General features: G+C 38.8%; 52 protein-coding genes and 1 pseudogene (1 of these 53 running past the window's edge). 14 read left to right on the top strand and 39 right to left on the bottom strand.

Annotation, left to right across the window (positions count from 1 at the left end):
• Nucleotides 1–1,188, bottom strand: partial view of an acyl-CoA dehydrogenase family protein gene (locus tag ACIF8R_RS13425; protein ID WP_396481265.1) — the 5' portion only. Its footprint begins 57 nt before the window's first position; 1,188 of the gene's 1,245 nt are visible here — the first part of the coding sequence; its start codon is at nucleotides 1,186–1,188; its stop codon lies beyond the left edge, outside the window.
• An 88-nt stretch (nucleotides 1,189–1,276) separates the two neighbouring features.
• Here ACIF8R_RS13425 and ACIF8R_RS13420 point away from each other — a divergent pair, with 88 nt between their 5' ends.
• Together ACIF8R_RS13420 and pcaU are read left to right on the top strand one after the other, a co-directional pair.
• Nucleotides 1,277–2,197, top strand: coding sequence for a LysR family transcriptional regulator (locus ACIF8R_RS13420; RefSeq protein WP_396481263.1), 921 nt, complete (start codon nucleotides 1,277–1,279; stop codon nucleotides 2,195–2,197).
• Nucleotides 2,198–2,239: 42 nt separating this feature from the next.
• On the top strand, nucleotides 2,240–3,052 hold the full coding sequence (gene pcaU / locus ACIF8R_RS13415) for an IclR family transcriptional regulator PcaU (protein ID WP_000030961.1): 813 nt from the start codon (nucleotides 2,240–2,242) through the stop codon (nucleotides 3,050–3,052).
• 92 nt (nucleotides 3,053–3,144) lie between these two features.
• On the opposite strand, the gene ACIF8R_RS13410 is transcribed toward pcaU, so the two are convergent.
• The 20 genes from ACIF8R_RS13410 to ACIF8R_RS13315 all read right to left on the bottom strand — a co-directional run bounded on the left by ACIF8R_RS13410 (nucleotide 3,145) and on the right by ACIF8R_RS13315 (nucleotide 22,644).
• Nucleotides 3,145–4,011 carry an MBL fold metallo-hydrolase gene (locus tag ACIF8R_RS13410; RefSeq protein ID WP_396481261.1) on the bottom strand — a complete coding sequence of 289 codons (867 nt, stop codon included), beginning with the start codon at nucleotides 4,009–4,011 and terminating at the stop codon, nucleotides 3,145–3,147.
• A 4-nt stretch (nucleotides 4,012–4,015) separates the two neighbouring features.
• Nucleotides 4,016–4,429: a DUF6691 family protein gene (locus tag ACIF8R_RS13405; protein WP_396481259.1), complete on the bottom strand. Its 414-nt coding sequence runs from the start codon at nucleotides 4,427–4,429 to the stop codon at nucleotides 4,016–4,018.
• Nucleotides 4,430–4,433: 4 nt separating this feature from the next.
• The gene (locus tag ACIF8R_RS13400; protein ID WP_396481257.1) at nucleotides 4,434–4,847 is read right to left on the bottom strand and encodes a YeeE/YedE family protein; all 414 of its coding nucleotides are present in this window, start codon (nucleotides 4,845–4,847) and stop codon (nucleotides 4,434–4,436) included.
• A gap of 135 nt (nucleotides 4,848–4,982) precedes the next feature.
• Complete coding sequence (locus ACIF8R_RS13395) at nucleotides 4,983–5,450, bottom strand: DUF6438 domain-containing protein (RefSeq protein ID WP_002048825.1); 468 nt, start codon at nucleotides 5,448–5,450, stop codon at nucleotides 4,983–4,985.
• Nucleotides 5,451–6,082: 632 nt separating this feature from the next.
• On the bottom strand, nucleotides 6,083–8,512 hold the full coding sequence (locus tag ACIF8R_RS13390) for a glucose/quinate/shikimate family membrane-bound PQQ-dependent dehydrogenase (protein WP_396481255.1): 2,430 nt from the start codon (nucleotides 8,510–8,512) through the stop codon (nucleotides 6,083–6,085).
• Nucleotides 8,513–8,593: 81 nt separating this feature from the next.
• Nucleotides 8,594–9,913: a carbohydrate porin gene (locus ACIF8R_RS13385; RefSeq protein WP_396481253.1), complete on the bottom strand. Its 1,320-nt coding sequence runs from the start codon at nucleotides 9,911–9,913 to the stop codon at nucleotides 8,594–8,596.
• Between the two features lie 55 nt (nucleotides 9,914–9,968).
• Complete coding sequence (locus ACIF8R_RS13380; protein ID WP_396481251.1) at nucleotides 9,969–11,420, bottom strand: nitrous oxide reductase family maturation protein NosD; 1,452 nt, start codon at nucleotides 11,418–11,420, stop codon at nucleotides 9,969–9,971.
• Nucleotides 11,421–11,439: 19 nt separating this feature from the next.
• Nucleotides 11,440–12,267, bottom strand: coding sequence for a type I 3-dehydroquinate dehydratase (gene aroD / locus ACIF8R_RS13375; RefSeq protein WP_396481249.1), 828 nt, complete (start codon nucleotides 12,265–12,267; stop codon nucleotides 11,440–11,442).
• Nucleotides 12,268–12,342: 75 nt separating this feature from the next.
• Nucleotides 12,343–12,978, bottom strand: coding sequence for a protocatechuate 3,4-dioxygenase subunit alpha (gene pcaG, locus ACIF8R_RS13370; protein WP_396481247.1), 636 nt, complete (start codon nucleotides 12,976–12,978; stop codon nucleotides 12,343–12,345).
• 8 nt (nucleotides 12,979–12,986) lie between these two features.
• Nucleotides 12,987–13,712 carry a protocatechuate 3,4-dioxygenase subunit beta gene (gene pcaH, locus ACIF8R_RS13365; RefSeq protein WP_000077913.1) on the bottom strand — a complete coding sequence of 242 codons (726 nt, stop codon included), beginning with the start codon at nucleotides 13,710–13,712 and terminating at the stop codon, nucleotides 12,987–12,989.
• Between the two features lie 10 nt (nucleotides 13,713–13,722).
• Nucleotides 13,723–14,136: a 4-carboxymuconolactone decarboxylase gene (gene pcaC / locus ACIF8R_RS13360; RefSeq protein WP_000997505.1), complete on the bottom strand. Its 414-nt coding sequence runs from the start codon at nucleotides 14,134–14,136 to the stop codon at nucleotides 13,723–13,725.
• Nucleotides 14,137–14,151: 15 nt separating this feature from the next.
• Nucleotides 14,152–15,507, bottom strand: a complete 1,356-nt coding sequence (locus tag ACIF8R_RS13355; RefSeq protein ID WP_396481245.1) for an MFS transporter — start codon at nucleotides 15,505–15,507, stop codon at nucleotides 14,152–14,154.
• A 42-nt stretch (nucleotides 15,508–15,549) separates the two neighbouring features.
• Nucleotides 15,550–16,335, bottom strand: coding sequence for a 3-oxoadipate enol-lactonase (gene pcaD / locus ACIF8R_RS13350; protein ID WP_396481243.1), 786 nt, complete (start codon nucleotides 16,333–16,335; stop codon nucleotides 15,550–15,552).
• A complete protein-coding gene (pcaB, locus tag ACIF8R_RS13345; protein ID WP_396481241.1) occupies nucleotides 16,332–17,690 on the bottom strand; it encodes a 3-carboxy-cis,cis-muconate cycloisomerase in 1,359 nt (452 codons plus the stop codon). The genes pcaD and pcaB overlap by 4 nt, the downstream gene beginning before the upstream one ends.
• Nucleotides 17,691–17,692: 2 nt before the next feature.
• A complete protein-coding gene (gene pcaF / locus ACIF8R_RS13340; RefSeq protein WP_396481239.1) occupies nucleotides 17,693–18,904 on the bottom strand; it encodes a 3-oxoadipyl-CoA thiolase in 1,212 nt (403 codons plus the stop codon).
• A 12-nt stretch (nucleotides 18,905–18,916) separates the two neighbouring features.
• On the bottom strand, nucleotides 18,917–19,570 hold the full coding sequence (locus ACIF8R_RS13335) for a 3-oxoacid CoA-transferase subunit B (protein ID WP_396481237.1): 654 nt from the start codon (nucleotides 19,568–19,570) through the stop codon (nucleotides 18,917–18,919).
• An 18-nt stretch (nucleotides 19,571–19,588) separates the two neighbouring features.
• Entirely contained in the window at nucleotides 19,589–20,260 is a 672-nt protein-coding gene (locus tag ACIF8R_RS13330; RefSeq protein WP_009392076.1) for a 3-oxoacid CoA-transferase subunit A, read from the bottom strand.
• A gap of 351 nt (nucleotides 20,261–20,611) precedes the next feature.
• The gene (gene ispD / locus ACIF8R_RS13325) at nucleotides 20,612–21,328 is read right to left on the bottom strand and encodes a 2-C-methyl-D-erythritol 4-phosphate cytidylyltransferase (protein ID WP_396481234.1); all 717 of its coding nucleotides are present in this window, start codon (nucleotides 21,326–21,328) and stop codon (nucleotides 20,612–20,614) included.
• The gene (ftsB, locus tag ACIF8R_RS13320) at nucleotides 21,294–21,683 is read right to left on the bottom strand and encodes a cell division protein FtsB (RefSeq protein ID WP_004701341.1); all 390 of its coding nucleotides are present in this window, start codon (nucleotides 21,681–21,683) and stop codon (nucleotides 21,294–21,296) included. Before ftsB ends, ispD begins: the two co-directional genes overlap by 35 nt.
• A 232-nt stretch (nucleotides 21,684–21,915) precedes the next feature.
• A complete protein-coding gene (locus ACIF8R_RS13315; protein ID WP_396481232.1) occupies nucleotides 21,916–22,644 on the bottom strand; it encodes a sulfite exporter TauE/SafE family protein in 729 nt (242 codons plus the stop codon).
• A gap of 266 nt (nucleotides 22,645–22,910) precedes the next feature.
• Between ACIF8R_RS13315 and ACIF8R_RS13310 the strand changes: the two genes are divergently transcribed.
• Entirely contained in the window at nucleotides 22,911–23,588 is a 678-nt protein-coding gene (locus ACIF8R_RS13310) for a YetF domain-containing protein (protein ID WP_311070836.1), read from the top strand.
• Nucleotides 23,589–23,686: 98 nt separating this feature from the next.
• On the opposite strand, the gene eno is transcribed toward ACIF8R_RS13310, so the two are convergent.
• The 3 genes from eno to ACIF8R_RS13295 are packed head-to-tail and all read right to left on the bottom strand — an operon-like array spanning nucleotide 23,687 to nucleotide 27,547.
• Nucleotides 23,687–24,976 carry a phosphopyruvate hydratase gene (gene eno, locus ACIF8R_RS13305; protein ID WP_004701335.1) on the bottom strand — a complete coding sequence of 430 codons (1,290 nt, stop codon included), beginning with the start codon at nucleotides 24,974–24,976 and terminating at the stop codon, nucleotides 23,687–23,689.
• Between the two features lie 45 nt (nucleotides 24,977–25,021).
• Nucleotides 25,022–25,879 (bottom strand): 3-deoxy-8-phosphooctulonate synthase, encoded by an 858-nt coding sequence (gene kdsA / locus ACIF8R_RS13300; protein WP_000080538.1) that lies wholly within the window; start codon nucleotides 25,877–25,879, stop codon nucleotides 25,022–25,024.
• Between the two features lie 30 nt (nucleotides 25,880–25,909).
• Nucleotides 25,910–27,547 carry a CTP synthase gene (locus ACIF8R_RS13295; protein WP_396481230.1) on the bottom strand — a complete coding sequence of 546 codons (1,638 nt, stop codon included), beginning with the start codon at nucleotides 27,545–27,547 and terminating at the stop codon, nucleotides 25,910–25,912.
• Nucleotides 27,548–27,770: 223 nt separating this feature from the next.
• Here ACIF8R_RS13295 and ACIF8R_RS13290 point away from each other — a divergent pair, with 223 nt between their 5' ends.
• Complete coding sequence (locus ACIF8R_RS13290) at nucleotides 27,771–28,259, top strand: internalin (RefSeq protein ID WP_396481228.1); 489 nt, start codon at nucleotides 27,771–27,773, stop codon at nucleotides 28,257–28,259.
• Nucleotides 28,260–28,492: 233 nt separating this feature from the next.
• A pseudogene (locus tag ACIF8R_RS13285) lies at nucleotides 28,493–29,338 on the top strand (metal-dependent hydrolase).
• A 54-nt stretch (nucleotides 29,339–29,392) separates the two neighbouring features.
• Here the strand turns inward: ACIF8R_RS13285 and ACIF8R_RS13280 are convergent.
• From ACIF8R_RS13280 to ACIF8R_RS13265, 4 genes are all read right to left on the bottom strand, one after another.
• Nucleotides 29,393–30,487 (bottom strand): YheT family hydrolase, encoded by a 1,095-nt coding sequence (locus tag ACIF8R_RS13280; protein WP_396481226.1) that lies wholly within the window; start codon nucleotides 30,485–30,487, stop codon nucleotides 29,393–29,395.
• A gap of 19 nt (nucleotides 30,488–30,506) precedes the next feature.
• On the bottom strand, nucleotides 30,507–31,223 hold the full coding sequence (locus ACIF8R_RS13275) for an SGNH/GDSL hydrolase family protein (RefSeq protein WP_396481224.1): 717 nt from the start codon (nucleotides 31,221–31,223) through the stop codon (nucleotides 30,507–30,509).
• A gap of 37 nt (nucleotides 31,224–31,260) precedes the next feature.
• Nucleotides 31,261–31,668 (bottom strand): nuclear transport factor 2 family protein, encoded by a 408-nt coding sequence (locus ACIF8R_RS13270; RefSeq protein ID WP_396481222.1) that lies wholly within the window; start codon nucleotides 31,666–31,668, stop codon nucleotides 31,261–31,263.
• A 69-nt stretch (nucleotides 31,669–31,737) separates the two neighbouring features.
• Complete coding sequence (locus ACIF8R_RS13265; protein ID WP_396481220.1) at nucleotides 31,738–33,762, bottom strand: FAD-dependent oxidoreductase; 2,025 nt, start codon at nucleotides 33,760–33,762, stop codon at nucleotides 31,738–31,740.
• Nucleotides 33,763–33,897: 135 nt separating this feature from the next.
• On the opposite strand from ACIF8R_RS13265, the gene ACIF8R_RS13260 reads away from it, so the two are divergent.
• Both ACIF8R_RS13260 and ACIF8R_RS13255 read left to right on the top strand, forming a co-directional pair.
• On the top strand, nucleotides 33,898–34,458 hold the full coding sequence (locus tag ACIF8R_RS13260; protein ID WP_396481218.1) for a PadR family transcriptional regulator: 561 nt from the start codon (nucleotides 33,898–33,900) through the stop codon (nucleotides 34,456–34,458).
• A gap of 2 nt (nucleotides 34,459–34,460) precedes the next feature.
• Nucleotides 34,461–35,378 carry an alpha/beta fold hydrolase gene (locus ACIF8R_RS13255; RefSeq protein WP_396481216.1) on the top strand — a complete coding sequence of 306 codons (918 nt, stop codon included), beginning with the start codon at nucleotides 34,461–34,463 and terminating at the stop codon, nucleotides 35,376–35,378.
• 50 nt (nucleotides 35,379–35,428) lie between these two features.
• Here ACIF8R_RS13255 and ACIF8R_RS13250 read toward each other — a convergent pair whose 3' ends face one another.
• The 6 genes from ACIF8R_RS13250 to argC all read right to left on the bottom strand — a co-directional run bounded on the left by ACIF8R_RS13250 (nucleotide 35,429) and on the right by argC (nucleotide 41,875).
• Nucleotides 35,429–36,484, bottom strand: coding sequence for a 3-deoxy-7-phosphoheptulonate synthase (locus tag ACIF8R_RS13250; protein ID WP_000993019.1), 1,056 nt, complete (start codon nucleotides 36,482–36,484; stop codon nucleotides 35,429–35,431).
• Nucleotides 36,485–36,910: 426 nt separating this feature from the next.
• The gene (locus ACIF8R_RS13245) at nucleotides 36,911–37,273 is read right to left on the bottom strand and encodes a YnfA family protein (protein ID WP_348888934.1); all 363 of its coding nucleotides are present in this window, start codon (nucleotides 37,271–37,273) and stop codon (nucleotides 36,911–36,913) included.
• 3 nt (nucleotides 37,274–37,276) lie between these two features.
• The gene (clpA, locus tag ACIF8R_RS13240) at nucleotides 37,277–39,553 is read right to left on the bottom strand and encodes an ATP-dependent Clp protease ATP-binding subunit ClpA (RefSeq protein WP_396481214.1); all 2,277 of its coding nucleotides are present in this window, start codon (nucleotides 39,551–39,553) and stop codon (nucleotides 37,277–37,279) included.
• A 9-nt stretch (nucleotides 39,554–39,562) separates the two neighbouring features.
• Nucleotides 39,563–39,976, bottom strand: coding sequence for an ATP-dependent Clp protease adapter ClpS (gene clpS / locus ACIF8R_RS13235; RefSeq protein ID WP_001260033.1), 414 nt, complete (start codon nucleotides 39,974–39,976; stop codon nucleotides 39,563–39,565).
• Nucleotides 39,977–39,985: 9 nt separating this feature from the next.
• Nucleotides 39,986–40,744, bottom strand: a complete 759-nt coding sequence (locus ACIF8R_RS13230) for a DUF6776 family protein (RefSeq protein ID WP_263614982.1) — start codon at nucleotides 40,742–40,744, stop codon at nucleotides 39,986–39,988.
• Nucleotides 40,745–40,819: 75 nt separating this feature from the next.
• A complete protein-coding gene (gene argC, locus ACIF8R_RS13225; RefSeq protein WP_396481212.1) occupies nucleotides 40,820–41,875 on the bottom strand; it encodes an N-acetyl-gamma-glutamyl-phosphate reductase in 1,056 nt (351 codons plus the stop codon).
• Between the two features lie 183 nt (nucleotides 41,876–42,058).
• Between argC and ACIF8R_RS13220 the strand changes: the two genes are divergently transcribed.
• Nucleotides 42,059–43,579 carry a hypothetical protein gene (locus ACIF8R_RS13220; RefSeq protein WP_311087484.1) on the top strand — a complete coding sequence of 507 codons (1,521 nt, stop codon included), beginning with the start codon at nucleotides 42,059–42,061 and terminating at the stop codon, nucleotides 43,577–43,579.
• Here ACIF8R_RS13220 and ACIF8R_RS13215 read toward each other — a convergent pair.
• Nucleotides 43,576–44,256, bottom strand: coding sequence for a SprT family zinc-dependent metalloprotease (locus ACIF8R_RS13215; RefSeq protein ID WP_396481210.1), 681 nt, complete (start codon nucleotides 44,254–44,256; stop codon nucleotides 43,576–43,578). The genes ACIF8R_RS13220 and ACIF8R_RS13215 overlap by 4 nt on opposite strands.
• Nucleotides 44,256–44,927 carry a ribose-5-phosphate isomerase RpiA gene (gene rpiA / locus ACIF8R_RS13210; RefSeq protein WP_000061060.1) on the bottom strand — a complete coding sequence of 224 codons (672 nt, stop codon included), beginning with the start codon at nucleotides 44,925–44,927 and terminating at the stop codon, nucleotides 44,256–44,258. Before rpiA ends, ACIF8R_RS13215 begins: the two co-directional genes overlap by 1 nt.
• A 101-nt stretch (nucleotides 44,928–45,028) precedes the next feature.
• Between rpiA and ilvA the strand changes: the two genes are divergently transcribed.
• The 3 genes from ilvA (at nucleotide 45,029) to ACIF8R_RS13195 (ending at nucleotide 48,725) form a co-directional block, all read left to right on the top strand.
• Nucleotides 45,029–46,576: a threonine ammonia-lyase, biosynthetic gene (gene ilvA / locus ACIF8R_RS13205; protein ID WP_171063662.1), complete on the top strand. Its 1,548-nt coding sequence runs from the start codon at nucleotides 45,029–45,031 to the stop codon at nucleotides 46,574–46,576.
• A gap of 144 nt (nucleotides 46,577–46,720) precedes the next feature.
• Entirely contained in the window at nucleotides 46,721–47,371 is a 651-nt protein-coding gene (locus tag ACIF8R_RS13200; protein ID WP_311070804.1) for a TrkA family potassium uptake protein, read from the top strand.
• 16 nt (nucleotides 47,372–47,387) lie between these two features.
• Nucleotides 47,388–48,725 (top strand): TrkH family potassium uptake protein, encoded by a 1,338-nt coding sequence (locus tag ACIF8R_RS13195; protein WP_263613853.1) that lies wholly within the window; start codon nucleotides 47,388–47,390, stop codon nucleotides 48,723–48,725.
• Nucleotides 48,726–48,769: 44 nt separating this feature from the next.
• Here the strand turns inward: ACIF8R_RS13195 and ACIF8R_RS13190 are convergent, their stop codons facing one another.
• The 3 genes from ACIF8R_RS13190 to ACIF8R_RS13180 all read right to left on the bottom strand — a co-directional run bounded on the left by ACIF8R_RS13190 (nucleotide 48,770) and on the right by ACIF8R_RS13180 (nucleotide 55,223).
• The gene (locus ACIF8R_RS13190; protein WP_233929886.1) at nucleotides 48,770–49,921 is read right to left on the bottom strand and encodes a phospholipase A; all 1,152 of its coding nucleotides are present in this window, start codon (nucleotides 49,919–49,921) and stop codon (nucleotides 48,770–48,772) included.
• Nucleotides 49,922–49,941: 20 nt separating this feature from the next.
• Nucleotides 49,942–52,881, bottom strand: coding sequence for an insulinase family protein (locus ACIF8R_RS13185; protein ID WP_396481207.1), 2,940 nt, complete (start codon nucleotides 52,879–52,881; stop codon nucleotides 49,942–49,944).
• A 251-nt stretch (nucleotides 52,882–53,132) separates the two neighbouring features.
• On the bottom strand, nucleotides 53,133–55,223 hold the full coding sequence (locus tag ACIF8R_RS13180; protein WP_396481206.1) for a TonB-dependent receptor: 2,091 nt from the start codon (nucleotides 55,221–55,223) through the stop codon (nucleotides 53,133–53,135).
• Nucleotides 55,224–55,460: 237 nt separating this feature from the next.
• On the opposite strand from ACIF8R_RS13180, the gene ACIF8R_RS13175 reads away from it, so the two are divergent.
• Genes ACIF8R_RS13175 through ACIF8R_RS13165 form a run of 3 tightly spaced genes read left to right on the top strand, consistent with a single transcriptional unit; the run spans nucleotide 55,461 to nucleotide 57,424 of the window.
• Entirely contained in the window at nucleotides 55,461–56,465 is a 1,005-nt protein-coding gene (locus tag ACIF8R_RS13175; RefSeq protein WP_396481204.1) for an adenosine kinase, read from the top strand.
• Between the two features lie 16 nt (nucleotides 56,466–56,481).
• Nucleotides 56,482–56,790, top strand: coding sequence for a Rieske (2Fe-2S) protein (locus ACIF8R_RS13170; protein WP_002050689.1), 309 nt, complete (start codon nucleotides 56,482–56,484; stop codon nucleotides 56,788–56,790).
• A gap of 25 nt (nucleotides 56,791–56,815) precedes the next feature.
• Nucleotides 56,816–57,424 (top strand): OB-fold-containig protein, encoded by a 609-nt coding sequence (locus ACIF8R_RS13165; RefSeq protein ID WP_086377691.1) that lies wholly within the window; start codon nucleotides 56,816–56,818, stop codon nucleotides 57,422–57,424.
• Nucleotides 57,425–57,671: the final 247 nt, after the last annotated feature.

The raw sequence follows: 57,671 nt of genomic DNA, 5'->3' as shown, positions 1-57,671 counted from the left end.
CATGCCTTTATGTACTTCATCTGGACCATCAGCTAAACGTAAACTGCGTGCTTGAGCAAAGAAACCTGTTAATGGTGTATCTCTTGAAAGGCCCGCACCGCCATGTAGCTGAATCGCCATGTCGACTACTTTTTCTAAAACACTCGGAGCCACTACTTTAATTGCAGATATTTCTGTTAAAGCAGCCATATTTCCTAAAGTATCCATTTTATAAGCAGCATACAAGGTTAAAAGTCTGGCTTGATCTATGGCTACTCGCGCATCGGCTACACGTTCGAGGTTCCCACCAAGTTTTAAAATTTCTTTGCCAAACGCCGTTCTAGACATGCCTCTATCAATCATAAGCTCTAATGCTTTTTCAGCAGCTCCGATACAGCGCATGCAATGGTGAATACGCCCCGGCCCTAAACGACCTTGTGCAATTTCAAAACCTTGCCCCGCTCCACCAATAAAGTTTTCAAGAGGTACTCGAACATTATTAAAATGAACCTCACCATGTCCATGCGGCGCATCGTAGTCACCAAACACAGGTAACATCCGTTGAATCTCCACACCCGCAGTGTCAATCGGTACTAAAACCATAGAGTGTTGATGATGGCGGTCTTTGGTTTCATCTGGTGTATGTGCCATAAAAATAATGACTTTGGCATTTGGGTCACCTAAGCCAGACGACCACCATTTTTTGCCATTTAAAACAATTTCATTACCGTCAATGAGTGCAGTCGCTTGCATATTAGTTGCATCGCTTGACGCGACATCTGGTTCAGTCATGCAAAAAACAGAGCGAATTTTTCCATCCAATAAAGGCTCTAACCATTGCTGTTTTTGCTGTTCACTGCCATAGCGCCATAACACTTCCATATTTCCCGTATCTGGTGCATTACAGTTAAAAACAGTGGGCGCCAATAAACTACGACCAGTTAATTCAGCAATATGCGCATATTCTTGAACAGTTAACCCAGCACCCAACTTTTCATCTGGTAAAAACATATTCCAAAGGGTTGCCTGTTTGGCTTTAGATTTCAAAGTTTCTAACAGTTCAGGCCATTGCCATTTTTTCCAGTTTCCATCTGGATTTAACTCGTGAACTTCTTCCCAAAATTTTGCTTCGACAGGTTCTATTTCTTCTTGAATAAATTTTTTAGTTCGCTCAGCAAAATCTTGAGCTTTCTTGGAGAGTTCAAACATTCTTTTTCCTTTACATCATTATCTGGTCTTTACATCAACATAACTTGAAACTTAATATGAATGAAATGATTTTATTAAATAATGCTTCATGAATAATATTCATAACCTACATGGTCTAGACCTAAGTTTTTTTCACCGAATTGATATTAATTTATATCCGCTTTTTATCGCGATTTATGAGCAAAAAAGTATTTCAAATGCGGCAAGTAGTCTCAATATTACGCAGTCAGCGGCAAGTCATGCTTTGCAACGATTACGTCAACAACTTGAAGATGAAGTATTTATACGTGTAGGCAATAAAATGTCTGCTACTCCTTTTGCCGAGCAGATTTATCCAACTGTGAAACAAGCACTTTTAACCATTCAAAATATTAGCCAACAGAAACATGTGTTCGATCCAACAAGTTTAAAAAGCTTAAAAATCGCCGTGCATGATGAAATTGAGCCGATTATTCTTCCAAGGCTTGCTGAACATTTTCAAAATCTTAATTTAGATTTGCAGTTTGTGAGTATGAAACTCGATCGAAAACATATTATGGCGGACTTGGCGACACAACAGCTCGATTTCGTGATTGACCTAGAACAATACTTATCTCCAAAAATTACCTTTGATCATTTGGTCACAGATGAGTTCGTTATTTGCAGCCAACTTAAAGAAGTCGATTTAGCTAGTTATATTAGTGGTCGGCACATAGGAGTTTCATCACGCCGTACGGGCGCTTTACTTGAAGATATTTATTTAAACCAACACCAAAAAATCTCTAGAAATGTATTTATGCGCTGTCAAAACTACTCAACGGCGTTACAAGTTTTGGGAGCCCAAGCCGACGCAATACTTACCATGCCCCGTATGATTTTGCAGCATTTATCTTATAGCCCTGAGATTCGGTTACATTCTCTACCTTTTGAGATGACCAATATTAAAATGGGTATGTTTTGGCACGAAGATTTGAGGGATAATTTAAGACATCAATTTTTGCGACATGAAATTATTAAACTTTTTCAGTAAAGCAAATTGATCTACTAAGCTTCTATCGTACAAGGATCAGTAATGAGTAAAGATGAACGGATAATCCAGAATCAGGACAACAAAAAAACGATTCGTCATGAAGATTACATTGCTGGCATCGGTAAAGGCATGGCGATTTTAGATAGCTTTAGTAGTAATCAACATCGTTTAAATATTTCTATGGCGGCTGAAAAAACCGGGCTCACCCGAGCGGCAGCAAGACGTCACTTATTAACTTTAGAATATTTAGGTTATCTTGAGTCTGATGGTCACTATTACTATTTAACCCCGAAAGTTCTTAAATTTTCAGGAGCTTATTTAGGTGCAGCTCAGCTTCCGAAAGTGTCTCAGCCTTTATTAAATCTGTTAACTAACCAAACTTCACTTATTTATTCAGTGATGGTGCTTGATGGTTATGAAGCCATTACCATTGCCCGTAGTGCTGCCCACCAACAAACTGACCGTGTAAATCCATACGGCTTACACTTAGGTAATCGCTTACCTGCTCATGCGACATCGGCGGGTAAAATTTTACTGGCACATTTAAGCCAAGAAGAACAATTGGACTGGCTTCAAAAATATCCACTTCAGCGTTTAACTAAATATACGCATGTCGAAAATGATAAATTTTTAGAGTTACTAAAAGAAATCCGAGAACAAGATTGGTGTTATTCGCGTGAAGAGCATGAATTAGGTGTTCATGCGCTCGCCGTACCGATTTATGGACAAGACTTTAAAGTGGTTGCTGCTTTAAACATTGTTTCTCCAACCATGAGAACAACTGAAGAATATTTAATTCAACATATTTTGCCGCTATTGCAAGAGACTGCGCGGGATTTAAGACAAGTTCTTTAAATCTTACTTAGGCTATTTTCATAAGATTAATTTTGTTTTTGCTTAGGCTATTTGAATAAATAAAATGGTTGGAATGTATGCTTAGGCTATTTCTAAAAGTAATTAAATGGGATTTTTAAATAGCGGATGCCATTCGCTTCAGGTTCCGGAAAATTTCCACCGTTCATATTAATTTGAATTGAAGGCAGAATTAATTTTGGCATTGCCAAAGTAGCATCTCTTTCTTGACGCATTTTTATGAATGAGTCCTTAGAAACGCGTCGATTTAAATGGATATTGCTTTGCTTTTGAGTTTTTATATCTGTTTGACAGATATATTCGTCACGGCCTTCGGGCTTATAATCATGGCATAGAAACATACGCATATCGTCAGGAAGTGTATAAAGCTTTTGTACCGAATCATAAAGTGCAGCCGCACTCCCTTTAGGAAAATCGCATCTCGCTGAGCCATAATCGGGCATAAATAGAGTATCACCGACAAAAACAGCATCGGCAATCACATAACTCAAGCAAGCGGGTGTATGCCCTGGTGTAGGAATGTTATAGGCTTCAATATCCCCTATTTTGAAATGTTCATGATCTTCAAATAAATAATCAAACGGTTGATTTTCATTAAATTTCTTAAAATCAAAATTATAAATAGCCGAAAATGTTGCTTGTACTACCGAGATTTTTTGACTAATTGCAATGTCACCGCCCAATTTAGATTTTAAATATTGGGCAGCAGTCATATGGTCAGCATGGACGTGAGTTTCTAAAATCCATTGCACTTTAAAGTTTTGTGCCAAGACATAATCGACAATCAGATCAGCATTAGTTGTTTTTGTAGTGGCCGATGCGGCATCGTAGTCAAGCACGCTATCAATAATTGCGCATTGACGAGTCGCTAAATCCGCAACAACATAGCTAAAAGTATTGGTGTTTTCATCAAAAAAATCTTTTACTAGAGGTTGTTGCATAGGTTTAATTTCCTTTATTTAAGACCCGATAAATAAACATTCCTAATAACATTGCCACAATAAAATAGAGCGCTTCAAAATGTCCTAATCCAATCAGAGTTAAAGCGGGCGCTGGACATATCCCTGCTATTCCCCAGCCTATACCGAAAATAAAAGCACCAACAATTAACCTTTGGTCAATCTGTGTATTCATTGGTAATTGAATTTTCTCATTAAAAAGCGTTTTAGGACTTTTTATAGCCTTTTGAAATGGAATAAATGCCACAACAATTGCGCCTAACATCACAAACATTAAGCTAATATCCCATTGTCCAAAAATATCTAGAAACCCTAAAACCTTTGCAGGGTTAGACATACCAGAAATCATTAACCCCAATGAAAACAAACCACCAAATATAAAAGCAAAGATATTTTTCATAAGATTACCCCAACACATGGCGAATAACATAAACAGTCAGCATGCCAGCAAACATAAAAACTGCGGTCGCTATTATTGAGCGTTTTGACAATCTGCTCATACCACAAATGCCATGGCCGCTTGTACATCCAGAGCCTAGCCGTGTTCCAAAGCCAACAAGTACACCTGCTAAAATAAGTGCAAATGTATTGGCTTTAATTTCAATTTCAGGCTGAAAAAAATAACCATATATGAAAGGTGTAATCACGAGTCCTGCAATGAACCAGAATGCAGAACTTTTAAAAGTATCTTTAGTAGGATTAATGATTTGAGCAAGCAATCCACTAATTCCGGCTATACGGCCATTTATATATAAATATCCAACTGTTGCGATGCCGAGTAATAAACCACCCAAAAAGGCATAGACAATATTTGACATATAACCACTCTTAACAATATATGTTTTTATAATCTGTATTATACGCTGATTCTTTTAGAAATACTTAATATAAAACTTTTGAGTTTATAATTCTTCTTAACAAGAAAAAGCCCCAAGGTTTTGGGGCTTTTGTCATTAAATTAGATCTTTAATGCCTAACTGTTCAGGTAATTTTTCCATGACTTTATTCAATCTATTATTTGCTGGAGAGATACAACCTGTGTAATGGCTTAATTTTGTTTCAGTACCATTTGGTTGAATCCAAGTAATGTAATAGCTAGACATGTCGGTTGCTGTTTGCTGACAACCCGCAGTTTTAGATTGAGTTCCTGTTTGAGGACGGTAAGTTTTTAATTCATCTGCAAGTTTTTGATAATCTTTTACGCTACCTTGGATTTCTTTAACACCAAGTGTTTTTGTATATTGTTTACCTTCAAAACGAATTAACCCTGTAGGCGCCACTTCTACTGAGTAAATTGGGCATGCACCAAAACATGGACTAGAAGCATAGCGAATTGTTTCTTGTGTATTCGGAGCTTGCTGAACAGAAGCGCAACCCATTAAAGCCAAACCGGATAAAGTTGCAAGAACTAAAAATCTCATTACATCACCTATTATTATGAAGTGGCTTTAATCTAACAAATCATATCTGAATTGTCATTAAAGACTCAGTTTTCATATTTTTATTTAATAATACTTAGGCTATTTTTAATATTATAAAAAAATTGCAATAGAAAGCACATAAAAAAAGGCCCATCTTTCGATGAGCCTTAAGCCAATTAAAGCTTAAATTCCTGAAATACAAATTATTACTGGGTAGTAATAACCTGCAGGAACCATTCTATCTTAATGCAATACATTATTTAAATATAATATAAGTATATATTTACGCTTGTTTTTCCAACAAAAAAAACCTGTTTTTCCAGGTTAAAAACCTAATAATGTTTATTTTTAATTAAAATTCACAGCCTTAAGTTAAACAAAACTTAATAAAGTTTAAAGTTTTATTTATAGGTAAAACATTATAAAAAAATGCTTAATAGTTCGGCTATCTCTAGTGTTTAGGATGAATCATTTATAAGAATATTTTAAGTTTAGCAATAACTTCAAGCACTTTTTTACTACTTGGTAAAGCTATCTCATTAAAATTATAGAATTTACATAATCACTTTAATAGAAAAAAGATATTAAAAAGAATAAGGGCAAAAGAAAATTTATCCTTTTGCCCTCTTTACTTACTTTTCTAAGGTATATGCGATTACATAATCACCATGATCTGGAGACTGGCGTGCTCCACCTGCGGTAACAACCACATATTGTTTACCTGTTGTAGGTGAAACATAGCTAATTGGAGTTCCTTGGCTACCTACTGGCATACGTGACTTCCACAGCTCTTTACCTGTAGATGAATCAAAAGCACGCAAGTAGTAATCTTGAGTTGCAGCAAAGAACACTAAGCCACCTTGAGTTGCCATAGGGCCACCAATAGTCGGCATACCAATCGGTGCTTTTAAGCCCATCTTAATACCAAGTGGTCCTGTATCTTCAACTGTACCAAGTGGCACTTGCCATGCAACCTGACGAGTTTTCATGTCAATTGCGGTCATAGTACCAAATGGTGGTTTTTGACAAGGAATACTTAAGGCAGACATAAAGCGGTTTTTATTCACTTTATATGGTGTACCTTTCATTGGTACAGCACCCATACCAGTATTTACTTTTTCACCACCACTCGCCTGAATCTTGATATCTTCAGGGGTTTGTTTTATGAGTTGCACCCATAAACCAAGACGCATATCGTTCACAAACATATAACGATGAGTTGGATCAAAAGCAATGCTGCCCCAGTTCATACCACCTAAAGAGCCTGGAAAACTTAATGAAACATCAGTGCCCGGTGCAGTAAATAAACCTTCGTAACGCATTGACTTAAAGTTAATACGGCACATAAGTTGATCAAACGGCGTTGCACCCCACATATCTGACTCGGTTAAAGTCTGATTACCAATTTGAGGCATTTCAACTGAACGTGGTTGAGTTAAACTGTATTGCTCACCCGGAATATTTGCCGCTTTCACTGGCTGCTCAATCACTTTAGTTAACGGTTTGCCCGTTACACGATCAAGAACAAAGAATTGGCCTGATTTGGTTCCAATCACAACAGCCGGTTTAGTCGTACCATCTTTTAATGGGAAGTCGACTAGACTTGGTTGCATTGGTAAGTCAAAGTCCCATAAATCGTTATGAACAGTTTGATATACCCACTTCTCTTTACCTGTTGTTGCATCAAGTGCTAAAACAGAAGTGTTGTACTTATGATCTAACGGATTACGGTTACCACCCCAAATATCAACAGATGAACTCCCCATAGGTAAGAACACTGTATTCATTTGTGGGTCATACGACATGGCGGCCCAAGAGTTTGCCGAACTACGTTTATAAGTTTCGCCCGGTTTTAGAACATGGTTAGGATCAGGATTACGTGGGTCAAATGCCCAGCGGAGTTTGCCTGTAATCACGTCATAACCACGGATTACACCACCCGGCATATCCGCTGCTACGTTATCAGCAATACGGCTACCCACTACAATAGTTGTACCCGCAATAGTTGGTGCAGAAGTCACTTCAAAACGTGGAGCTTTTGTTCCATCGCCTAAGCCTTCGAGTAGATTAACCGTTCCATTCACCCCAAAGTCAGCACAACGCTCACCAGTATCTGCATTGACTGCAATTAAACGAGCATCTGGTGTATTGGTATATACACGGCGTGGACATGTTGTGTTACCCGCAACAGTAGTTACCGGAGTTGCGCCAGCTAATGTTGGTTGTACAAGTGCTTTTGTTGAATCAAAGTATGCAACACCACGGCAACGCTCCCACGCATCGGCTTTAGAGTTCACTTCAGCTTTCCAGAGCTGTTTACCTGAGTCAGCATCTATCGCAAAAATGTTGTTATGTGGTGTACATAAAAAGACTTTATTTCCAACTTGTAGCGGGGTCATTTGGTCTTCAGCACCATTACCGCTACCCGTTGTAAAATCACCTGTTCTAAAGCGCCATGCTTCTTTTAGCTTATGAACGTTATCTCGGTTAATTTGATCGAGAGCAACAAAACGACTACCGCCCGTATCGTTTCCATAATTTTCCCAATTTACCTGTTTTTTAGCTGGGTCAACTGGTACTAAAGGTAGCTTTTCGCCCGAACTTGCTACTGTTGGATGCGGCTGGAACATTTGGTAAAGCGCAATCAACATACCGATAACAACTAGACCACCAACAGCATACGCTGGAGCTGCCGAACCGTTTTGAAATTGGTAACGTCGAATTGAAGGCAAAGTAAATAGCAAGGCAGCAAAAAGGCCAGCAGGAAACATTAAGCGCGAGAATAACGGCCAAAATTCCCATCCAGCGTCAACAAATGACCAAATTACCGTACCAACAAAAACAGCCGCAAAAATCCATACACTCAGTGCTTTTTTACGGAAAATACTAATTGCTGAAACTGTTATAAATAGTCCTGAGATAAGGAAATACCAAGAACCACCGAGAGATACTAGCTTTCCACCACCGACAATGTAAAAAACACCGGTAGCCAATAAAACTAGACCTAATATAAAACACCATATTTTGAATAAGATATGAAACTTAGAATCTGACTCAGACATAGATCCTACTCCACATATACTGAACACAATAGTTCAAGCATTTGGGCCAGTTAAACCATGTCTAACCAGCCATCATCATTGTTAAAAATTGACTTTCACACTCAGGCCCGCCACCCAAGCATCGTCAACCTCTTTTACACCAGCAGGTTGATGGATATATTGAATATTTGGACGCAACATGACAGCTGGAGACCATTGATAGGTATAGTTCAACTCGACATTTAGCTCGTCGTCTTGAATTGGAATATAGTTAGATGCGATCGGATCATAGCTATAGTATCCGCGGCTTTCGTTTGTTGCGATTTGCTTATCTTTAGCACGGTCATTGACCACATAATTGGCGATACCAAATCCAATCGAATCATTTGGACGGCTGTCAAATGGCCCTTTATACCAGAGCGCAAGTTGTTGGGTACTTTGAACAAAAGTCGTTGCTTTATCATTTACAACGCCATTAAAACTTACATATAAACCGCGTTTTGGATCTTGGCCGGCATGGCTAAGTTGTTGTTGAGCATTGATCCAGAAACTTTGTTTTCCATCATGAACTTTACCCGCGGTTTTAATATCATTCGCTTCTGCGGTTGAGTACAGCGCACCTACTTTATATTCACCCGGTAAACCATTAAAGACTGCAAGTTTTGGTTTCCATGCGAGCTCAACCGGTATAGTTGCGCCCTTCACATTATTCATATCCAGATTAAAACCATCACTATTTGATGCTGTTTTAATGTTGTCTGGATTGACCTCATAGACACCAATTCCAAAATTCCACTCAGGCGCAAATTGATATTTAACGTTTGCCGCCCAAACACCAACTGGTGAGTTATACCAAATTGAACCAATTGATTTTCCTAGCTGTCCACCGCAAAGCAATAAGTTCTGAAACTCACATTGAGAACTATTGAAGTCTTCTGACATGCCCATACGGCCAACTTTGACCTGTACGGTATTATCATCAAAACCTTTTTTTACCCATGCTTGAGACAGACGCCAGATTTTGCCACGACCATAAATTTCTTGGGCGTTACCTAATTGACTAGAACGTGGGTCTTTAATACGCTCCAAAGTAAGCGCATTTCCGTCACGTTTAGTCACGACTAGGCTCGCTGTTGTATCTTTCCAACCAGCAATTTTTTCTAAATCGAAGTTGGCACCTAAAGAAAGTTGTGCGGCATTTTCAAAAGTATTGCTGTCGTTGTAACCACCATCTAAATTTGTAGCAGCTTGGCTCATAATAGAAGCTGTAAATTTATAGCCTTGTTGCTCTAATTGTTGGCGCTTGCCATTCCAGTCACCAAGCAACCATTGACGGTCTTGTGACCAAGGTTCATTGGCAAGAACAAATTGGCTGCCTAATACAGCAATTGTTAACACACTCAGTTTCACTAAATTTGGCATTTCAAGTCCTTTTTATCTTTTAAACGCGCCTCTGTTTGAGGCGCTTTATTTGTTGTTATTTAACTTGCACAAACCCGAGTTCAGAAGTTGCTCCAAAGTGATCCGTTACATTTGCTGTAATTGAGGCAACTTTGACTGTTGGCTTCCAATTTGCTTTTGCATTGCCTTCGGCATCTGTAGCAACGGTAACCGCTCCTAAATATTGCTCAGCTTCTTTTGATGCCGCATTTTGATTTCCAAAGAACTCAACTTGATAGCGTTGGTTTGGTAATCCATTAATTTCTACAGCAACTGAACCTTTATTAACGGTTAACTTAGGTGCTTTAATGCCCTGATTCGGCTGAGCATTACAGTTTTGTTGATTTGGTTGAGTACATGTTTTTTGTTGCTTAGATGGATCAACAACTACGCCACCACCACGAGAACCGACAAAACCTTCGTGTTCAAGTGCAGGTACACCAAATACAATTGCACCTAAACGCTGATTTGGTACACATGAACCACCAGCTTCACAGCGTTTAATATCTTTACCATTGTCCCAAATCAGGTTTTTAGTCAATGTAATTTTTGCATTCGCATCTTTTTCCGAACGAATAGCAACACCAATACGGTTACCATGCACTCTATTGCTATCAAGAATGTTGCCATCGCCTGTCATGTTGAAACCAATCGAGTTATTGGTCATTTCGTTGTAGGCAATATAGTTACGTTTACCCCAGTTAATCTGTAAGCCATCCGAATAGTTTTCGAATTTATTACCGACTACGGCATTGTCATTACCCCACAAAATTTCAATACCTTGTGATGGCTCTGGGTTCGCTTTCGTTGAAACAAAATGGTTATTTGCAATTAAATTAAACGCAGCGCCACGGGTCAGTTCTAAACCATCACCATTGTCTTGGAAGATGTTGTCTAAAACTTTGTTGTTATTGGTCGTGGTTGCAGTTGGGTTACCTTGTCCGTCATCACCAGTAAGCATGACACCAGCACCACCATAATTATTACTAATACGGTTATGTTGAATAAGGTTATTGCTTGAACGGTTAACCAATACACCGATACAGAAACGATGAATGTCTAAACCTTTTAAAGTGACATTGTTGACGTCACGTAGTACCAAGCCCGGTAAAGTCATGGTACGGACATTTGTTCCGTACTGTTCAGGTTTTGCACCAGGACAAGCTTTTGCACCTTCGCCTTTAATATAATTTGAGCCATCAATTGCGATGTATTCACCCGTTTTATCCCACTGGGTACCAATGATTTTGACAGGTGCTTTAATTTCAGGAAGTGCGCTATTTAATTTAATCGCATAAGGTGCTTTGCCTACCGCCTGAATCAAGATCTCGCTCGCTTCGCTTGAATTTGCATTGGCTTGTTCAATTGCCCAGCGTAAAGAACCTTTATTGCTATCGTCTTGATAACGGTCAACAACATAAGTTTGTGCCGCAGTTATTCCTGAAACCATCAAACCTAATGCAAGAGTAGTTAAACGTAATGTATTCATTTCATCATATCCTTATGATTTATGGGTTTGTTGGTTGAACGGTTTTTAAAATCTGTTTGAGCTTAGTCACATCAATTTGTCCTGGTGCAGAAGCCTGCCCAATCATGCCAAAGCTATAACTTCCGCCCATGTTGGCAGTCGCAACACGAGAAATCGTACCAAGTTGTCCCATCGACATCGTTAACAATGGTTTAGTGGTTTGCTGACTTACTTTTAAAGTTGCGTTCATTAAAATGAAAACGTCTTGTTTAGATTTTGGCATTACGGCAATTTTTAGAATATCTGCCCCCATTTGATCTTGTTTTAACAAACGTTTTTCAATTTCATCTTGGCTCGGTGTTTTTTGAAAGTCATGATTAGACATCACAATCAGCACTTTCTTTTGATGTGCTTTTTGAACAATCTCTGAAACTACTTTTTGATCACGGAACATTTCAACATCTAACCAATCCATGAACGGATTTTTTAAATAAGCCTGATAAGTCTTACCATAATCAGCATCACTAATTTCAAGCTGGCCACCTTCGTTTTTGGTACGAATGGTGGCAATCATTGGCTTATTGCCTAAAATCTTTTTTAATTCATGCCCCAAAGCAATCACTTGTTTTGTATCGCTGGCAAAGCTTAATAAATCGATACGAAACTCGGCTAAATCAGCATCTGCTGTATTTGCAATCACTTGAGCTTGCGCCAAAGCTTGTTCTTTGGTTTTTGCTGTAATTGGAACAATTGTTTTAACTGCTGTAGTCGCAGGTTGTGTTTGAGTAGCTAAAGCAACAGGTTCAGCATTCACCTGTGCAGTAAAAAATGGGAGTGCAAGCAAACTTAAGCTTAATAATGTTTTCATTTTCATCTCTGTCATACCATCCTTTAAAAAGGCTACACGCATCCATGGACAATCATGTGTAGCCTTAAGTGTTTCTTAAATATCAAAAAATACAGTTTCGTCATCGCCTTGAATACGAATATCAAAGCGATAAACAACTTCACCATTTTCTTCAAAACGTTTTGCAATAAGCGTTTGGCGACGTGGTGCCCATTCAATGCTATTTAGAATTGGATCGTTAGCATTTGCCTCAGCTTCATCGTCAAAATAAACACGTGTATGAAGACCTAAGTTAATACCGCGAGCGAAAATGACTAATGCAATATGCGGTGCTTGAGTTGAACCTTTGCGACCGGCTGTAGCACCTGGCTTAATTGTATTAAAGCTCCAGATACCTGTTTCAAAGTCAGCACCAGTACGACCCCAACCCTGAAATGCAGGATCAGCTTTTTGCTCACGCGTATCTGCCTGACTTGGGTAAATACCGTTTGCATCAGCTTGCCAAATCTCAATCAGCACATCGCGTAGCGGTAAACCCAATCCGTCAAACACTTGACCTTCAAGACGAATGCGCTCACCTTTGGTCTGATCTTGTACTAACTGGTTATTAAAGTTGTTTTCAAACACTTCAATATTTGCTTGTTGTGGCAATAAGCCAATGTGAACGTAAGGTCCACCTGTTTGAGATGGAGTTTCTTTTAGTTCCTGAAAATTCCAGTTATTCATGCTCATGCTCCCGATTAAGTCAATTCGTTTTCGAAGTAAGTCGCTCGACGGCCACGTAAAGTAATGTCAAAACGGTAACAACGACTATCAGCTTCGATAAAGTTGTTTTTATCTTCTAGTGCAATTAAGGCACGACGTTGATCTTCAGAAGGAATCGTTTTTAAAATCGGGCAAGTATCGATGAGCGTATCGCCTTCAAAATAAAACTGTGAAATTAGACGCTGAGCCCAACCATCAGCAATTAAAGAGAAATGGATATGCGCAGGACGCCATTCATTAATGCGGTTACGCCATGGGTATGGACCCGGTTTAATGGTACGGAAAATATAAAAACCGTTTTCATCAGTTAAGGTACGACCACAACCACCAAAGTTAGGATCCATTGCACCAATAAACTTGTCGTTTGGGTGACGGTAACGACCAGAAGCATTGGCTTGCCATACTTCTAGAAGTGCATTTTTTACAGGACGACCAAATTGGTCACGAACATAGCCATGAACAATGACACGTTCACCAATTGGTAAACCATCTTTGGCATAGTTCAAAATCAAATCGTTATCTTTTGGACCAAACAGATTCGAAGAAAAATGCGGTGCAGTAACTTCAGTTAAAGTCTCGTTAATAGAGATCAATGCATTTTTTGGCGAACGCAATACACTTGTTTTATAACCTGGCGTATACGCTGGTGGATGATCATCTGTATTACGTTGGGCGTAAGCACCCCAGCTATGTTGTGACATCTTTATCTCCTTAATCCTGTTCTTTCGCTGCAATTGGGTTTACTTCTATCCCCAACTCTTTAAAGACTTCTTCAGCCATATGCATTGCAGCGTTTGCAGCAGGTAAACCTGCATAGAGTGAACTGTGTAAGATCAACTCTTTTAAATCTTCTTTAGTTACACCATTGTTGAAACAAGCACGTAAATGCATGCGTAGTTCATCTTCACGACCAAGCGCCAATAAAATTGCGATAGTGACTAAACTACGTGTATGACGTGGTAAGCCCGGACGCGACCACACCTCACCCCATGCGTAACGGCTAATAAAGTTTTGAAAATCTTGGTTAAAGTCATTTAAGTTTTGCAAAGACCGACCAACATGCTTTTCACCCAAAACTTCAGTCCGCACCTCAATGCCTTGTTTATAGCGTTGTTCATCATTCATTGTGATAGACCTCTATTAAGTTGCATCGGTATGCGCAACAAGTGATTTAACAAATACAGCAACAGCCGCAGCAGTCGCTGGAATTAGTAATAAACTGAGAATGGCAGTAAACGACCAATCATTACCAAGTAATACGGCACCAATCCAAGCACCAAATACCGCGCCGAAACGTCCAATACCCGTCATCCAAGACACACCCGTTGCACGGCATTGCGTTGGATAAAAACGAGCACTTAAAGCAGGCATTGAAGATTGCGCACCATTAATTGCGATACCTGCACAAAGAACCAATACAGCAAGTAATGTTGAGTTTCCTAAGCTTTGACCAACAGCAATCGCAAATAGACCCGCAGCAAAGTAGAAAATGGCAATGACTCGGTTCGGGTTGAATTTGTCCATTGCCCAACCAATAAATAATGCACTTACCACACCACCGAACTGGAACAATCCACCAATAAATGCAGCACGCTCCATTGAAGCACCTGTTTCACGCATGAGTGTTGGTAACCAGCTGGTAAGCAAGTAAACAACCACTAAGCCCATGAAATAGGTCAACCAAAGTAAAAGTGTTCCTTTTGCATATGGTTTAGAAAACATAATTCCAAAAACATTTTTCTTTTGAGCTGTTTCGGTTTTCTCTTCAGGTACATGAAATGCAGTCGCATTTTGAATCTGAGCTGGTGCAATATGATTTAAGATTTTGCGTACTTTTTCAGGATTCTTACCTTTTACAATTAAAAAGCGGTAAGACTCAGGTAGAACAAAAATCACTAAAATCATTAAGATCAAAGGTGACCAGCCACCCAGTAAAAATAGGCTGTGCCAACCATAAGTCGGGATAAGCCAGCTACTAATAAAGCCGCCTGTTGCCATACCTAAGTTGTAGCCACAAAACATACATGTCACGAGTAATGAACGAATGCGTGTTGGACAGTATTCAGAGAATAATGTGGTGGCATTTGGCATCGCTGCACCCAAACCAATACCTGTCAAAAAGCGTAAAACGACAAGGCTATCTAAGTTAGTTGCATAAGCAGATGCCAAGGTAAAACCACCAAACACAAGCATTGCAACAGCCAAAACAACTTTTCGGCCAAAGCGGTCAGCTGTTGGGCCAGAAACCAAAGCTCCAATAATCATTCCACCAAGTGCTGCGCTCATCACTGGACCTAACTGAGAACGATCAATTCCCCAATCTTGAGCCAAAGCTGGAGCAATAAAACCCATTGCAGCAGTATCGATACCATCAGTGAAAATAATTAAGAAACAGATGATCGCGATCATCCATTGATATTTACTGAGTGGAGCATCATTAATTAATGCTTGAGCATCGATACTTTTATTTGGTGCAGCGTAATCCTGAGACGCCATGTTTGCCTCCTTAAGGCCAATTCCTTTTAAATCACTAAGCTATTAGATTTGCTGAATAAACCTAGTTAATTCCTGAGTAAATCTTTGCGGTTGCTCAATATTAGAAAGATGCGAAGCTTCCAGTTTCGCGAGTTGGCTGTTCTTAATAGCATTCTGCATAAACTCAGCATCTGCTACTGTGGTCACTGGATCTGCCGTTCCTGCAATGAGCAATACAGGAACTTGGATTTGCGTAATTTCATCTCTTAAATCAGCATGTGCTAAAGCACGGCACGCATTGGCATAACCTTGTGCTGGTGTGTTTGCCAGACTTTGAATCGTCGTTTGTGCAACCACATTATGTTGATAGTCGAATTTTTCGCTAAACCAACGTGTGTGCGTGGTTTTAACCAATTCAGCCAGTCCATTTTGTTCTACTGATTCTGCGCGACTCAACCACGCCTCAGCCTGTCCAATTTTTGCCGCCGAATTTGCGACAGTAATACTTAAAAAGCGCTCTGGATGATGAATACCCAACCAAAGCCCAGTAATTCCACCCATTGAAATGCCACAAAAATGAGCTTTTTCAACTTTTAAGGCATCTAAAATATCAACCACATCTTCACCTAAATTTTGTAAAGATGTTTCAGTGACTACATCACTTTCGCCATGACCACGTGTGTCGTATGTAATGACATTAAAATGACTTTTAAGCTCATCTACTTGCGGCTGCCACATTCCATGATCTGTTCCTAAGGAGTTAGATAACACAAGTGCTGGAGCATCTTTTAATCCGTCGGTATATACAGCGAGTTGTTTCCCTTGTCGGTTGGTTATAAGCTGTTTCACTTTATGTCTCCTCCTTGTGCTTCTTGCAGAACAGCATCAATTTGAGCTTGAATGTTGCCCAAATAATTTTCTGCTTTAAATATTTCCAAAATTTCTGTTTGACTAAAATGTTCTTTTACTTCCTCTAACTGACTAACCACCTCAGATAAATGCTGCTTTTGAGCCACGGCTGTTTTACAAGCTGCTTCAACAACATGATGAGCATTTAAACGTCCAATTTTTGGAGCAAGTGCCATCATCACAGCTTCGGCCATAATCAGCCCGTTGGTACAGTCAAGGTTCTGCTGCATATGCTCAGCATTAACTTCAAAACCTTGTAAAACTTCACCAGTACGAGTTAATGCTCCAGCACAAAGCTGAAAAATTTCAGGGATTGCCAGCCATTCTGCATGCCATGCGCCTAAGCTACGCTCATGTTCCTGCACCATGCTTTGATAGATACTAGACATAAGTGCTGGTACACGATTTGCTGCTGCAAGTACTGAAGCTGCTGCAACTGGATTACGCTTATGCGGCATGGTTGATGAACCACCACGACCCTTTGCAGTTGGTTCAAATAACTCTGCAATTTCAGTTTGCATCATGAGTGACCAATCACGTGCCATCTTGCCCGTATTCCCGACAATCATGCCAAGCACATTTGCGATTTCTACAATACGATCACGCTCACCATGCCATGTGCTTGTCGGTACAGTCAGATTCAGTTGCTGAGCAAATGCACTGACTACAAGCGAACCTTGATCTTGCAAAGAAGCGAGTGAACCCACAGCACCACCTAACTGAGCAGTAAGTACACGTGATTTCATTGCTTGAATACGGTCTAAATCCCGTTTAAATGCAGAAGCCCAGCGAGCAAGCTTATGCCCTAAAGTAATTGGTAAAGCTTGCTGTAACCATGTACGTCCAATCATGACTTGATAGCGATATTGCTTAGCTTGTTGCAATGCAGCGGTGTAGCACTGCTGAAGTTGTGCTTCCACAATATTTAACGCATCGCGGCATTGCAAAATACAAGCTGTGTCTAAAATATCCTGACTTGTTGCGCCCCAATGCACATAACGTGAAGCATCTTCATCCACATCTTTAACAATTGCCGTAAGCTGTTTTACAAATGGAATTGCGATATTTCCAGCTAAGTCTGTTGCTACAGCCAACGCTGGAAAATCAAACTTTTCTATTGCCTGCTCAGCTACTTGGGCAATGGTATTAGCCGCATTTTGAGGAATCACGCCAACTTTTGCCTGTGCTTGAGCTAACGCAACTTCAACCTGAATCATATATGTGATTAAAGATGAGTCACTAAAGATGTCGGTGACGTCTTTTTGATAAAACAAGCTGGCATATAACTGGCTCATGATTAGACTCTCTCAATAATCAATGCAATGCCTTGGCCGACACCAATACACATTGAACACAAGGCATAACGACCATCTGTCTGTTCAAGCTGGTTTAGGGCTGTGGTCACAAGACGTGCGCCTGATGCACCAAGTGGATGACCCAAAGCAATTGCACCACCGTTTGGATTTACTTTGTCAGAATCATCTGGCAAACCTAAATCACGGGTCACTGCCAAAGCCTGTGCAGCAAAGGCTTCATTTAGCTCAATTACATCCATCTGCTCTAAAGTCAGGTTGGCTTGTTTAAGTAATTTTTTAATCGCTGGTGCTGGAGCAAAACCCATAATGCGTGGTTCTACACCCACCGCTGTTGAAGCAACGATCTTGGCACGTGGTTTTAATTTGTAGGCCTGAACTGCTTCATCAGAAGCAATCAGTAGAGCTGCTGCACCATCGTTAATGCCTGAAGCATTGCCTGCAGTCACAGAACCATCTGCTTTAACCACAGGTTTAAGTTTGCTTAAACCTTCCAGCGTAGTCGATGCACGTGGATGTTCATCGGTATCAATCACAACAGCATCGCCCTTACGCTGAGGGATTTCAACTGCCACGATTTCTTTAGAAAAAAAGCCTTTGGCTTGCGCGCTTGCGGTGCGTTGTTGGCTCACCAAGGCAAACTGGTCCTGATCTGCACGATTCACGTTGAACTGTTCAGCAACGTTTTCGGCAGTCTGGGGCATGGTGTCTACACCATACAATTCTTTAAGTTTCGGGTTAATGAAGCGCCAGCCCATAGTGGTGTCTTCAATCTTCTGGCTACGGCCAAAAGCACTGTCTGACTTACCCATCACATAAGGTGCACGGCTCATGCTTTCCACACCACCGGCAATCACCAAGTTTGCTTCACCTGCTTTAATAGCACGGGCAGCAATGGCAATCGCATCGAGTGAAGAACCGCACAAACGATTAATAGTCGTCGCTGGTACTTGATACGGTAAACCTGCAAGCAGTGCCGACATACGGCCGACATTACGGTTATCTTCACCGGCTTGGTTAGCACAGCCATAGATCACATCATCGACCTGTTCCCAATCTACATTTGGGTTACGCTGGATTAAAGCTTTAATCGGTACAGCACCCAGGTCATCGGCACGGACAGGAGCAAGACCACCGGCATAACGGCCAAATGGAGTACGGATGGCATCGATGATATAAGCGTTTTTTAATGTCATTTCCCTACTTCCTTACCCTTGAATCGCATCAATCAAAGTTGCACCTGTTAAAGCCTGTAACTCATCAAAGCTAAGACCTTCCACTTTTTCAATCACCTTTAAACCATCTTTGGTCACATCAATCACGCAAAGATCGGTGTAAATACGGTCAACACAGTGTTTACCCGTTACCGGATAAGTCAGCTCAGCCACAATCTTAGGTTCACCTTGCTTGGTCACATGGTCTGTGGTGATAAATACTTTTTTAGCACCTACAGCTAAATCCATCGCACCACCCACAGCAGGAATCGCATCCGGTGCACCCGTGTGCCAGTTCGCCAAGTCACCATTTGCTGCAACTTGAAATGCGCCAAGCACAGCAATATCAAGGTGACCACCACGCATCATCGCAAATGAGTCGCCATGATGGAAAAAGCTGCCGCCTTCAAGCATGGTCACAAACTCTTTACCTGCATTAATCAGTTCTGGGTCTTCTTCACCTGCTGCTGGCGGTGGGCCAAAAGCCAACAGGCCATTTTCAGAATGAAGGAAAATATCTTTATCGTTAGGTAGGTAGCTCGCAATCTTGGTTGGTAAACCAATGCCTAGGTTTACATAGGCGCCATCTGGAATATCTTGTGCCACACGTTTTGCAATCTGGTCACGGCTGAGTTTCTGGTAGCTCATGTTATTTCTCCTTATTGCTTACTGTGCTGGCGCTACTTGTACAACGTGCTGTACAAAAATACCTGGGGTGATGATGTGCTCTGGATCTAATCCACCTAGCTCAACCACCTCAGAAACCTGAACAATCGTGACATCAGCGGCCATAGCCATAATCGGGCCAAAGTTACGTGCAGATTTACGGTAAACTAGATTGCCCCAGCGGTCACCCTTGTAAGCTTTAATCAGAGCAAAGTCAGCTTTAATCGGATATTCAAGTACATAATCTTTCCCATCAATCTCACGGGTTTCTTTACCTTCAGCTAAAAGCGTTCCAAAGCCTGTAGGGGTAAATACAGCCCCAAGCCCCATACCAGCTGCCTGAATACGACAAGCAAGATTGCCTTGCGGTACCACTTCAAGCTCGACCTTTCCGGCACGGTAAAGTTCATCAAACACATAAGAGTCTGACTGACGTGGGAAAGAACAAATCACTTTTTTAACTGAACCAGCTTTAAGCAGTTTAGCTAGACCGTAATCCCCATTACCGGCATTGTTGCTGACAATAGTTAGGTCTTTAACACCGAGTTCAATCAGTCCATCAATGAGTTCAGCGGGTTGTCCTGCGGTACCAAAACCACCAATCAGAATGGTTGCACCATCTTTAATCTGCGATAAAACCTCGCTTAGTGAGGACTTACTTTTGTCAATCATTAGACAACTCCATTGTGCTCATTGAAGAAGAGAGAGGTAAGAGATTTAGGCACACTGAGGCGAGAAGAATAGATAAATATTTCACTCAATCCCGAGTGTTTCCCTTAGATTTCCCTTTTAAACATTTTTGATAATTTTCAGATTTTGATCTAGTAAGCTATATATAGTTTTGTTCGATTTAAGATTTTTTTGTTCGACTATCGAACATTATCTAAGTAAATCACTTATTCAATCTTACAAATTCAAGTCGTAAAAAAATACTAGTTATTTTGAATAGATATGTAGAAACACCACGCCTACTTAGGCTATTCTAAAAGTAAAAAATTACCACCTATTCTGTACATAAAAATCTTAATTTTGTGATTGTAAAATCAAGCGAGCAAGTTCTAAATCATCGGGGTAAGTAATTTTTATATTGTCAGAACGCCCCATGACCACCTGTACACTTTCTCCCATAGACTCAAGTGCACTCGCCTCATCAGTAATGGTCAAATTATTTTTTAGGGCTGTTTCTATTGCTTTTTTAAGGGTTCCAATTTTAGCAATTTGAGGAGTTTGAGCCTGCCACAACAACTCTCGACTCACAGTTTTGTCAATCTGCTGTTCTTTATTTACTTGTTTTAGCGTATCGCGCACAGGAATTGCCAAAATAGCACTTTGGTTTGTTTCAACTGCAGTTTTAACGAGAGCATTAAGGCATTCAAAAGTCACACAAGGCCTTGCAGCATCATGTACTAATACCCAATCATTTTCATCCGCAATCTGCAATAGATAACTCAAAGCATTTAATACTGAGTGCACACGTTCAGCACCACCACTACAAAAATGGGCTTTATGTTTATCCTGAAAAGCTAAAGTCGAGGCAAAAGTATCCTGTGCACCAATTGCCAAGACATAGCCACTTAGTGGAAGTTGAGTTAAACGTTTAACTGTATGCTCTAAAACAGTAGCTTCTTGAATGTATTGATATTGCTTTAATTCAGTTTTGGAAAACCGACTTCCCGAACCAGCAGCAGGGATAACCGCCCATAATTTAATCTGGGATGTCTGGGGATGGAGGTGTCTCATTAGTTTCCAAATCTACTTTAGCGTTCGGGTCAATATAAATAGGCTTATAATTGGTACTAATTGTACTCATTTGCACAAATGTTTCATGAGGCTTAACTAAACCAAGATCAAGACGAGCATGCTCTTCTATTGCTTCTGTACCATTTTTTAGGTCAAAAACCTCAGCTGCCAAAATGCGGTTTCGCTCTTTAAGCTCATCATTTACTTCGGCTTGTTGTTGGATTTGTTGCATAAGCGCTTGATGAGGAAAATAACCACCCTCACCTAACCAGAACTGATATTGCAATATAGCTACTAAAACAATAACCAGTAGCAATATAAGTTTGCTTGAAGTGGATCGAAATACTTCTAACATAGCATTAAGAGCTTTAATTAAAAACTTTGATTAAGTTTTTGTATTGTATGACAATTTACAAGCGACATGCAAAATACCTGCAAAATTCCTGCAAAACTATGAATGATCATATTACTTTAAATTGACCATTGTGACATGTTTCATTTTGTCAAAATTAAACTCAATTGGAAAGGAAAATAATGTTTATAAACACAACTGTTTATAAATCAATCTATGGATATAAAAGTTACTCTTAAGAATGAGTAAAAACTGCAAATATCATAGAAAAACCAGCAACTACTAACATACAATCCAACAATAAATTAAAAGTTTTCTCAGACATCTTTATTACAAAAGTTTTGCCAATATAGTTACCAATAATTAGAGAAAAACCAACAGCAACTCCCGCAATTAAAATATTTTTTTGTAAAACGCCTAGTGCACCAAAAGTTAAGCTTTTCGTTACGTAAATACCAAATGAAGCGGCTGCCTCTGTCGCCAAGAGAGCTCCTTTTGTTAAACCGAAACCATTAAAAACTGGGAGTAATAAGGGGCCTGTCGAGAAAACAACACCTGTAATGTAGCCAAGCACACCACCTGCAATAACCATTTGCCATGAACTAAATTTAAAACTATGGCGTTTGGCATAATGCCTAATCGGTATTAAACAGAAGAAAAATATACCTATACATAAGTTAGATAATACAGGTGACATGCCCCATAAGGTATTGGCTCCTAGTATCGTTGCTGGTATACCCAAACTAGTAAATAAAAGAAATGCTTTAATATTAAGTTCTTTACGCCACATCACTACACGTGAAATATTCCCCATGATTGCAGCAATCGCCATAATAGGTACCGCAAGTTTCGCCCCAAAAATATAAGAAAGAATAGGCAACAAAATAATAGATGACCCAGTCCCTACTACCCCACTAATCAGTCCTGATAGAACCCCAATAACAGCAAGTGCTACATAGATCATAGGCCTAACCAAAATAATTATTCTTAAGTATCTACAATAGTCTAGGTTTTAAAATCGTACTATAGCTCTCTTCTATTTTTGGCATTTAAAAATTTTTCAAAAATAATTTAATACCTATGAGCTTAGATGAATAATGCTTTTATAAAAACACATATTTCTTATACTTTTAACCAATAACTACCTAAAAAGTATAGTTTTTTAATTTTCATTTTGATAAGAATTTTAAATGTATTTTTGATACATATTTTAAATAAGTGAGAAAAAAGATGGATCTTTCTAATATTTTTATAGGTGACACGACGTGGCCCTTTGTTTTAGAAATATTAATTCGCTGTACTGTCATGTTCATTATCATTATTAGTTTTTTAAGACTATCTGGTAAACGCGGTATACGGCAACTCTCCTTATTCGAACTGGCTATCATTTTATGTTTAGGGTCTGCCGCTGGCGATCCTATGTTTACTAAAGATTTACCCATTGCCCATGCATTCGTAGCTTTTATAGTTATTCTTTCATTATATCGTTTTGTTACATGGGGGATGGTAAAGCATAAAAAAATTGAAAACTTGTTAGAAGGAAGAGCTCTTTGCGTCGTCAAAGATGGCCTTCTCGTTTATAAAGACTTCCAAAAACAGACATATTCTCATGACGAATTTTTCTCAGAAATGCGCCAGCAAAACGTAGAACATTTAGGTCAAGTCAGAACAGCACTGCTTGAATCCGATGGCATTTTGAGCTTACTTTATTATGAGGATGAAGATGTTAAATGGGGACTTCCTTTATTCCCAGATGCCTATCGTAAAGCTGATGTACTTAAAATTAATACTTTTTATTCTTGTATGAAATGTGGCGAGACTAAGGTTTTAAATAAACTCGATCAAGAATGCTCTCGTTGTCATCATCATAGTTGGGCTGAATCTCTAAAAACTCGGCGTTTAGGATAAATAAAAAAGTGCTATTTCTAAGAAGTAGAAATAGCACTTTTATTTTTAAATATTAATTTTTCATCAATATTTAAATAAGCAAAGCATTATTCAAAAGATTAGTTTAAACCTTTGAACTCAGCTTTACCGCGGTAAGCCGCTTTAGTCATTTCTTCAATACGAAGCAATTGGTTATATTTAGCAACACGGTCAGAACGGCAAAGTGAACCAGTCTTGATTTGACCTGCTGCTGTACCTACTGCTAAATCAGCAATAGTTGAATCTTCTGTTTCACCAGAACGGTGAGAAATAACAGTTGAGTAACCATTTGCTTTAGCAAGGTAGATTGCATCTAAAGTTTCAGTCAATGTACCGATCTGGTTATATTTGATCAGAATTGAGTTACCCACTTTCTCATCAATACCGCGTTGTAAAATCTTCGGGTTAGTTACGAATAAATCGTCACCAACTAACTGGATTTTATCGCCAAGAATTGAAGTTAAGTAGCTCCAACCTTCCCAATCAGACTCGTCAAGACCATCTTCAATCGAGATAATTGGATATTGGTTTACAAGACCAGCTAAGTAGTCTGCAAACTGATGGCTTGTAAATGCACGGTTGCCTTCGCCTTCTAAAACGTATTGACCGTTTTTGTAGAATTCTGAAGACGCACAGTCAAGTGCAAGCATCATGTCTGAACCAGCTTTATAACCAGTTTGCTCAATTGCTTGAAGAATTACAGTAATTGCTTCTTCGTTTGAACGAAGGTTAGGAGCAAAACCACCTTCATCACCTACAGCAGTGTTCAAACCTTGTTTCTTTAAAACTGATTTTAAAGAATGGAATACTTCAGCACCAGCACGTAAAGCTTCAGCAAATGAAGTGAAACCTACAGGCTCAATCATGAACTCTTGAATATCAACAGTGTTATCTGCATGCTCACCGCCGTTCAAGATGTTCATCATTGGAACAGGCATAGTCAAAATTGTTTGACCACGAAGATCTGCGATATATTGGAAAAGAGGGAGTTTCTTTTCTTCAGCAGCAGCGCGTGCAGCAGCCAATGACACAGCCAAAGTTGCGTTAGCACCTAATTTTTCTTTGTTTTCAGTGCCATCAAGCGCGATCATTGTGTTATCAATGTCTTTTTGCTCAAAAACTGATTTACCCAACAAAGCATCACGAATCAACGTATTTACGTTGTTAACTGCTGTACGAACGCCTTTACCTAAGTAACGTGATTTGTCACCGTCACGAAGTTCTAAAGCTTCACGAGAACCAGTTGAAGCACCAGATGGTGCACATGCACGACCAACCACCCCAGATTCTAAGATGACGTCTGCTTCGATGGTTGGGTTACCACGAGAGTCCAAAATTTCACGTGCACGAATGTCAACGATTTGGCTCATGAACAATTCCTCTGTTGAATGAATAACGCGATGCAAGTTCCTGCATCAATGAGTATCTAACTTTTTGAATCCTTTAACTAAAGTATCCAATTCTTTTAGTTGTGCCAAGAATGGCTCAAGCTGCGACAGGCGCAATGCAGATGGACCATCACATTTTGCTTTGTCTGGATCTGGATGAGACTCTAGGAATAATCCCGCTAAACCTGTTGCCATACCTGCGCGCGCTAAAGTTGTAATTTGAGCACGACGACCACCAGCTGAGTCAGAACGACCACCCGGAGTTTGTAAAGCATGAGTCACGTCAAAGAATACAGGTACATTCATTTCTTTCATGATGTCAAAGCCAAGCATATCTACAACTAAATTGTTATAGCCAAATGCTGAGCCACGCTCACAAAGAATAAGTTTGTCATTTCCAGCTTCTAAACATTTATGCAAAATATGGCGCATTTCATGAGGAGCCAAGAACTGTGCTTTTTTAATGTTGATAATAGCTTGTGTTTTCGCCATTGCTTCAACAAGATCAGTTTGACGACTTAAGAAAGCTGGAAGCTGGATAATATCAGCGACTTCGGCAACTGGTGCTGCCTGATATGGTTCATGAACGTCAGTAATAATTGGCACATTAAAATGTTTTTTAATGTCGCCTAACCATTCAATACCTTTTTCAAGTCCAGGACCACGGAATGAATGCAAACTAGAACGGTTTGCTTTATCAAAGCTCGCCTTAAATACATAAGGAATATCTAGACGTTTACAAATATCAATATAAGTTTCAGCAATTTCAAAAGCTAAATCTTTTGACTCAAGTACGTTCATTCCGCCAAATAATACAAATGGCAAATGATTTGCCATTTGTATATCGCCTAAACGTACAACTTCTTGTGGTTTTAATTGTGACATTTAAACTTTCCCAGTTTATTTAAAATCGCATTACTTACTTTTTTGATGCTGTGTTTTCGCAGCGTCAATAAAACTAGCAAATAATGGATGTCCATCACGTGGTGAACTTGTAAATTCCGGGTGGAATTGTACAGCAATAAACCAAGGATGGTCAGGAATTTCTACAGTTTCAACTAAATGTTGTGCTGAAGAATAACCTGAAATCTTCATGCCCGCTTGTTCAATCGCCTCAATGAAACGATTATTCATTTCATAACGGTGACGATGACGTTCAGTGATCTCAGCTTTTCCATAGACTTCACGTGTTTTTGTGCCTTCAACCAATTCAGATTTTTGTGCACCTAAACGCATTGTTCCGCCCAAGTCAGACTCAAGACTACGTTGTTGTAATTCACCACGCTCATCTAACCATTCAGTAATTAAACCAATGAGTGGATATTTTGTAGAGCGGTTAAATTCTGTAGAAGAAGCTTCTGACATACCTGCAACATGGCGAGCATATTCAATAACAGCCAATTGCATACCTAAACAGATTCCTAAGAAAGGAATACGATTTTCACGTGCGTATTGAATAGCTTTCATTTTGCCTTCAGTACCACGCTCACCAAAACCACCTGGAACTAAAATTGCGTCAGCTGTACTTAAAATAGATACGTCTTGGCTTTCAAGCTCTTCAGCATTGACATAATCAATTTGTACTTTTACGCGATTTTTAATACCTGCATGTAACAATGCTTCGTTTACAGATTTATAAGCATCTGGTAACTCAACATATTTACCAACCATAGCTACACGTAAAGTGTATTCAGGGTTCAGTAATGCTTCGACTACATTGTCCCAATCCTCTAGATTTGCTTCTGGAAGATCATTAAATCCAAAACGTTCACAGATCAAGTCATCAACGTTTTGTTCATAGAACGTACGTGGAATTTGATAAATCGTTTTCGCATCTTTACATACCACTACAGCGCGTGCTTCTACGTTAGTGAACAATGCAATTTTGCGTTTAGTATCAACATCAACATCATATTCAGTACGACAGATCAGAATATCTGGCTGAATACCAATTGAAAGTAACTCTTTTACAGAGTGCTGAGTTGGTTTAGTTTTTAACTCTGCTGCCGACTTAATATATGGCAACAAAGTTAAATGCATAAGCATGGTACGTTTATGACCAAGCTCAACCATTAACTGACGAACCGACTCCATGAACGGTAATGATTCGATATCACCTACGGTGCCACCAATCTCTACGATAGCAACATCGTAGCCTTCACCTGCGCGAAGAACACGTTCTTTAATATTATCGGTAATATGAGGAATAACCTGAACTGTACCACCTAAGTAATCACCACGACGTTCTTTATTTAAAACGTCTTGATATACACGACCACTCGTAAAGTTGTTTAGCTTGGTCATTTTCGCGCGACGTAAGAAACGTTCGTAATAACCCAGATCCAGATCGGTTTCTGCACCATCTTCGGTAACAAAAACTTCACCATGCTGGAATGGGCTCATTGTCCCTGGATCGACATTAATATAAGGATCCATTTTAACCATTGTGACTTTTAAGCCACGAGCTTCCAAAAGTGCAGCAACAGAAGCAGCAGAAATACCTTTACCTAGCGATGAAACCACACCACCAGTGACAAAAATAAAATGGGTCATTAAGTTTCTCGTACAATCAAGCCGAAATCGGCCTACAATGTTTGGCAATTTTACTGTACTCTGCCCCTATAAAGCAAAGTCAAACCGCATCAATTCAAAGAACAATAAACAACTGGTTATTCTATCAGCATTTTTAACAAAAAATTAGCTCAATCTGACATGATTTTTTCATTGCTATTTACTGTTATAATGCCAACTCCTCAATTAAATGTTGTTTTGGGCAATGGCAAATAAAAAACTTTTAATCTGTGCTGCAATTGCGGCTGGACTATTGTTAACCGCATGCGTTAAAAAAGAGACACCGAAAGAAGAAGAGCAAGACAAGGTTGAAACTGCTGTTTCAGAACCTCAACCAGCGAAGCCTGCAAAATTTGAATCTTTAGAGAGTGTAGACTCTCACCAAGAAGCTCAAATTCCAGCGCAACCACAAGTTGAAGTTCAGCGTGAAGAAACTACCAATACTACAACTGAAATTCGTCGTGAAACTCGTCCTGCGCATTCTGCTGAATCTTCACAGACAGAAGTTGCTGAACAACCTAAATCTGAGACACCTAAAGTAGAACCAAAACCTGAAAAAAAACCTGAGCCTAAAGCAGAACCAAAACCTGAAAAAGCTCAGTCGAAACCTGCTAAGGCAACTGAGCCTGCAAAGACAGAAGATGACGCAGTTGCTGCTGCTATTGCTGCTGCAACACCAGCACTTAAAAACTAAGCTTCTGTTCAATAATGCCCAAATTAACTATTTAATTTGGGCATTTATATAATATTCATAGTATAAATAAATTTAATCCCTTTCTTTTTTATCTTTAAAGCTCCCCTGTCTGTCATTTTAGGACAATCTATTTTCAATCATTCAAAAATCATTGACTCCAATCTTGTCTGCTTATACTTTTTACATCAAGTTCCTTTTTAGAACTTAAATTAAAAGAAGATTGGAGCAAGAAAATGAATACAGCTTTAAACCGTATACCGGCCTCTTTTCCTGTGCGTCGCATGGATTACAATTTTGAGAATATTCCACGTTATTGGTGCAATAATGAGCCTTCACTCACCCACTATTTCACAGGTCTTTCTACTTTGTTTCCCGAAGGAGAATCGTATTTTGTTAGATCTGTGCGTGCTTTACGTGCTAAAGCTAAAGAAAATAAAATTTTAGACAGAGAAATAGGTGCATTTATTGGTCAAGAAGCGATGCATTCTAAAGAACATCATGCTTTCCATGTCAGTGCGCAGCAATATGGTTTAAATCCAGAGTCATTAGAAAAAGCGACAGGCATTGTTCTTAAAGCTATTGAGAAAGTTTTTAGTAAAAAATGGAATTTGCTTGTAACAGTAGGTTTGGAACACTACACAGCAGTACTGGTAGTCAGCATGATGTAATCAGTAAATGAGCTTATGACTGATACAACTATTCGTAACTTATGGTTATGGCACAGTGTAGAAGAAACCGAGCATAAAGCTGTTGCATTCGACTTATATCAACATTTATATGGCAATGGATTAGGTGCTTATATTCCACGTATTTCAGTTTTTACCTTTAGCTTAATTCTCATTACCACTTTTTCAACCATTTACCAAATTGTTTTAATGAAACGGGATAAGCAACTGACCAACTTCAAAACTTGGCGCAATTTTTTTAGCTTTGCTAGCAAACAATATAAAGTTTTGATTCCTAAATTTCTTGAATATTATCGTTTTGATTTCCACCCCAACCAAACAGATGAAAAAGCTTTAGTTGCTGCCACTAAAATAAAAATTGGTATAAATGATAACACTCCACTCTTATCTTAAGAGGTAAAAAATAAAGCCCAGACTTTGGGCTTTATTTATGCATTTGATGATTGTCTATTTATTACGTTCAATTAAAAAATAATCAGACATCAAACGTGCGGCCCATGACGTGCTACGCCACCCTTCATAAAATGCGCAATGACTTCCTTTTTTAGTTGTCACTACAGCCACCGTACTCATTTGCTGAATTGGCTCTTTGTAAGGCTCTAAATTTTTGATAGAACAAACAGGGTCATCTTCCGCGTTCAGAATCATTAATGGAATTTTAATATTCTCAAAAACATAAATCGGGTTAATAGATTTACAGTAAGTCTCATAATCTTGAAAACCAGCCATTTCAAAGTATTCTTTTTCAAATTCTTCTAAATTGGTTGTCGATAAGACTTTTTCTAAAGATGCTATTTTGCTCCACGTATTTTGATACGGATAAATAAAATACTTAAAGAGCTTTTTAGTCATCATTTTACTGTAAAAAGGATGAACATTTTTAAAACCAATTTCAGTGTTATAACCTGGGCACATCGCAAAAGCAGCTTTAAAAGGTGTATCTTCACCTTGTTCACCCAAATAGCGAACAAGCAAACCTGTACCTGCTGATGAACCTACTGCATATAAGTCCGATGCCGGAAATAGACTTTGAATATGATTAAGCTGTTCTTTTAAATCACTCGTAGATCCAAAAAGAGAAATTTGCGGCACAGGCATTGGCAATCCAGCGTGACCACGGCGTAGACACAGTGCAATTCGCCAGCCTGTATATTGATTTAAATCACGTACCAACTCACGCATACTCTCAGGTGTACCTGTAATGGTATGCATAATTACAACCGTTGGTGTATCTGCTGGTAAATTGTAACCATACCAAGCAATTGCTGTAACACCACCATCATTCATAGTGAGTTGATCAATACGGTCATATTCCAGCTTTATTGTCTGTTTTCTAATAAGATCAAAATAAAGTAAATGGACATGACTGTTCGTTAACCAAGGCGTAGGACGGTATTTCTGTTTAAGTTGAGGGAGCTTATCCAAAATATCTTTAATTTGTCCTTGAGGATCATAATAAACTTTTGGATGCTCAGCACCTACCACTAAATCGAACAGCTCTGAACCGAAATCTTTAATTTTATTAAAAACAGATATGCCCATATCCAATGACTACCTATGACTATGAGTTAAATGATTGCCGTACCAAAACAGCAACCTGCCTTCCCCAAATTGCGTAAACTTCTTTACTTGGATGAAAACCATCACTTGCCATTGGCAAATTCATGGCTTGAAAAGTTTTAATATCGTATTGAAGAAACTCAAATTGGCTCTGTGTCGCCAACCATTGTTGTAATTTTTGATTCATTTGCTCTGCATATTGCCCAAACAACCAAGCCAAAGGATTAGGTAAAGCTGGGAAATGTTGCATTGGAGGCACGCCAGAAACAATAATCAGCTTTGGCTGAAATCGTTTCTGAATATGATCAAATAACTGCTTCTGTTGTTTGATCCATGATTTAGCAGAGGTCAGCTTTGTGACATCGTTTACACCAATAGATGTCACAATCACATCATACTTCTGCTCTTCTAAATGCTGCAAAGCATTAAAAACTTGTCGAGTTGTATCACCAGTTTTAGCATGAAGTTTCCATTGCAGGGAAAATTCATTTTGCAGTTCTTGAATAATAGCACCAGACAAGGCATCTTTCTGATTTTCTACACCGACACCTGCTGCGGCAGAATCTCCCAAAATAAGCAGGGATAAAGGCTTGCCTTGACCAATGCAACCTTCTCGTTCACCTTTGGCTTCTGCTAAACGTGGCGTGTTCTTTCGAACTTTACTGCCTTGTACAAATAATACGGGCAATAAAAGCAATGTTGAAAGTTTTAACCACATTTTATATACCTCAATACTCTTAGGCTATTTAACAAAATTATTGAGGTTTAAATTGAGCTATTCTTATACCCATTTGCTCAGCTAATGCAGCTAAACCACTCATTGGACGAATCATTACTTCAAAATCAATAATTTTACCGTGCTCATTAAAACGGATCATATCAATCCCTTTTAATGATTTATCACCTACATTCGCACTAAACTCTAGCACTACATTTTCGCCATCTTCCGTGTAAAACTCACGATGATATGTAAAGTTCTCGAATACCTGAATTACATTGGTGAGAATAAAGAAAACAACTTGTCTTCCCTCATAAGGCTTATAAGCGACTGGTGAACGGAAAACGACTTCATCTGCCAGCAAATCATTTAAGTTCGATAAGTCATTTGACTGAATCATGTGGTGCCATTTTTCTAATGATTGTTTCGTTATTTCAAGTGTCATTTTTCTTTTCCTTCAAATTGGTTTTAATAGTGAGCATTCTCTTATTCAAGACAATGCTCACCTCACTCATTAAAGAACCGCTGCTAGTTCAGCACCTTGACGAATAGCACGTTTAGCATCCAACTCACCTGCTTCTTTAGCACCACCAATCAAATGAACATTTTTGCCATCTGCTTTTAATTGGTCATACATAGCAGTAAATGATTCTTGACCCGCACAAATCACCACGTTATCAACCTCAAGTACTGTTGGTTTTCCGTCAACAGTAATATGAAGACCTTGATCATCGACTTTGTCATACTGTACGCCTGCCAACATTTTCACATTTCTGTTCTTAAGCCCTGTACGGTGAATCCAACCAGTCGTTTTACCTAGTCCCGCACCGACTGAAGAAGCTTTACGCTGTAACAAATAGATTTCTCGTTCAGAAGCTTCAACTTTTGGCTGCTTTAAACCACCAACATGTTCATAGTGAGTGTCAATCCCCCATTCTTCATAGAACTTTTCAGGATTTAAACTACCACTTTCACCTTCATGGGTTAGGTACTCAGCTGTATCAAAACCAATACCACCCGCACCAATAATGGCAACACGCTGTCCTACTGGTACACGCTCTTTAAGCACTTGTAAGTAGCTCAATACTTTTGGATGATCAATACCTTCAAATTGTAATTGACGAGGCGTTACACCCGTTGCAACTACAATCTCATCGAAGCCTGATTGACTTAACTCTTCATAAGTTGCCTTATGATTTAATACAAGCTCAATGTTTGGGCGTAATTCAATTTGACGATTAAAATAACGTAGTGTTTCGTAGAACTCTTCTTTACCAGGTACAGTTTTAGCGATATTAAACTGACCACCAATTTGATGGCTTGCTTCAAAAATTTTAACTTGATGTCCGCGATCTGCTGCATATACAGCAAAACTGAGACCTGCTGGCCCTGCCCCAATGACAGCGATATTCTTCTGATTTTGAGCTTCTTTAAAAATCAGTTCAGTTTCATAACATGCACGAGGGTTAACAAGGCATGTTGCGATTTTCATAGAGAAAATGTGGTCGAGACAAGCTTGGTTACAACCAATGCACGTATTGATTTCATCACTACGGCCTTCACTGGCTTTTAAAACAAACTCAGGATCTGCAAGCATTGGACGTGCCATTGAAACCATATCAGCATGACCCGATGCTAATACATGCTCAGCCATTTCAGGTGTATTAATACGGTTTGAGGTAATTAATGGAACTGAAACTTCGCCTTTTAATTTTTCAGTGACCCAAGTAAATGCAGCTCTTGGTACTTTTGTAGCAATTGTTGGAATACGGGCTTCATGCCAACCAATACCCGTATTAATAATCGTAGCACCAGCTTTTTCAATCACCTTAGCAAGTTGAATCACTTCTTGTAGAGTTGAACCGCCTTCAACTAAATCAAGCATTGATAAACGGTAAATAATAATAAAGTTTTCACCAACTATTTCACGTGTGCGTTTTACGATCTCAATAGGAAAACGAATGCGGTTTTCATAGCTACCACCCCATTCATCGTCACGATGGTTTGTTCTGGCTGCAATAAATTCGTTAATTAAATAACCTTCAGAGCCCATAATTTCAACGCCGTCATAGCCGGCATATTGAGCAAGCTTCGCACAGTTTGCAAAGTCATCAATGGTTTGTTGAACCTCAACAGAAGTCATTGCTTTAGGTTTAATTGGGTTAATTGGTGCTTGAATTGCCGAAGGTGCGACAATTTCTGGCTGATAAGAATATCGGCCTGTATGTAATATTTGTAATGCAATTTTCCCGCCAGCAGCATGGACGGCTTCGGTAATGACTTTATGTTTTTCGGCTTCTTCTGTGCTATCCAACTTAGAAGCATGAGCAAAGGTTAAACCTGCTTCATTTGGCGCAATACCACCAGTTACGATTAATCCAACATCCCCTTTAGCACGTTCCGCATAAAAAGCTGCCATGCGCTCATAACCACCGGGCGCCTCTTCTAGGCCAATGTGCATAGACCCCATCAATACGCGATTTTTTAATGTCGTAAAACCTAAATCTAATGGTTTTAATAAATATGGATATAACGACATAACAACTCCTTGGCTTGCTAATCTGCTTGCTTAATGCAACTTGTTGCACAAATTTATAATCAAATTTTGACTTTTATGCAACATGTTGCATAATCTTATGAGTCACACTTTACTTTTGCTTACAAACGGATTGCCATGTCACTTCCTCATGTTTTACTGACCAGCTTATTAGAACGACCAAGTACAGGCTTTGAACTTGCCCGCCGTTTTGACCGTTCTATGGGCTTTTTCTGGAATGCCACACATCAGCAAATTTATCGTGAACTCAACAACATGCTTAAAAAAGGCTGGGTCTCTACTTTAGAAAATGATATGGATAGCGGCCGAAAAAAAACTTATCAAGTCGAACAACTTGGGCGTATAGAACTCGCTTCATGGATGACACAGCAAAGTGAACCTGCACAGCTTAGAGATGACTTAATGGTAAGATTGCGTGCTGAGGCGCAATTGAGCAATAATCAAATATTACCCGAACTGTTACGACATCTTGGTTTACACCAAGAAAAGCTCAAGCTTTACCAAAGTATTTACGATAAAGATTTTAAAGATAGTGATGACTTGAATGATCGAGTGTTATATATCCACAAAATGATTTTGGAACTCGGTATTACCATGGAAACTGAGTGGATTAAATGGTTAGAACAAGTCATTCCTCAATTAAAACTTTTTGCTCAAGATAACGTATCTGGAGAATAACCATGCCTTATTACACCATGCCCGATCAGGAAAGTTTATTTGTACGCCGTGTTGGTCGTGGTGAACCAGTATTAGTATTATCTGGTTTAGGTATGCAGAGTTGGCAATGGCTACCATTTATCTATGCGAATCGCAAAGAATATGAGTTCATTATTCCTGACTGGCGTGGTTTTGGCGGTTCAAAAAATTGTGCAATTCCCGACCAAGATGCCATATCAAGTCACTGGCAAGATGTTGCTCATTTAATTGAACAGCTAAAACTTGAGAACTTTATTTTAATGGGTTACTCAATGGGTGCCACCACTGCAATGCATGGTATGAAGCATGCCCATCTCGCACAGCAGTTAAAAGCGTATTTACACATAGATCAGACACCAAAAATATCTGTAGATTCAACATGGCAATATGGTTTATTCGGCCCTTTACATACCCAATTCAAACAACTACTTAATGATATTTATCAATTATTATCAACGCACAAAAATGCTAAGTATCTTTATGAATTAGCGCTTCCAGACCGCCAAGAATTGGTACGCTTATGGGTAGATTTTATTGAATTGCAAAGTAGCAATCCATTTAGTCCTTTTGTTTTTAAAACTGCATTAAAACAACCTTTTTTACAGAAGTATTTGCTACCAATTCAACGTTTAGACTATTTATTTTGGTATGTCGAAAATTATCTTTTCCACAATGAAGACTATCGTGAAGCACTTCAGCAACTACAGTGTCCAACAACTTTCTTTATTGGGCGTAATTCGACACTTTACCCAGAAACTGGTCAAACACTTATTGCACACAGCGTTGAACATGCAAAAGCAATTTATTTCGAACGATCAGGCCATACGCCATTACTAACTGAACCGAAAAAATTCGGTCATGAAATCACGACGTTCTTGTCTGAGCTTAAACAAGCTTCGTAAAATAAAAAAAGGATCTGCTAAAACAGATCCTTTTTTAAACCAATAAATCATTAAGCAGAATGAGCTAACTCATTTGCTTTTAATTGTTCAGCAACATTTAACAAAAGCTGTTCAGTTTTATCCCATCCTAAACAACCATCTGTCACTGACTGACCATACGTCATTTCACATGAAATCTTCTGATTACCATCAACTAAATGGCTTTCAATCATGACACCCTTCACCTGAGTTTTTAAGCGTTCAGCAACGATTTGCTGCAAAACCTCTGGCTGACGTAAAGGGTCTTTACCACTGTTGCCATGACTACAGTCAATGACTAAGGCAGGAAGATTTTGTTTATGTTTTTCACGTATTGCCTGAATTGAAGCTAAATCATAATTAGGGCCATGATTCGCTCCACGCAAAATTAAGTGTGGCAATGGGTTACCAGCACTCTGAATGACAGAAGGTAAACCTTGCTGATTCATACCTAGAAACTGGTGCTCATTTTGTGCCGACTGAATAGCATCTAAAGCAATTTGAATTGAGCCATCTGTACCATTCTTGAAACCAATGCTGTATGGCATGTGACTTGAGATTTCACGGTGAATTTGAGACTCGCTGGTACGAGCACCAATTGCGCCCCAAGCCAATAAATCATCAAAATAACCCGTTGCCATTGGGCTTAGAATTTCACTCGCAATTGGCAAACCCTTTTCAATAATTTGTAAATAAAGCTCACGTGATTTTTCTAAACCTAATTGTAGATTAGATGATCCATCAAGATTTGGATCATACATATAACCTTTCCAACCTACAGTTGTACGTGGCTTTTCAATATAAGCACGCATTACAATGAATATTTGATCTTTTACTTTTTCTTGTAATTTTTGCAGTTTTTCTGCGTATTCAAGAACCGCAACTGGGTCATGAATTGAACATGGTCCTGTAATAACCATTAAACGCTGATCTTTACCAGCAAGAATATTTTGAATAATTTGACGGTGTTCTGCAATTTGACGTGCGAAGGTCTGCACAAGCGGATATTTAGCTTTTAACTGGACAGGTAAACTAACTGGTGTTTCTTTTGTATTACTTTGAGTTAGTAGAGTATTTAAAGCATTCATTGGTCTTTTCCTTTGGACTGAAACCGAATCAGTCCGATCATTTATTTGAGCGTTTTGGATCTATTCGTTGGCAAAGGTAGGCAAAAGTAAAACCAATAAAAGTTGCTAAAGTATGAATAAGTCATGTTGTTCATTTTGAATTCCTCGATTTGAAAAAGATAAAGCATAAAAAAACCTGATCGGGGTTGCCGATCAGGTATTAACTGTGATGGGCAACTTTCGTGCCCGAATACGCTCAGGCAACTATCTAAATTGCCAGAAATAAAAGTAAGCGTTAGAATTCACAGATTGATTTAACATCTTTATCTCAAATATTAAAAAATGTTCCTTAAATCTAAAATACGCATTGTTGATGAGTTTGACAAGTGTTTTTTGCGAAAATATTTCTTACTTTTTCACTTAAAACTTAATTGACCACTTTCATAATTAACGAATTAATCCTTGCGGCTGTAAAATAATCAAACTTGCACCACAAAGCACAATAAAGCCACCTAAAATATCCCATCTCGTTAAAGCAACCTGATCTACAAAACGAAGCCACATCAGCGCAGTAAAAATATAAATACCACCATAGGCCGCATAAATTCGTCCAGAGGCTGCTGGATGTAATGTAAGTAACCAAACAAAGACAGCTAAACTTAAGACTGTCGGCAACCACAACCAAGCGGACTTCCCTTCTTTTAGAATAAGATAAGGAAAGTAACACCCTAAAATCTCAGCGATTGCAGTAATAATAAATAACCCGAACACACTGAGTATTCGGGTTATAGAAAAACTATCAATTAACATAAATTAAGCTGGTTCTGCCGTGTGGTGATCTTCAAAAACTTCAAGTTTTAGGCCAACTGCTTTGCCATCTTCTTTCCTCACTGATACCGCCACATTACCGCCATGATCTGCAAGTTCACCAAACAGAATCATTTCAGCTAATGGTTTCTTCAAGTGTTCTTGAATGAGACGTTGCATTGGGCGAGCACCCATTAAACGGTCATAACCATTGGTTGCTAACCAGTCACGTGCACTTTGATCTACATCTAGAACTACACGTTTTTCATCTAGCTGTGCTTGTAATTCTGTTAAGAACTTATCAACTACAGATTCAATCACTGTGGTTGGTAAAGCTTTGAACTGAATAACACTGTCTAAACGGTTACGGAACTCTGGTGAGAATGCACGTTTCATTGCTTCTTGGTTGTCCGAGCTATGATCTTGCTCTGTAAATCCAATGCTTGCACGAGAAATACTTTCTGCACCAATGTTTGTAGTTAACACAATAATGACATTTCTGAAGTCTGACTTACGACCATTATTGTCCGTCAATGCGCCATGATCCATGATTTGCAACAACAGATTAAACACATCAGGATGTGCTTTCTCAATTTCATCCAGCAATAAAACACAATGTGGATTTTTATGGATCGCGTCTGTGAGCAAACCGCCTTGGTCATAACCTACATAACCCGGAGGAGCACCAATTAAGCGAGAAACAGCATGACGTTCCATATATTCAGACATATCGAAACGAACAAGCTCAACACCTAACAATTTGGCTAATTGCTTAGTGACTTCAGTTTTACCTACACCCGTTGGACCAGCAAATACAAAGCTACCAACAGGCTTGTCTGGTGATTTCAAACCAGCACGTGACAACTTGATTGCAGAAGCCAATGCAGTGATTGCTTCGTCTTGACCAAATACAACACGTTTTAGGTCACGCTCAAGATTTTCAAGCACTGATTTATCATCTTTAGACACAGTCTTAGGCGGAATACGCGCAATTTTAGAAACGATGTCTTCAATATTTTCAACAGTAATTAAGCTATCTTCACTTTCTGCTTTTAAGCGGCGTTGTGCGCCTGCTTCATCAATGACATCAATTGCTTTATCTGGCAAGAAACGATCATTAATAAATTTCGCAGAAAGCTCAACCGCAGAAACCAAAGCTTTGTCGTCATACTGTACGTGATGGAAATCTTCAAACTTAGTTTTCAAGCCACGTAAAATATCAATAGTTTCAGAAATGCTTGGTTCATTTACGTCAATTTTTTGGAAACGACGAGATAACGCATGATCCTTTTCAAATACCTGACGATATTCTTGGAAAGTCGTTGAACCGATGCAACGTAAAGTACCATTTGCCAAAGCTGGTTTAATGAGATTCGATGCATCCATAGTGCTGCCCATACTTGAGCCAGCGCCAATGATCATATGAATTTCATCAATGAATAAAATCGCGTTTGGATTTTTCTTCAAAGCATTTAGCAATTGTTTTAAACGTTTTTCAAAGTCACCACGGTATTTTGTACCTGCGACCAATGCACCAATGTCGAGACTATAGACTTCTGCATTGCTCAGTGGTTTTGGTGCTTTACCATTTACAATGAGCCACGCAAGGCCTTCTGCAATTGAAGTTTTACCTACACCCGGATCACCGACTAGCAATGGGTTGTTTTTACGACGGCGGCAAAGAATTTGTGCTGTACGCTCAATTTCTTTTTCACGACCAATGAGTGGGTCTGTTTTTCCTTTTTGCGCTTCAACATTTAAATTGAGCGTATAAAGTTCCAATGGCCCAGCATTGCCTGAGTTGCTTTCACCCTCAATGTCTTCAACTTCTTCTTCGACCTGAACTTCGTCTTTACGTGTCCCATGAGACAAGTATTGAGTCAAAGTTAAACGATTAATTTGATGACGTTTAAGTAAATAAACAGCAAAAGAATCACGCTCTGAGTACATTGCGACCAAAACATCCGCACCTTCGACAGTACGATCACCACCACTTGATTGCACGTGGAAAATTGCACGTTGCAAAATGCGGTCAAAACTTTCTGTTGGATGTGGAGCTTGCTCGCTATTTTCGCCAAGCTTAGGAGTATGTTGTTCTACATATTCTTCTAATTCTTTACGTAAAGAAACAATATCAGCTCCGCATGCCTTTAATGCATTCACAGCCGAATCGTTATCGAGTAAGGCTAATAGTAAGTGTTCAACTGTAAGAAACTCATGTCTCTTTTGACGAGCCATGCTAACAGCCAAACGTAATGATACTTCTAATTGACGACTGAGCATGTGACCCCCTTATGCTTTAGGCTCAATCTGGCAAAGTAATGGATGACCTTGCGATCGAGCGTAATTATTAACAAGGTTTGCCTTGGTTTCCGCGATGTCTCTTGGATATACCCCGGCAGTACCTTTACCTTCATAGTGTACTGTTAGCATTACTTGAGTTGCTTGGTCAAGATTCATTGCAAAGTATTGTTGTAAAATTTCAATTACAAAGTCCATTGGCGTGTAATCGTCGTTCAATAATACTACTGCATATAAGGGTGGACGCTTGAGTTCGGGAGGTGCTGTTTGAACAACAACCTCTCCGTCATGATCTTCGTTTTGCGAATCACTTAAGCGTGGATTGAAGTGCCAATCGACATAGCCAGACTGCTGAAAAGAAGCCTTAATATCTTTTAAATTTGTTTGACGCTTATTTGTTCGCATATGATGTTACTATTGTGAATTTGCTTCAGCTTGAGGAATTTCTGCAACAAAAGCAGAAGGTGTTTCGACAGGTTTACCACGCTGCCAACTAAAACGTTTAATCACTGGTGTCTCAGAACCACCTGTTAAACGCACTTCAATATATTGAGGTGTAAAGCCCTTAGGCATAGTCCAACGGCCAGTCAAACGCTCAAAATCAGTGAAGTTAAAGTTCTTATCTTCAAGTGGCACAACCAAAACTTCAGTATCTTTAATCAGTCTTATTTCAACTGAACCTGAAGCACGGCGTTTACTTGGACTCACTTGCACCAGATCAAGCTGATATTCATAAGCATTTTCTGGTAGTGGTTTAATTGCCAAATCCTGAATGGTTAAGCTTAAACCACCACGTTGTCTTAAAATTTCACGGTAGATATTACTCATACCTTGTTGTTGTGTTTTATCAGCATTGGCTTGATTAAGTGCTGTAAACAAGTCATTCGCATTTGTAACAGCAACATCACGCTCTTGTACAGCAGCATTCAGGCTTTTGTTGACTGCATCTAACGCTGTTTTTTGTTTTTGCACTACTTCAACCAATTGCTCTGCATCTGCATCGTAACCTACAACAGTTAAACCTTGACGGTGCCCAATTGTATAGCCGAGCGCAAAACAACCACTCATTAAAATAGCAGCACCAATAAACAAAGGCTTATTGGTATTCAAAAATTTTTTCTTTTGCAACGAACTTTCTACAGAAGTCGTCTGTTCCGAGTTTTGCATCGTCATCTCAGTGTTTAAGATCAGAGTCAAGACACACATTTAAATCGAAATTTAAATGTGTGTGAAGCAAAAAAGAGTTTTTTATGGTAATAAACCAATCCCTTGTAAGCCTTCATCTTCATTAAAGCCAAACATAAGGTTCATATTTTGTACAGCTTGACCAGATGCACCTTTTACAAGATTATCTTGAGCCGCCAAAATAATAAGTTTATTTGGTTGTGGTTTATACAAAGCAATACGTAATTCATTTGCTCCACGCACACTGCGTGTTTCAGGTGAACTATTCGCAGGCATGACATCTACAAATTTTTCATTTGCATAGAAGTTTTCATACAAAGCTTGTAAGTCTGCTTGCTTACCTGCCTCAGTCAAGTCCACATAAATTGTACTCAACATACCGCGAATCATTGGTACCAAATGCGGTACAAATAAGAGCCCTTCAAAGCCACCTTTTTGCCCAGAAATATTTTCTAATGCTTCGACAATCTCTGGATGGTGACGGTGACCTGCAACACCATACGCTTTAAAGTTATCGGCATTTTCACTATAAATCATGCCTAAGCTTGCTTTACGGCCAGCACCAGAAACCCCTGATTTTGCATCAATAATAATATTTTTGGTTTCAATCAATGCTTGTGCAGATTTTAAAAGTGGAGCCAAACCTAATTGAACAGTTGTTGGATAACAACCTGGATTACCAATGACTTGAGCCTGTTTAATTTTTTCACGATTTAACTCAGTTAAACCATAAACAGAATCTTTTAGTACATCTGGGCACGCATGTTCCATGCCATACCATTTTTCAAACTGTTCAAGATTTTGCAAACGAAAGTCCGCTGCCAAATCAATAACTTTGGTCCCTGCTTCGATCAAATCTTTTGCATGCTGCATCGCAACACCATGTGGGGTCGCAAAGAATACAACATCACATTCTTTTAATGCATCAATGTTTAAATCTGAAAATTGAAGATCTGTATGCCCACGTAAGTTTGGGAACATATCAGCAACTGGTTTGCCTGCTTCTGTACGTGAAGTCAGAACTCGAACCTGCGCTTTTGGATGTCGTAATAAAATACGTAATAGTTCAACGCCTGTATAACCAGTTCCACCAACAATTCCGACAGAAATCACGTGCATTACCTCAAATATTGAATCTATACTTGCGGTAGTATGACAGGATGTCCAGGCTTACAAAACCATTTCATGCTTGGTAATTTTAATTTTTTTATTTTTTAGCGTTAATTACATAGCACTTGCTGGTCTGTCAGAACCAAACAAATATCAGTAAATAAATACCAGATTCATTTTTGGAGAGCTAGGATGCTTGATCAATCAAAACAAACAAAGTTGTGCACTTATCTCGGCCTTAGTACTTTAATTTTAAGCGTAGCCCTTGTTGGATGTGGTGGTGGCAGTAGTAGCGGAGGTTCATCTAGTACCCCAACACCAACTGTGCCAACTCCTGAAGTTATGACAGATTTTACGCTTAAAACCCCTGTCGAAATGCGCAATGTTCAACTCAAAGTCTATGACAATACCGACAATAGTATTTTGATTGATACCCAAGTTGCCAGTTTAACAAGTTATAATATTAAACTTCCAAGTACCAAGTTGAATCGGCTTTATCGAGTAGAAGTCACAACTCAAGCTTCATCTCAGGTATTTGATCCAATTAATTCTAAATATGAGAACATTTCTGGCGTCTATCACGCTTTTATTACTCCAAGTTCAATAAGCAATAAAACGCAGCCGATTAGCCCAAGTTCAGAAGCGATTTATCAGCGTGCCGTAATTCGTTCAGGCCAACTTCCACAAGAAACGATAGACCCGACCCGTATTGAACAATCACATGTTGATTTGGCTTCTCAAGATGTTTACACCGCTCTTATTAGTGCGTTTAAAGATGCTGCTATTCCAAGCTTAAGCCCAGCTAGCCCGCTGACTGTACTAAATTTATTACAGTATTCAACTAAACAGCCTAGTACTTATGTAGATAGCTATCTGAGTTTTGGATATTTACAATACTGGAATACGATTCATGGTAGTACCAATGCATATCAAGAACTTACAAATAGTCTTGCAACCGATTTAAAAGATGGATATTTAGACGGCAAAAAACTTAATGGTGACAATACGACCATGACACCTATTTTTAGTCCATCGCCAGATAATATTGACCCTGTAAAAAATACGCTTTTGGACATAGCAGCCAATCAAAAAGCGTCTCGCGATTATTTTGCTACCAATTTAAAAGCTGCCACATTGCAACTAGCAGATGCACAAAGTCAGTCCAGTTTAGATCAACCAGGATATGTTCTTTTGCAGAAAAAACTCTATTCTGGAGTTGTGCCTTCTGGAAATACGACTGATTTTTTCCGTATAGATGGTGCGGGTGATTACCGACGTGCCGTAGGATTTAGTGGTATTACAACAAGTTGTAATGGTTCGGCTTATCCATGTAAACAAGGCTTAACCAGCATCAATATAGCTGACCCTAAACTGCCTGCTACGGACTATTTAGTTGGTCACTATGAAAACAGTGCATCGGGTTGCCAACTTAATTTTCGTGCTAATGGTCAAATTGAGTTAATTCAAGGTTCACAAAGTTATCGTTCTGCCTTAAGCGCAGATAGTACAGACAACTTACTGCAAACAGACGCTGCAAGTTATAGCTACTTACTTAACTCAAGTTCATCTGAACCCAACAATTCAACACAGCAATATAATTTTATACAGCTACATATTAAAGCGAATAAGATTGTCAGTGCTCAAGCAGGCCTTGATAGCCGCAAAGCACCGGATGTATTACAGACAACACAATTAGAATGTAGCTTTAACTAAGCTGTGACATACCACCACGCAGGCAATGGATTACCTTTTAATTGTCTGCGATGCTGCATATAGTGAGGGTCGAACTTTGCAACTTCGGCCCAAAATTCAGGGCTATGGTCGAAGTGTTTAGTATGTGCTAACTCATGAATACAAACATAACGGGTAATTGGGGCTGGCATAAGAACCAGACCTGCATGCAGCATAATATTATGTTGACTACTACAACTTCCCCAACGAGTTTTAGGACGTCGAATTGCACATTCAGCATAACTTAACCGTGTTTTTTGGCTAAGCTCTGACAAAAGTTCTGGTAACTCTTGTTTGGCATAAGCAATCACGGCATTTTGTAAAGCTTGGTAAGGTTGTTGGTCTTTAATAAATAAATAATTATTTTCCCAATCAAATTGAAAAATGCGATGTTGTTTTTGCACCACAACTTGAAAAGGCTGTTCTCTGTTGAAAAAAGAAATTTCTGAAGGAATCTCAAACGACGTAGACTGAACGTGTTGCTGTTTACTCCACGTCTCGATCAACCATTGTTCAGACTGCGCCAAAAACTGCTGAATTTGTTTTTTACTACAAAATAACGGGACCGTCAGTCTTATAGACGCAGGCTCAACACGTAAGCGCAATTTTCTTGCCCTTACGTGACGAACAATTTTAATTTCTGGCATTTCCACAGACATTACTGTGCAGTACGCTCTTCAATACCATTATTTGTCGCAACAATAGCAATTGTTGCTGGGTTTAACGCAAAAATACCGTTAGTCACAACACCCGGAATATTATTGATGGTCTTTTCCAAATCAATTGCATTTAAGATGTTCAAATTAAATACATCTAAAATAACGTTTCCGTTATCTGTTACCACACCTTCACGATAAACCGGATCACCACCTAAGCTGACCAATTTACGAGCTACAGCAGAGCGCGCCATTGGAATTACTTCTACTGGTAATGGGAAATCACGACCAAGTTGATCAACCCATTTCGAATCATCAACGATACATACAAATTTTTTAGCAATTGAAGCTACAATTTTTTCACGAGTTAATGCTGCGCCGCCGCCTTTAATCATATGCATGTGACGATCAATCTCATCTGCACCGTCAACATAAGCATCAAGGCTGCCTACATGGTTCATATCAACCACTTCAATACCTAATTTTTTAAGACGATCTGCTGTTGCTTGCGAACTTGCCACAGCTGCCTCTAATTGTAGTTCAGGTAATAAATCAATTAAAAAATTTACAGTACTTCCAGTTCCTACCCCCAAAATGCCACCTTTGGGTAAGTGTTTTAAAGCAGCTTTAGCAGCAGCTTGTTTCTTTTCATCTTGGGTTGCATATAGGCTCATTACATCACTCAACTATTTTTTGACATTTATGCGCCAATAAACGGCGCAAATGCACAAGGGTTTGCTACAATAATTTCCTATTTTAAACTGTTATAGGGAAGATGAACATGCTGTCTCGTGTGGTACGACAAATTTTACAAGCAACGGTTTATGATGTTGCAATTGAAACACCTCTCGAAGCAGCTCCACGAATTAGTCAAAAATTAAATAATACAATTCGTTTTAAGCGTGAAGATTTACAACCTGTTTTTTCTTTTAAATTACGCGGTGCTTATAACCGTATTAGTCAAATACCGAAAGATCAACTTGAGCGTGGTGTAATCTGTGCATCTGCGGGCAACCATGCGCAAGGCGTGGCATTGTCTGGTCAACGTTTAGGCATTCCTGCAATTATTGTTATGCCAAGTACAACTCCTGACATTAAAGTTCAAGCAGTTAAACGCTTGGGTGGTCAAGTTGTATTACATGGTGATAGTTTTGATGTAGCAAATAAATACGCTCAGCAACGTGCCGAAGTTGAAGGTCTTGTATTCATTCCACCCTATGACGATGAACTTGTTATTGCTGGTCAAGGCACAATTGCAAATGAAATCTTACGTCAATGGCGTGATGTAGAATATGTCTTTGTTGCTGTAGGTGGTGGTGGCCTAATTTCAGGTGTAGCAGCTTACCTTGGTGAAGTTGCACCACATGTAAAAATTATTGGTGTTGAATATGAAGAGTCTGCTTGCTTAAAAGCAGCACTAGAAGCAAATGAACGCGTAATATTGCCACATGTAGGCTTATTTGCAGACGGTACAGCGGTTGCACAAATTGGTGCTTTACCATTTGATATTATTCGTCTTCGCAAATCAGATAATTCTGGCCCAATTGTTGACCCAGACATTGTTACTGTAAATACAGATGAAATCTGTGCTGCAATTAAAGATACTTTTGATGAAAACCGTAGCATTGTTGAACCATCAGGTGCAATGGCGTTAGCTGGTATTAAAAAATATGTAGCTGAGCATAAAATTAGCGGTAAAAACATGGTGTCGATTGTTTGTGGTGCCAACATGAACTTTGACCGCTTACGTTACATTGCAGAGCGTACTGAGCTCGGTGAACAACGTGAAGCAATTTACGCGGTTACACTTTCTGAAGAAAAAGGTGCATTCTTAGGTTTCTGCCGTGCTCTACAAGGCCGCAATATTACCGAGTTTAACTACCGCGCAAATAACACAGAAGAAGCACAAGTTTTTGTGGGTATTAGCTTAAAAGGTGGTGATGCTGAACGTCATGAAATTTTAGAGCAGCTTAAACAGCAAAATTATGTTGTCGATGATTTATCTGATGATGAAGTTGCTAAATTGCATATTCGTTACTTAATTGGTGGTCATGCCAATCTGGATGATGAAAGATTGTTCCGTGTTGAATTCCCTGAACGTCCGGGCGCATTACTCACCTTCTTAACTCGTTTAGGTCCAACCCACAATATTACCTTATTCCATTACCGTAACCACGGTGCTGCTGAAGGTCGTGTATTGGTTGGCTTACAAGCCACAGATGCCAAACAAAATCCAGATGGCTTAATTGAAACCCTAGAGCAAATTAGTTATCCATATGCAGAAATTACTGACAATGTGGGCTATAAGCGTTTCTTAAAATAATCTCTGATTTTGATAAAAAAGCTGACAAATTTGTCGGCTTTTTTATTATTTAAGCCCAATATTTTCTATATTTACATTGCTTCTCTTTATCTCAAAGAAAATATCATTAAAAATAAAGCCCTAATTAAGTATAAAAGGTTATTTATGGCACAGTTCGCGGTCATCGGCTTGGGAAGTTTTGGAGCAACAGTTGCTCAAGAACTCACAAAATTAAATCATGATGTTATTGGCATTGATACAGTCAAAAAGAATGTTGAAAATCTTGCCGATGTTTTAACTCATGCTGTCATTGCTGATGCTACAGATGAACATGTACTAGATGAATTAAACATTCAAAATTGTGATGCGGTTGTTGTTGCAATTGGTGAAGATATTGAAGCCAGTATTTTATGTGTGCTGAATTTAAAAAATCTCGGTATTGATAAAATTTGGGTAAAAGCAAAAACCAAAGCCCACCACACAATTTTATCTCACCTTAATATCAATAAAATTATTCATCCTGAAGAAGATATGGGCGTACGTGTTGCTCAAGCACTCAATTACCCAATGGTAAGTCGGTACATGTCTTTAGATGATGATCACTATATTGTGAAAATTGATATTCCAGAGAAATTAAATGGCATTAATTTGTATGGGATTATGCAGCAAGCACCACAAGTTAAAACATTACTTGTAAAACGAAAGCAGCAGATTTTATTTGAAACTGAAGAGACTTTTACCTTACAAACGCATGATATTCTTATTTTGGAAGGTCATTTACAGCAACTTAAAAAACTTTCTAATTGTTTCCTATAAAAAACGAACCCCAAATATGTCTCTTAAGCCTAAACCACATAAAACACTAAATCTAAGTCCACCTTCTCTTTTAGCACTGGGCTTTCTAGGCTTTATTGTCTTTGGCACATTATTGCTTAAACTTCCTATTGCCAATAACGGACATGTTAGTTGGATGGATGCTCTATTTACAGCAACCTCAGCAGTCACGATTACAGGATTATCTGTTTTAAATATTCATGAATCTTTTACGCTTTTTGGGCAAGTCATTATTTTATTACTAATTCAGTCCGGCGGTTTAGGCTTCATGACTTTTGCCATTTTAGCCGCACTAAGCCTTTCGCCTAAAATTGGTCTTAAGCAGCAAATGATGGCCCAAGACAGCCTTGGCCAAACCAGTTTATCAAAAGTGACTTTTGTGGCTAAAGGGGTTGTGACCTACACTCTCCTATTTGAACTGATTGGAATAGTCATTCTCACGTGCGCATTTACGCCTGCTTTTGGCTTCGCTCGTGGTTTGTATTATGCAATGTTTTATAGTATCTCTTCGTTTAATAATGCCGGTTTTTCATTATTTAATAACAGTTTAATGGGTTTTCAAAACAACTACGTGATCTGTCTTACGGTGAGTTTGCTTTATACAATAGGTGGACTTGGTTTTTTAGTTCTCATGGACATTAAACAAAATAAAAAATGGAAAAAACTTAGCCCAAACAGCAAACTGATTTTAACGACTATTGCCATTATTAATTTAGTCGCTTTTATTTTAATTTGGGCTATGGAAGCACAAAACCCTCATACATTAGGCATGCTAAGCGTAGGTGATCAAGCTTTACATGCTTGGTTTCAAGCGACTGTTCCGCGATCTTCAGGGTTTAACACCATTGATACAGGAGCAATGACCAATAGTAGCTCTTTGCTTATGATGCTACTGATGTTCATTGGTGGTGGTTCATTAAGTACTGCTGGCGGTATAAAAGTGGGTACTTTTGTCATATTAGTTTTAAGTGTACTGTCTTTTTTAAGACGTACCGATGAAATCAGGGTTTTCAATCATTCTGTTTCCCACGAAACCACTTATAAGGCCTTAGCAGTTACCGCGATTACCAGCATACTCATATTTATTGGGTTCTTTATACTTTTGCTTTTAGAACCGAAAGCCGACTTTATGAACTTATTATTTGAAGTGGTATCGGCAGCATGCACAGTTGGGCTGTCTCGAGGGATTACACCAGACTTACATAATGGGAGCTTGTTTATCTTAAGTCTACTTATGTTTGCAGGCCGTTTAGGCCCCTTAACACTCGCCTATTTAATCGCTACTCCTAAAAAGAGTCGTCTCAAACATCCTCAGGCCAACATTCAAATTGGTTAATAAAAAAGCCGCTGTAAAAAGCGGCTTTTTTATAGGCTTCGAACTTAGTACCAGTTCATGAGTGAAACACCCAAACCTGCATAAGTTGCACGGTGGTTATAGTCAATTAAGCTTTCACCATATCCATTAAATAACTGGAAGTGACCACGCAACTTACCACTGATTGGAAATGCCCAGTCAAACTGAACTGCACCATGAGAGTCATCACCACCTTTTAAAGAGTGACGTAGCATTAGCGAGAAATCATTGTCTTTCCACTTATAAAAAGCAGTTAAATCACCTCGCCCAATATAATCTTCAATATCAGGGTTGTTATCATCTTTACTTGCTTCGTTAATACGTACCCAAGGACGAAGCATTACGGCAAAATTGCCACGCTCTAAGCCCACATTAAAGATGACACGGTTCCAGCTACGAGATAATGGATCTGAACGACCATTTGACTGGTGATTTAAAGTTACACCTAATAAACGACCATCTAAACCAAGCAACTCATAGTTTGTTCTAAACATTAAGCTTGCTTCAGGCTCATAATTCGTTTCACGGAAAGGACGAGATTCTTTAGAGTTAAATGTCTGCCAACGTGATGATTGAGTATAACCTACCCATAAATCACCATTGTTGCCGAAAATATTTTCCCAAGCTTTAGTTTTTAAAGAAATTTGAAATTTAGTTTCGGTAGATTTCAAATCTTGAGCTTCTTTAACGGTGTTATTGGGATTTGGGCTACTTGGAAATTCATTTTTATCGCTGGTCCAAAATACAGGCAGCAAATAGACAGGCTGATAAGCTCGAATGTTCCAAACACCAAGTTTACTTTTTTCAGATAACTCCCAACGTTGATCTAATAAAGAAGTAGTAGGTTCAATTTTTGGAGCCTTCCCTATTACTTTAATATTACTAACTGTATCTACAACCTTCTCTTTAAATGTTTCAGGCTGAACAGCAGGTTTATCAATTTTTTTAACAGGCTCTGGTACTGCTGCAGCTTGAACAGCCGGTAAAGCTGATGGCTTAAATACAGAGTCATAACAAGCTAGGCGATCAGCATTTGAAGCGAGGGCAACACATGCATCTACGGTCGCAGGTTTTACAGGGGCTAAGGTGTCAGCATATGCCACCGACGCACATAAACAGCTAAGCAGGGTTCCCATACTTAGCTGTAAAGATGTGCGTTCAAATTGTCTGAACGCCATGTTCATCTCCAATTTTTATTTTAATTAACTTGTTTAATCGTAAAGCCCAGTTGTTGCAATTCATCACGTTTTGCAAAAGGTGCAACCACAGCTTTTACAGGTGTTTGTTCAATTAAATATTGACGTGCGACACGTTTTAAGTCTTCTAAAGTCACATGCAATAATCTTTCACGTAAAGTACGACGGAAAGTTGGAGTTCTTGCATGTAACAGTGCATAACATGCTGTAATTGCTTCACCAGCTGGTGAACCAGGTTTGTCCATACTCGCCACCAAACCAAGAATTGCTTCTTCAAGCTGATGAGGTTGTTGCTCTGTATTTAACAACCATTGCACGCTCGCTTCAAAGTCTTTAAACGTCTCAGCTAAACGTGGGTCACGGTAACTAAAGAAACGGAATGAACATGCATTTCCATCATAACTAGCACCACCACCATAAGCACCACCTTTTTCACGAATAGCACTGTGCAAGAAACCATTACGCAAGTAGGCTGCCAACACCATTAAAGGCGCAGCATCTGGATGGGATACGTCCACAGCTTGATATGCAGAAGCACAGAACTGAACATTGGTTTGAATTAACCATGCTTCATGTTCATTATCGTTTTCTTGCTCAACTTGAGTTAACTCAGTCGCTGCTGTATCAACGTTTAGCTTATCCCAAACATTTTGAATTTCTTCAACTAAACGATCTGACTGATGCTCTTCACATACCAACAAGAACTGTTTAGGTGCTTGCAATAATTTGGTATGGATATGCTTCAATTCAGCAATAAGTGCATCATAAGCGGCATCGTCTTGGGTAATTTTAGTAACAAGCTCACCTAACCAGTTCAACGCACCTAAGCCAGTGTTTTGATAGTCACGTTGAGCCAATGCACTCATGTTACGAGAAGCAATTTGCATCGCATAACTATGGCCCGCGCCCGACAAACGAGACTGCCAGCGTGTCTTACGTTGTTGCAATAACTCAATAATTCGCTCTTTTTCATCAAAACGAAGTTGTTCAAATGCTAATTTTAACAAATGAATCGCATCGAACTTCTGAGTTAAAGATTTAGTCGTTAAAGTTAACCAAGCACTAATTTTGTCTTTGTCGTCAACTTTACTGCGTAACGAAGCACCCATTCCCAAACCACCACTTACAGCTGTTTGTAAGTTTTGGAGTTCAAGATAATCGTACTCACCTGCACCAACCTCTCCCATTAAAATAGAGAGCAAATTGAAGTATGGTGATTTAACCACATCATCAGGAATCTGAATTAGGACTTGTTGATAGTAAATACCATTCGTTCCAGCATGATACAAATTCAACGGCGTATCCATTCGATTACAGATAATTTCACGCAATTGACCTTGTACAATATGCAAGTCAGCTGGAACGTCTTCTAAACCTACTTTTGGTAACAGCTCAAGATTGTCTGGTGTATCTTGACGCTCTTGTAACGCTTTGGTTTTAGCAATGATCTCTGCTTTGTCTTCTTCAGTAAGCTTTTCACCAATCGCGGCTAAACGTGCTTTTTCAGCTTCTTGCTCTTTTACTGACTTGGTTGCATCCGGTACTAAAGTCATTTGTACACGGTGCGGGTTATCTAACAAATGTGTTTGAATCAGATTAGATAACCACATTGGGTCTTGAAGTTCTTCTTTGACCTGAGCAATCGCACTGTCAACATCCCAAATCTGAATTGGGTCATTATGGTGAATAGCACCACTTAAACCGTTTAAGATTAGGCTTAAGCCATATGGTGTGCCGTCACCATTAATTTCACGTTGATGCAACTCAATTTGATGCAAAATCGCATCAACCAAAGCTGAATCAATTGGTTTTGCAGCCACTTCACGTAAAATGTTTAAAACACCATCTTTAAAGCTTTCTGCATACTCTGGGTTTGAACCTTGAACACCACAGTAGAATGTCATTTCAAAATTACTGTCATCTACGCCCATTAATGGACCAGTTGACTGAGCATAACCACAAGTTTCTAAATAATGACGTAGTGGTGACGCTGAGTTTTCAAGTAACACACCTTCGACCAAACGCATACCTAGACGTAGTTTGATATCACTCGCTTGTGGTAACAACCAAGACAATACATGGTAAGTTTTGTCTTTCAAATCATCACCATCAACAGCATAAGTTTCAGTGACTTCAACAGGTGCCGTTAAGCGTTTTTCTGGTTTCGAATATAAAGTTGTACCCGCAGCAAACTTATGTAGAGCTAGTTTTTCAAATTGCTCTTGTAACTCATACGCTGTTTGGTTACCGAAAGTCATAAATACCGCATTACTTGGATGGTAATGAGTTTTATAAAATTCGACTAACTGTTCATACGTTAAGTCAGGAATATCTTTAGGATCACCACCTGAGTTATAGTGATATGTAGTTTCAGGGAATAGATGATGAGCCAACTGATGATAAAGCTGATCAGATGGCGCACTCATCGCACCTTTCATTTCATTGAAAACTACGCCTTTATATACAGGCTGATCATTTTCAAGTTCAATACGAATACCTTCTTGAGCAAAATCAAGAGGATTTAAATTTGCTGAAAAAGCAGCATCTAGATAAACAGAGAGTAAGTTTTGGAAATCTTTCTTATTTTGCGTTGCAAATGGATATGCTGTCCAATCTGCTGCTGTAAACGCGTTCATAAATGTATTTAATGAACGGCGAATCATTAAAAAGAATGGGTCACGTACAGGAAACTTTTCAGAACCACATAAAGCGGTATGCTCTAAAATATGTGCAGTTCCTTTAGAGTCCATAGGTTGTGTTCTGAACGCAACAAGGAATACATTTTCATCATAATCAGTTGCCAAGTGATAATGCACCGCACCTGTGATTTTATGCTTATATTCAGACACTAAAATATCTAATGCTTCAACATGGTGCTGACGTAGCAACTGAAACGCAGGGTGAACAGTTTGAGAAATGGTTTCAGTGACATCTACAGTCATGTGATCTCCTAACATATCGGATAAGTGAATAAGTCTCATTATAGCCTGAGTCAGCTTGAGATTGGCGAACAAAAGCCAAGTAAAATACTATGTTTTTGTTGAGTATTAGTTTTCATAGGCATAGCTTTGATATCAAGCACATAGCCAGCTTAGTTGTATCCTAGCAGAACAAAACCTTTTAATACTATCTATATCCTATACAACAAATAAAAAAGCTCATCATTTCGATGAGCTTTTTTGATATTTTTTAATTAAAAACGATAGCGAAGAGCAACTTGTGCATTTAATGGGTCACCCATCATGTTTGAATCATTTGCTCCACTATGACCTGAAACAAAATAATCGCGATCAAACAAGTTATTTAAGTTCAAGTTCACATCATAACGTTCACTTTGATAACCTAAGGCCGCATTCACAACTGCATAACCTGGTAAAACGTTTTTGTTATCTGGTGCACTAAAGCGCGATGATTCACCACGACCACCTACAGCTGCATACCAATGATCATTAATTTGATATTTTAACCACAGGTTAGCAGTGTTATTTGGTGTAAGCGCTGAGTGATTACCCGTAAATCCAATGGTCGACTTTTCAATCTTACCATCCATATAAGAATAGCCAGCTAGCACTGACAACTGATCGGTCAACTGACCTGTTAACGAGAGTTCAACACCTTTAGTTTTTTGCTCACCTGCTAACAGTGCTTGCGTTGGATTAGCTGGATCTTGGTTTTGAATATTGGTTTGGCTCATTTCAAATAAAGCCAATGTCACATTCAATTGGTCATTTACATCCCACTTCGCACCGACTTCAACATTTTCAGTTTTTGTAGGGCTTAAATCAGCACTATTTGTATATAAGACAAATGAATCAGCTAAAGGCTGGAAAGATCGATTATAAGAAGTGTAGAGTGAAATATTACTTACTGGCTGATAAACCAATCCGATTCTTGGAGAATAGGTGTTATCAGTTCTATTTAATATTTGAGACTTCACTTTATCATTGCGATCTTGAGATAGATTGTCATAACGTAAACCAACTAAAACTTTAAGCTGGTCTGTCACTGTCATTAAGTCTTGCAGATACACGCCGTAGTTTTCAAAGGTATTGCTATTGTTATTACGCGCAACTGTTGTTCCGGTATTAATAGGTGCCCAGTACTCTAATTTAGGATCATATAAATCAGTGGTTGTTTTAGCACCTTGCCAAAGTATCTCATCTTTATGCTGCTTGCTATATTCGGCACCAATTAAGGTATTGTGCTTTAAGAAACCTGTATTAAATAAAGCGCTCAACTCTTGTTGAACATACACACCATCTTCATTACGCAAGCGTTTATTTTGAGTCAAAGTAATTTTTGATTTATCAGCAGGATGCGTATCAACACTATATTGACGGTCTAATGAGTAGTTATAATGGCGAACTGCACCATGATATTTGAGTTGATCATTAAACTCATGATCCAGACTTATAGTTTGACTTGAGATTTCAGTGTCAACATCCCCGACTTCTTTACCGTTTAATGCACCATAAAAAGTTTTAGGATTTGTTTTAACAGGTTTACCTGTAATTGGATCTGTCGGGAAGCCTTGATCAGCTAAACGATCATCATGCAAATAGTCAGCCTGAAGTAAAAGTTTAGTTTTATCGCTAATATCCCACTGTACTGATGGAGCTACCGCCTGACGTTTTAAAAAGGCCTGATCACGATAACCATCAGAGTCTTCAACTGCACCAGTTAAACGAACCTTAACATTCTCTACTACTTTTTCATTCACATCGACTTCTGCACGGCGTTGACCTGTAGTACCACCAATCAGGCTCACTTCACGCAAAGATTGATCCATTGGTTTTTTATTAATTTTATTGACCAAACCACCCGCTGAACCACGTCCATAAAGTACAGAAGCAGGTCCTTTTAGTACCTCAACTCGTTCAACATTTGACATATCACGAAAATACAGTGCATCATCGCGAATACCATCTACATAATTATCTGTGATTGCTGAGAAACCGCGAATCATGACCTGATCACGCTGTCCATCACCGACACTAAAGCTCAAACCAGCAACGTTTTGCAAGGCACCTTGCATAGATGTCACTGTCTGCTCTCTTAAAATTTGTTTCGGTACAACATTTACAATTTGAGGAACATCTTTTAATTGCATAAGTCCTTTAGTTGCACTTGATGCTTGTCCCACTTCTTGTTTTAAACTGATTTCCTTCTCAGCTTTGACTGAAATTGTTGGAAGGTTAGTTACCGCCTGTGAGTCTGCTTCTGCAGCATATACATGGCCTGTTATAACCCCAACTGACGAAATAAATAAAATAGAACGTTTCATGTAAGTTCGCTATGAATAATTTCAGGCGAAGTTTCAATGAAATACTATACGTTTGTAAATATTATCAAGAATCATTATTAATTGATAATATTTATTAAAAAGAATATTTTAATTGCTTAGGCAAACAATAGAACTCTGCTATCCGCTGAATTCCCTGAATTTTATTCAACAAACTACAGCAAATGTGAGCAATGGTGTAAACTTATCGATCTGATTTTTTATTCTGTGACAACACATATGGCAACTGTAGATCTTTTTGCAATTGGTAATGCATTAATCGACCAAGAATTTAAAGTGTCTGATGATTTTCTTAGTCAGCAAGGCTTACAAAAAGGCACAATGCAGTTGTCTGATGGTGAAACACAATCTGCTTTATATGAAAATTTAAAGCAAACTCAAGATTATAAAGGCCAAGCAAGTGGCGGCTCTGCTGCAAACACAACTGTAGCCTTTAGTGCATTAGGTGGTAGCGCTTTTTATGGGTGTCGCGTTGGTCATGATCAATTAGGTGAAATTTACCTACAAGGTCTAAATGATGCAGGCATCCAAACCTCGCCAAAGTCAATCAGTGAAGGTGTAACAGGTACCTGTATGGTACTTATTAGCCCAGACTCTGAGCGTACTATGCATACCTATTTAGGTATTACGGCTGAACTCTCTCAAGATCAAATCGATTTTGAGCCACTTAAAACAGCAAAATGGCTTTATATCGAAGGTTACCTTTCTACAAGTGAGACAGCACGTAAAGCTGTAAAACAAGCTCGAGAAATTGCAAAAGCTAACGGTGTTAAAATCGCTTTATCTTTATCAGACCCAGCAATGGTTCAATATGCTCGTGAAGGCTTAGAAGAACTTATGGATGATGGTGTAGATTTATTGTTCTGTAATGAGCAAGAAGCTTTAATGTATACCAATACCGCTACAGTTGAAGATGCTCTCACTCAATTGCGTTTTAAAAACCATACTGTTGTGATTACGCAAAGTGCAAAAGGTGCTCTAGTTGCCAACCCAACTCAACATTTCCATGTTCCAGGCCGTCATGTCGAAGCTGTAGATACAAATGGTGCTGGTGATGCTTTTGCGGGTGCATTCCTTTATGCATTAAACCATCAAGAAGACTTAACTGCTGCTGCACAGTTAGCCATCTTAATTTCGAGTGAAGTTGTGTCTCAATTTGGTCCTCGTTTAGCCATTAATGACTATGCTAAACTTCTCGAAAATTTTCAGAAGGAATGTGCTTGAAATGGAAAGGATCTGTATGACGGAAGAAGTTCCTGAGCGTGAAGCTAGAGCTTTTGACACTTTACAAGGAACTACTATTTTCATTACACAGCGTGATGGCTCATTCTATGCCTATCAGAATTTATGCCCACATTTACAAACCGAACTTGAATATTTAGAAAATCAATTTCTAGACCAAGACAAAGAATATATTCAATGCTCTACTCACGGTGCTTTATTCAACGTGGAAACAGGCGAATGTATTTCAGGTCCTTGTTTAGGTGATTTTTTAAATAAAGTTGAGATTAAAGTACATTCAGATGGCGGTATTTATATCGTAGACTGAGATCATCAACATTAGAGTTTCTACCATGGCTGATTTCTTTTTTAATTATTATCTTATGCCATTTCATTTAAGTGTTGTGGCTTTGATATTGCTCAGCGTGGTAGAAACCATTGGTATGTATATTGGGTTACGCCCAAGCCAACTACTAAAAAAAATTGCACCAGATTGGCTTACTAACTCGCCATTACTGAATGTTAAGTTTTCTAAAGCTCTAATTTTCGTTTTTTTACTTATTAATTTCAGCTTTGCAGGTTATTTCTTACAACTCTCTTTCTTTGCAATACAGCATTACTTTATTACTCCTTTTTATTTAATTATTCCTGCGCTGGTCATCGCAATCTTTTTTACAGTGTTTATGATCCACTGTCTTGACCAAGTGATTAAACCAAAGCTTACCCATACCAATTACAATCTGTTAGGACGACTAGCGACGATTTCCAGTGGCAGTGCCAGACCCGGTTTTTCAGCTCAAGCGCGTGTCCGTGATGAGTTCGGTCAACTACACTATGTACAAGTTGAACCAGAATTTGGTGAGTTAGAACTATATTCTCAAGTGATTCTTATTAAAGTTCATAAAAGCCATTACGTTGCCAAGAAAATTTCTCTCTCAAACGATCTTTTCGCTCCTGATTAATTATTTTTAATTTCTGTAGCCTTTTATCGCTTTTTACAGGCTTTATTACTTCTCTCTATCCTATTATTTTCTTTAATTAAAATTAATCCAACTATTTTAGTTTGAAATAAAATCATCTTTATTATATCCAACCATTTTAATCAGAATTAAATTTAACCATACTATTTTAATCAACTTAATTTATTTATTTACAAGTGTTTTAGTTGGATTTAATAATCAATTCATACCATTTTAGTTAGATATTTTA

This window comes from Acinetobacter sp. ABJ_C4_1 (genome assembly GCF_044538495.1).
Lineage (GTDB): Bacteria > Pseudomonadota > Gammaproteobacteria > Pseudomonadales > Moraxellaceae > Acinetobacter > Acinetobacter nosocomialis_A.
This window is presented reverse-complemented; position numbering and strand designations above follow the sequence as displayed.

Coding starts and splice junctions, on each gene's coding strand:
- clpA (WP_396481214.1), bottom strand. CDS start 39,553: ATGCTCAGTCGTCAATTAGAAGTATCATTACGTTTGGCTGTTAGCATG.
- ACIF8R_RS13405 (WP_396481259.1), bottom strand. CDS start 4,429: ATGAAAAATATCTTTGCTTTTATATTTGGTGGTTTGTTTTCATTGGGG.
- ACIF8R_RS13380 (WP_396481251.1), bottom strand. CDS start 11,420: ATGAATACATTACGTTTAACTACTCTTGCATTAGGTTTGATGGTTTCA.
- ACIF8R_RS13335 (WP_396481237.1), bottom strand. CDS start 19,570: ATGAGCTACCAGAAACTCAGCCGTGACCAGATTGCAAAACGTGTGGCA.
- pcaU (WP_000030961.1), top strand. CDS start 2,240: ATGAGTAAAGATGAACGGATAATCCAGAATCAGGACAACAAAAAAACG.
- ACIF8R_RS13175 (WP_396481204.1), top strand. CDS start 55,461: ATGGCAACTGTAGATCTTTTTGCAATTGGTAATGCATTAATCGACCAA.
- ftsB (WP_004701341.1), bottom strand. CDS start 21,683: ATGTTAGAAGTATTTCGATCCACTTCAAGCAAACTTATATTGCTACTG.
- ACIF8R_RS13190 (WP_233929886.1), bottom strand. CDS start 49,921: ATGGCGTTCAGACAATTTGAACGCACATCTTTACAGCTAAGTATGGGA.
- ACIF8R_RS13385 (WP_396481253.1), bottom strand. CDS start 9,913: ATGCCAAATTTAGTGAAACTGAGTGTGTTAACAATTGCTGTATTAGGC.
- ACIF8R_RS13165 (WP_086377691.1), top strand. CDS start 56,816: ATGGCTGATTTCTTTTTTAATTATTATCTTATGCCATTTCATTTAAGT.
- ACIF8R_RS13180 (WP_396481206.1), bottom strand. CDS start 55,223: ATGAAACGTTCTATTTTATTTATTTCGTCAGTTGGGGTTATAACAGGC.
- pcaB (WP_396481241.1), bottom strand. CDS start 17,690: ATGAGCCAGTTATATGCCAGCTTGTTTTATCAAAAAGACGTCACCGAC.
- ACIF8R_RS13390 (WP_396481255.1), bottom strand. CDS start 8,512: ATGTCTGAGTCAGATTCTAAGTTTCATATCTTATTCAAAATATGGTGT.
- ACIF8R_RS13270 (WP_396481222.1), bottom strand. CDS start 31,668: ATGACACTTGAAATAACGAAACAATCATTAGAAAAATGGCACCACATG.
- ACIF8R_RS13255 (WP_396481216.1), top strand. CDS start 34,461: ATGCCTTATTACACCATGCCCGATCAGGAAAGTTTATTTGTACGCCGT.
- ACIF8R_RS13250 (WP_000993019.1), bottom strand. CDS start 36,484: ATGAATGCTTTAAATACTCTACTAACTCAAAGTAATACAAAAGAAACA.
- ACIF8R_RS13395 (WP_002048825.1), bottom strand. CDS start 5,450: ATGAGATTTTTAGTTCTTGCAACTTTATCCGGTTTGGCTTTAATGGGT.
- rpiA (WP_000061060.1), bottom strand. CDS start 44,927: ATGAGCCTATATGCAACCCAAGATGAAAAGAAACAAGCTGCTGCTAAA.
- ACIF8R_RS13420 (WP_396481263.1), top strand. CDS start 1,277: ATGAATAATATTCATAACCTACATGGTCTAGACCTAAGTTTTTTTCAC.
- ACIF8R_RS13195 (WP_263613853.1), top strand. CDS start 47,388: ATGTCTCTTAAGCCTAAACCACATAAAACACTAAATCTAAGTCCACCT.
- ACIF8R_RS13400 (WP_396481257.1), bottom strand. CDS start 4,847: ATGTCAAATATTGTCTATGCCTTTTTGGGTGGTTTATTACTCGGCATC.
- pcaC (WP_000997505.1), bottom strand. CDS start 14,136: ATGAATGATGAACAACGCTATAAACAAGGCATTGAGGTGCGGACTGAA.
- ACIF8R_RS13200 (WP_311070804.1), top strand. CDS start 46,721: ATGGCACAGTTCGCGGTCATCGGCTTGGGAAGTTTTGGAGCAACAGTT.
- ispD (WP_396481234.1), bottom strand. CDS start 21,328: ATGAGACACCTCCATCCCCAGACATCCCAGATTAAATTATGGGCGGTT.
- ACIF8R_RS13215 (WP_396481210.1), bottom strand. CDS start 44,256: ATGTCTGTGGAAATGCCAGAAATTAAAATTGTTCGTCACGTAAGGGCA.
- ilvA (WP_171063662.1), top strand. CDS start 45,029: ATGAACATGCTGTCTCGTGTGGTACGACAAATTTTACAAGCAACGGTT.
- ACIF8R_RS13315 (WP_396481232.1), bottom strand. CDS start 22,644: ATGATCTATGTAGCACTTGCTGTTATTGGGGTTCTATCAGGACTGATT.
- ACIF8R_RS13220 (WP_311087484.1), top strand. CDS start 42,059: ATGCTTGATCAATCAAAACAAACAAAGTTGTGCACTTATCTCGGCCTT.
- pcaH (WP_000077913.1), bottom strand. CDS start 13,712: ATGTCACAACATAGCTGGGGTGCTTACGCCCAACGTAATACAGATGAT.
- ACIF8R_RS13410 (WP_396481261.1), bottom strand. CDS start 4,011: ATGCAACAACCTCTAGTAAAAGATTTTTTTGATGAAAACACCAATACT.
- argC (WP_396481212.1), bottom strand. CDS start 41,875: ATGCACGTGATTTCTGTCGGAATTGTTGGTGGAACTGGTTATACAGGC.
- ACIF8R_RS13295 (WP_396481230.1), bottom strand. CDS start 27,547: ATGACCCATTTTATTTTTGTCACTGGTGGTGTGGTTTCATCGCTAGGT.
- ACIF8R_RS13230 (WP_263614982.1), bottom strand. CDS start 40,744: ATGACGATGCAAAACTCGGAACAGACGACTTCTGTAGAAAGTTCGTTG.
- ACIF8R_RS13260 (WP_396481218.1), top strand. CDS start 33,898: ATGTCACTTCCTCATGTTTTACTGACCAGCTTATTAGAACGACCAAGT.
- ACIF8R_RS13280 (WP_396481226.1), bottom strand. CDS start 30,487: ATGGGCATATCTGTTTTTAATAAAATTAAAGATTTCGGTTCAGAGCTG.
- aroD (WP_396481249.1), bottom strand. CDS start 12,267: ATGAAAACATTATTAAGCTTAAGTTTGCTTGCACTCCCATTTTTTACT.
- ACIF8R_RS13185 (WP_396481207.1), bottom strand. CDS start 52,881: ATGACTGTAGATGTCACTGAAACCATTTCTCAAACTGTTCACCCTGCG.
- ACIF8R_RS13275 (WP_396481224.1), bottom strand. CDS start 31,223: ATGTGGTTAAAACTTTCAACATTGCTTTTATTGCCCGTATTATTTGTA.
- clpS (WP_001260033.1), bottom strand. CDS start 39,976: ATGCGAACAAATAAGCGTCAAACAAATTTAAAAGATATTAAGGCTTCT.
- pcaG (WP_396481247.1), bottom strand. CDS start 12,978: ATGAGCATGAATAACTGGAATTTTCAGGAACTAAAAGAAACTCCATCT.
- ACIF8R_RS13310 (WP_311070836.1), top strand. CDS start 22,911: ATGGATCTTTCTAATATTTTTATAGGTGACACGACGTGGCCCTTTGTT.
- pcaF (WP_396481239.1), bottom strand. CDS start 18,904: ATGACATTAAAAAACGCTTATATCATCGATGCCATCCGTACTCCATTT.
- ACIF8R_RS13170 (WP_002050689.1), top strand. CDS start 56,482: ATGACGGAAGAAGTTCCTGAGCGTGAAGCTAGAGCTTTTGACACTTTA.
- ACIF8R_RS13355 (WP_396481245.1), bottom strand. CDS start 15,507: ATGGCGTCTCAGGATTACGCTGCACCAAATAAAAGTATCGATGCTCAA.
- ACIF8R_RS13245 (WP_348888934.1), bottom strand. CDS start 37,273: ATGTTAATTGATAGTTTTTCTATAACCCGAATACTCAGTGTGTTCGGG.
- eno (WP_004701335.1), bottom strand. CDS start 24,976: ATGAGCCAAATCGTTGACATTCGTGCACGTGAAATTTTGGACTCTCGT.
- ACIF8R_RS13265 (WP_396481220.1), bottom strand. CDS start 33,762: ATGTCGTTATATCCATATTTATTAAAACCATTAGATTTAGGTTTTACG.
- ACIF8R_RS13290 (WP_396481228.1), top strand. CDS start 27,771: ATGGCAAATAAAAAACTTTTAATCTGTGCTGCAATTGCGGCTGGACTA.
- ACIF8R_RS13330 (WP_009392076.1), bottom strand. CDS start 20,260: ATGATTGACAAAAGTAAGTCCTCACTAAGCGAGGTTTTATCGCAGATT.
- kdsA (WP_000080538.1), bottom strand. CDS start 25,879: ATGTCACAATTAAAACCACAAGAAGTTGTACGTTTAGGCGATATACAA.